Consider the following 57,671-nt stretch of genomic DNA (forward strand, 5'->3'; position numbering starts at 1 on the left):
AGATAAACTAGATTATCCGCAAAAAGCATATGCATGTGCCGCCGGAGAAGAATTTGCTGGAACTAAAACATCTTCTGGATTTCAACTAGGGAAGTCTGGTACAAGGATTATAAATGACACACAAGACCCAGTAACTAAAACCTCTCAGCTCAGTAGCTCAACAACTATCTCTGGTAAAGTAACTGGTGAAGGAGGTTGGGACTGGGGAGTAATCGAAGCAAATGTTGGATTTGAGATAGGCGGTAGTAAAACTTGGTATATATCTGATTCAACAGAAATAACTGTACGTCCCTGGCTATTGGGGTTGGATTGACTATGGTACAATTTCTGAGACTTGGAAGGGAGACTATTATTATCTAACTAGTGACTGTAGACAACAAGACACTATTTATATAAGTGTAAATGGCCCAAAGTATAGGGCTGAAAATCCTGTATCTGAACCTTATCCATATTAATAGAAATCATTATGAAACAGAATGGAGCTATTATGAAACTGAAGGTATTTTTTTTACTATTACTGGTTATAGGAGTAATTATTGGATGTCAGGATGATAAATCTAACACTAAAAAGGGCACTGAAAAGGTAGTAACAGAACCAGAGAAAAATAGGGTTGTTAAAGAAATAGTGTTAAGTGAGGCTCCAAGTGATATTACTTCGCCGTCTGAAGCAGTGGTTTATCAATATGGAGTAGTGTTTGAAAATGGAGAAAAAGAATTTCCTACTAAGGATTCTATAATTTCAGAGACTACCCTTGGTGATAGAAGTATAGTAACCATTCATTCCCCCGAAGGCAAGAATAAATATACTGTTTTTCTCTATGAAAATAAAGGTCATTGGACGATGACAGATCTTATGCAATTAGAAACCTTAAAAGACGATCAATTTGCAGAAAAAACAGGTTTAAATTTACCAATGGAAGAATTTAATATTGGCAGAATGATGCTTAATGTAAATGATAACGAAGATATTTGGGCATTTGTTAATGAAAATAACATTATTACAATTGCAAGGTTAAATCGTTTTCCTTTCAGAGAACCTCTTGGTACTACAAATGTAAGGCTTAAAAGAGGGGCAAAAGGATATTTATCTAATGGCCCAAATGGTAATTCCTTTTTGTACTATTTTGATTCACAGAAAATAGTTATACTTGCTGGTAACATAAGTAAATCAGAGATTATTTCTTTGGCAAATTCAATGCCTTCAGTGACTTCTCCCTTTTTTCCTACTTCCAAAAAATAGTTTATAATATAATGTTTCAAAGAAAGAAATAAGAGTGGACAAAATTAAATGTGGATAAAATGAACAGATTGGATACATTGATGAAATAGGATCGCCAATTGCCTGACAAACAGCACACAAAGGAAGTCTGTCCACTTAGATCCCATGCTGTTTGACTTTTTCTTCAAAATAGGCAAGTGGATCGTCAGTACGATCAATCTTTTTATTTTTCAATTTTTTTAGATGCATCCGCTCTTACTCCTGAGCTTTTACTATACTATTATTTCACATAATTATCCATTTTAGTCTACAAAAATATGATCATAAAATCAAAACACCAAGAAACATCAATGAAATCGATGCTTTAGGGATATTAGTTCGTAATATGTGCTACAAAATAGGAAGCTTGTCATTCTTATAGAGCAATTCTAAAAATAAGTTGACCTAAAAAAATCAATATATTATAATTATCAAAGGCATGTGTGGTAATTACATATGTCGTAACAATTTGGTTCTATGCTTCGGAGGGAGGGAAATTCGCATGTCTAACAACACCCGTGTTCGTAAAAACGAGTCTCTTGAAGATGCTCTTCGTCGCTTTAAACGCAGTGTGTCCAAAAGTGGTACATTGTCTGAATACCGTAAGCGTGAATTTTATGAAAAACCTAGTGTACGTCGCAAAAAGAAATCTGAGGCGGCTAGAAAGCGTAAATAACCTCGAAAAAAGAGGGTGTAAAGAAGATGTCATTACTTGATAGTCTAAACCAAGACATGAAGCAAGCAATGAAAAACAAGGATAAACAAACATTAAGCGTGATTCGAATGGTGAAAGCATCTCTTCAAAATGAGGCAATTAAACTTGGGAAAGACAAGTTATCTGAAGATGAAGAACTTACTGTTTTAACAAGAGAGTTAAAACAGAGGAAAGATTCCCTCCACGAGTTTAACGAAGCTGGACGCGATGATCTTGTAAAAAAGCTTGATGAAGAAATAAGGACATTGCAAGTATATATGCCACAGCAGCTTTCATCAGAAGAGTTAGAACAGATTATATTGGGAACGATAAAAGAAGTTGGGGCAACTTCTAAAAAAGAGATGGGTAAGGTAATGAGTGCAGTGATGCCAAAGGTAAAAGGGAAGGCAGATGGTTCTCAAGTAAACCAGCTCGTTCAGAAGAATTTGTCCTAATAATTCTTGCTGAAAAAAAGCCCTTTGTCACCTTTATGTGACAAAGGGCTTTTACTATATTCATATTTTGTTCACTTTTGTTGAATAAATGAAACATACATATTCATTGGATCGTATTTATACTATACTGCTTTGAAAGGGGGGAGGACGTCTGGCATGAAAAAAAGAAGCTTCTTGTTGCTAACCTATTTCTTATCTGCTTTTCTTGTTGCCTTATTATCATACGATTCCGTGGTTCAAGCTCAAAGTGATGGGAAAGGAAAGCTTGTATACATTATTCCAATTGAAAATACAGTGGAAAGAGGATTAGAGGCATTTTTAAATAGGACAACAGGTGAAGCTGTAAACGCTGGGGCAGATCATATCGTATTTGAAATTAACACCCCTGGTGGAAGAGTCGATTCAGCTGAAAATATTGCTGCAATGTTGCAAGATCTTGATATTCCTACCACCTCGTATATAGTCAGTCGCGCTTTGTCAGCAGGATCATACATTGCGTTAAATACAGACTATATTTACATGAAGCCGCAAGCGACAATGGGGGCTAGTGGTGTGATTAATTCAGATGGAACTGCAGCTAATAAAAAAGCTCAATCAGCATGGACTGCTGCCATGAAAAGTGCTGCCGAATCAAAAGGAAGAGATCCACTGTATGCAGCTGCGATGGCCGATCCATCCATCAATCTAGAACAAATGAATGCACCAAAGGGAGAATTTTTAACACTTGGCCCTACCACGGCTGTCGAGGTGGGATATGCAGAAGCTATCGTGAAGGATAGGACGGAATTACTAGATGTTCTTGGTTTAAGCGGTGCTAAAGTTGTAGAAAAGGAAACGACGCTGGCAGAGGATGTAGCTCGGTTTTTAACAAGTCCTGTAGTAGTACCGATTCTTTTAACGATCGCAAGTATAGGATTTATTATAGAGTTCTTTTCTCCAGGATTTGGACTACCTGGTTCAATTGGACTACTATCTTTAGGATTATTTTTCTACGGTCACTTTATTGCTGGCTTAGCAGGTTATGAAGCAATCGTTCTTTTAGTGTTGGGAATTGGCTTAATAGTTGCTGAATTATTTATTCCAGGTGGATTCGTAGGTATAGCAGGAGTTGGTGCTATTGTTGCATCTTTGTTCATGTCAACAAATGACGCAGGTAATATGGCGATGAGTATCGGTATTGCTGTCCTTGCTTCTATTCTTGTTTCTGTTATCCTATTTAAATCAATGGGGATGGAAAAAGGCTTTTTTCGCCATTTTATTTTAAAGGATGCCACTACAACTGAGTTAGGCTATGTCACGTCAAAGGATCGCCAAGATTTAATGGGCATGGAAGGAATCGCCGCTACTACACTTCGACCTTCTGGTACAGGCATTATTAATGAGGAACGTCTTGATATTGTTTCAGAAGGAAACTATATTGATAAGGATGCGCGCATCAAAGTAGTAAAAACAGAAGGCTCAAGAATCGTTGTAAGACAAGTAAAATAGTATTAAACTACCCCTTATCATAGGGGAACAGGAGGAAAAATATATGTCAATAGGTGAATTAATGCCCCTTATCATTGTTGGTCTAATTTTAATTGCCGTCATCATTCTTTTTACATTTATCCCAGTTGCACTATGGATTAGTGCCTTAGCTGCGGGGGTACATGTGAACATTTTTACACTTGTAGGAATGCGGTTAAGACGAGTTGTTCCCAACAGAGTTATTAGCCCACTCATTAAAGCCCATAAAGCTGGACTTAACGTAAATACCAATCAATTAGAAAGTCACTACCTAGCAGGTGGGAACGTCGACCGGGTTGTAAATGCTTTAATTGCAGCACAAAGAGCGAACATTGAATTAAGCTTTGAACGTTGTGCAGCAATAGATTTAGCTGGTCGTGATGTTCTAGAAGCAGTGCAAATGAGTGTTAATCCGAAAGTAATTGAAACACCTTTTATTGCTGGTATCGCTATGGATGGAATTGAAGTAAAAGCAAAAGCAAGAATTACAGTTCGAGCTAATATTGACCGACTTGTTGGTGGTGCAGGTGAAGAAACCATTATTGCGAGAGTTGGAGAAGGAATCGTTAGTACAATTGGTAGTTCGGATAGTCACAGTAAGGTGTTAGAGAACCCGGATAGAATTTCCCACAATGTTCTTTCCAAAGGACTTGATGCAGGGACAGCATTTGAAATCTTGTCAATCGATATTGCGGACATTGACATCGGTAAAAATATCGGTGCGATCTTGCAAACAGATCAAGCAGAAGCAGATAAAAATATTGCCCAAGCAAAAGCAGAAGAACGTCGTGCAATGGCTGTTGCACAAGAGCAAGAAATGGTTGCAAAAGTTCAGGAAATGCGTGCTAAAGTTGTTGAAGCAGAAGCAGATGTACCACTTGCGCTTGCGGAGGCATTGCGATCAGGAAACATGGGTGTAATGGATTATATGAATTATAAAAACATCAATGCAGATACCGACATGCGCGATACGATAGGAAAACTTTCGAAAGACCAGAATGAAGAAGAGGAATAGGTTCATCTCGTAAAGGAGGTTTTTCGCAATGGATCAACTAATTGAATGGATCTTTGGAAATATATTTATTGTCGTTGCGCTCGTTGCTGGACTTCTAAGCCTTCTTCAAAAGGCTAATGAGAAAAACCAACGACAACATAAAAGACCAGATAGAGACCCAATGCCATCTCCAACACCATCAGGAGAAATTTACAGACAACCAAATAGCCCAGAGGAAATGATCCCACCTCATCACAACATGGCAACGAACGAAAAAGAAGATGTGGACTCAATGGAGACGGTCTACGAGCAAACTCAAGCACAGCTTGGGAAGGTTGAGAATAGGAGTAGAAATACTGAAAACGCAAATTCACATATCGCACTTAGTGGTATTCATGATGGAATCTTGCATGATAGTAAGGCGAAAAACAAGAAAAACCTCAATGTTAAAAATAGACCTACTAGATTAAGGTTAGATAGACATCTCGATCGAAACGGTCTTGCGGAAAGCGTGATTATGGCAGAAGTACTTGGTGCTCCAAGAGCAAGGAATCCATATCGTGCCAATCGTCAAGTTAAAAACAGTTAAATATGAAAGAGGATGTTCAATAAGGCACCAAATGATAAGCTGCGCATCTGTTTGTTTCTGATTTATCGACTTTTTGAACACGCACTTAAAAAAGCTTGATCTTTATACTAAAGATCAAGCTTTTTTTATCTTTTTTTAGAGAGAAAGAAGGCAGCCTACGGACAATTTGAAGTTCTGATATTTTCAGTTATTTCATACATATGTGTGTGAGGGGAGGCATCGTAGATATGAGTAAATGGCAACAGCACATCGGCAACTGGCTTACGGAACACTTAGAGTTACCTTCTGATGTGGTCCTCGAACTACCAAGAATTACAACAATCGGGCAATTACACGTATATATTGAAAACCACCGAGGGATTGTTCTTTTTTCAGATCAAGAACTTCGTTTGAAAATGAAGCAAGGGTACTTAAAAATTGTTGGGGAGAACTTTGTATTAAAGATGATGCTCCCAGAAGAGATTTTATTAGAAGGGAAAGTAACGCAATTACTATTTATCAACGAATGAGGAAGGTTCGAGGGGGAAGCTATGAAGCAAACACAGGGCGTTTTTTTTACGGGATATGTAACGATCCAAGTGAAAGGCCACCATCCTGAATTTTTTTTGAATTTCTGTATGAAGGAAAAGATACCCGCATGGAATATCAAAAAAATGGACAGGGAAACGGTTAAGTGTAACATTCGGATACAAGATATTGAGCATATTAGAGTAATGAGAAGGAAAACACGTTATAAAATTACATTTGTGAACAAACACGGGTTTCCTTTCTTAACAAATAAATTTCTTAGGAGAAAACCTTTTATTACAGGTTTACTCCTCAGCTTTTTATTTGTAATGGTACTTTCTAATATTGTATGGGATATCGAAGTGAAAGGAGTAAACCCCGAAATCGAAAATGAAATTGTGGAAAAGTTAAATGATTATGGTATTCAGCCAGGATCAATGAAATTCACAGTAGGAAAACCTGGAAAGATACAACAAAAATTGCTTAAAGATATTCCAGAATTGCTGTGGGTAGGTGTGACAGAAAAAGGGACAACCTATTATCTCGAAGGAGTCGAAAAAACAGTTGTTGAGGAAGAAGAGAAGAATGGACCGAACAACCTAATTGCCGCAAAAAAGGGTACGATAGTGGATATGTTTGTATCAAAAGGAAAGCCTATGGTTGAAGTGAATGATGTTGTAGAAAAAGGAGATCTATTAGTTTCTGCTAATATTGGGAAAGAAGAGGAGGATGAAGAAGGAAAAGCACAAGATCGGGAATTGGTTGGTGCTAAAGGTGAGGTTATCGCAGAAACTTGGTACAAGGTAAAGATGAATGTAGCTAAGTCGACCACATATGAGGTATTGACTGGAAATAAAGAAAAATCCTATTCGTTAAACATAGCAGGGTTTACGATTCCAATTTGGGGATTTTTCTCTCCTGACTTTGCAAACGTAAAAACAGAAACGAATGAAAAACCGTTTCAATTTCTTAAATGGGAGCTACCTGTTGCTTTCGTAGAGACAACCATATATGAAAAGATTAATAAAAAGGAACAACGATCAGAACAAGAGGCAAGGAAGGTCGGCATTAAACAAGCGAGTCAAGATCTCCAGACGGAACTTGGAAAAAATGCTGTCGTATCATTCAAAAAAGTTTTGCACGAAAGTACAGAGAATGGTAAAGTTAAGTTAATCCTATACTTCAATGTTCGAGAAGATATTGCCAAAAACCAACCTATATCTCAAGGAGATTGATTATGCCAGAAGATTTAAAAATAACTGATTTAAACTTAGATAATACAAACGATGCATTGGCGTTATTTGGAACGGAAGACAAACATTTAAAGCAAATTGAAGAACTTGTAAATGTATCGATCGTTTCCAGAGGAGGACAAATGAACCTCTCTGGTAACAAGGAGAATGTTGCTTTAGCAGAAGAAGTTTTGATGGCTCTTTTAAGCATTATTAAAAAGGGGATAACAATTTCAGAGCGAGATGTCGTTTATGCAGTTGAACTAGCAAAAAAGGGGAACATTAACCAGTTTGAAACACTATTTGAAGATGAAATAACGAAAAACGCAAAGGGTAAGTCAATTAGAGTTAAGACACTTGGTCAAAAGAATTACATTGCAGCTATTAAGGCTCACGATCTCGTATTTGGTATAGGCCCAGCTGGTACAGGAAAAACATATTTAGCTGTTGTAATGGCAGTTCATGCAATGAAACAGGGTACTGTTAAAAAAATTATTCTAACGCGTCCTGCTGTAGAGGCTGGGGAGAGCCTTGGATTTTTACCAGGTGATTTAAAGGAAAAGGTAGATCCATACTTAAGACCCTTGTATGATGCATTACATGATGTGCTAGGTAATGAGCACACAGTCCGATTGATAGAAAGAGGAACAATAGAGATTGCCCCATTAGCTTATATGCGTGGTCGAACATTAGATGACGCCTTTGTTATTCTAGACGAGGCTCAGAACACGACACCTGAACAAATGAAAATGTTTTTAACCCGGCTCGGATTCGGATCCAAAATGGTCATTACTGGTGACATAACACAAATCGATTTACCTAAGGGTGTTAACTCTGGCTTAAAATCTGTTCAAGGACGTTTAGCCAACATTAATGGAATATCGTTTGAATATTTACAACAGTCGGATGTTGTACGACACCCACTTGTGCAAAAGATTATTCATGCTTATGAGCAAGACAAAGCAGAATAGATTGCTTATGAATGCATCCTAACTTGCAGATGGAAGAGCACATGATTAAGACCCTCCACACGCGTATGGGTCTTATTTCTGTATTATCCTAGTAGTGCAGTTTCAGGCGTGTTTTAGATAGTGGAGGTGAATCGTGATGAAGAATAGGTGGAAATGGTTAAGGTCTTTTAGATTAAAACAGATGAAATGGCTAAATATATGGATGCCTTTGTTAATCATGGGGTTATTCTTCTTTGTGATTGCCATATCAAATGTCTATACAGAAACGTATGATATTGAGCGTTTTAGTGAAGCCAACCAAACGATTCGTTCACCTTTAACTATTGAAAACAAAGACGAAACGGAAAGAAAATCACGTGAAGCGGTTGAGGCTGTAGAAGATAGATTTTCGATCTCAAGTGAGGTAACGCAAGAACGTGTCGGTTATGTTGAGGAATTATTCGCCGCGATAACAAAACTAGAGGAGCAAGAAAGTCAAGATGAAGGTAAGGAAGAGGACAGTGAACCACCCACTTCAACAGAAAAAGTACAAAATCTTCAGCAAATCTTGAACGCAGAAATAACAAAAAATTTAGATCAAACATCGTTGTTGCGATTGGTTGAGGCTTCTTCTAATGAACGTTCGCTAGGAAAAGAGCTATTAACCACTTCTCTTTATGAAGCATTTAATGCAGGCGTTCGAACAGAAGATGTAGAAAGTACCAAAGAAGATTTAGCCCAGCAATTACGCTACTCAAGCCTAAATAACAAATTAAAAAATGTATTGATAAATGTAAGTAATTTTGCAGTTGTTGAAAATGCAACTTTTGATGTTGAGAAAACAGTAGAAGCAAGAAGGCAGGCGCTAAGCAATGTTGAACCTGTCATGATCCGTGCAGGGGAAGTAATTGTTAGGGAAGGACAAACCATTACGAATGAGATTTACGAAGACCTGGCACTTGTAGGATTATTAAATAATGATCGAAACATGTACCCTGTCATTGGATTGTTTATTTTGGTTGTCTTATTAATTGGGATTATCGGCTATGAAATGTATTGCCTTCATTTAAAGGGTCAACTTGATAGAGGAAAGGTTGCTTCCATCGTATTGGTTGGTTTATTACTTGTCAGTTTTATGAAAGTAGTTAGTTATTTTTCTACGCCAACAAGTCAATATTTTATCTTTGTCCCCGTTGCTACTGGTGGGATGTTGTTTAAAATACTTTTAAATGAGCGAACTGCTATCACTCTTTCTGGTGTTTACGCTATTTTAGGAAGCTTAATCTTTAACTCTGCCATTCCTGGGTCATTAAATATGGAAGCTGGCATCTACTTCTTTCTTTCACAGCTCGCGGGAATTATATTTTTGATTAATGTAAAGGATCGCTCAGCTATTCTAAAAGCTGGTATTGGTATAACCGCTGTGAACATCTTGGTCGTACTCCTATTCCAGTTTTTATCTTTTGAAAAATACAGCTTAACGGATATTCTTATCCAAACCAGCTATGGTGTGTTGGCTGCATTTTTGTCAGCTGTCTTAGCCATTGGTCTTTTACCTTTTTTTGAAGCTACACTAGGAATTTTGTCAGATAGTAAATTACTAACCTTATCCAGTCCTAACCATCCGTTACTACGAAAAATTTTAATTGAAGCGCCTGGTACCTATCATCACAGTGTCATGGTTGCAAACTTAAGTGAAGCTTCTTGTGAGGCAATTGGAGCAAATGGGCTATTAGCTAGAGTAGCCTCATATTATCATGATTTAGGAAAAACAGTACGACCGCACTATTTTATTGAAAACCAAATGGCAATAAAAAATCCACATGATTTTATTGAACCGATCCAGAGTGCCGAAATTATTATAAATCATCCGTATGATGGTGCAAATTTGTTAAAAAAACATCACATTCCGAAAGAAATAATAGATATTGCCGAACAGCATCATGGGACAACCTTACTGAAATATTTTTATTACAAGGAAAAAGAGCATAATAAACAAATAAACGAAGCATTATACCGTTATCCTGGACCAAAACCTCAAACGAAGGAAGCGGCGATTGTCTGTATTTGTGATTCCGTTGAAGCTGCGGTACGTTCCTTGAAAGAACCAACAAAGAATAAAATAGAAGAAATTGTGACAAATATTATGAATGATCGTCTTATGGATGGTCAATTAAACGAAAGTCCGTTAACATTAAAAGAAATAGAACTGATTCATAAAGCAATTTGCGAAACGCTGAATGGAATTTTCCATACAAGAATCCAGTACCCGTCAAAGAAAAATATTAGGGAGGCTAACTAATGCATATCGACTTTCATGATGAAACGAATTCGGTGGATGAATCAAAGGTAGACTTAATTCAGCGCTTATTGACTTATGCCGGAAAGCATGAGCATGTATCACCAGAGGCAGAACTTTCTGTCAATTTCGTCGATAATCGAGAAATTCAGATTATTAACCGAAATTACCGACAAAAGGACAGTGTGACAGATGTTATTTCTTTTGCCATGGAAGAAGAAGGAGATGGGGAAATGGAGATTAAAGGAGCAAATCTCCCCGTTTTATTAGGTGATATCGTCATATCGATTGACAAAGCAGAGGAACAGGCGACGGAATATGGTCATTCACTTGAACGTGAACTTGGTTTTTTGGCTTTGCACGGATTTTTACATCTACTTGGATACGATCATATGAAGGTTGAGGATGAAAAAAAAATGTTTGCAAAACAAGAGGAAATTTTATATGCCTTTGGACTCGAAAGAAATTAAAAAAAAGCGTTTCGTTGGCCTCTCCTTTGCTTGGAATGGATGGAAGTATTCGTTAAAACATGAGCGCAACATAAAGATTCATACCGTAATCGGAGTAATCGCCATTAGTTTTGGTGTTTTTCTAAAAGTCAGTACGATTGAATGGTCCATACTTGTGTTGACGATTGGCTTTGTTTTTGCTATGGAGTTGTTAAACACTGCCATTGAAAGAATCTTGGATTATCTTTCCCCTGGAATTGATCCAATGGTAGGGTTGGTTAAGGATATTGCTGCAGCGGCTGTGTTCGTATCCGCCCTAACTTCCATTGTTGTTGGAATGATTATTTTTTTACCTAAGTTGATCTATTTGTTTTAATAGTGATGAACACCAGTACGTTTAATTGAAATTTGTATTTTTCTATTTTATACTACATTTCCCCGCGTAAACCCCTTTAACATTCCTTCTTCTCTTCTTCATCCTACCATCTTCCATGTCTATATTATTGTACGTTCAAAATATGCATCCACTTTTTGTTTTTTTTACGGATGTTTTGTCGAATACATGAACAATGCTCTTTTTTATAGTAAAATAAGGACAATATAGATCAAATGAACACTAGATGGAGGATACAACATGGATCACACATTTAAATCAGGCTTTATTTCCATAATCGGTCGACCAAACGTAGGAAAATCCACATTTATGAATCGCGTAATCGGCCAAAAAATCGCTATTATGAGTGATAAGCCACAAACAACAAGAAATAAGATACAAGGTGTTCTAACACAGGATGATGCACAAATAATCTTTATTGATACTCCTGGAATCCATAAACCTAAGCACAAGTTAGGAGATTTTATGGTGAAGGTTGCAGAAAATACATTAAACGAGGTTGATGCAATTCTTTTCATGATTAATGCAGCTGAAGGGTATGGAAGAGGAGATCAATTTATTATGGAACGTCTTCAAAACATTAAAAAACCCGTATTTCTAATTATTAATAAAATAGATCAAGTACATCCAAATGATCTATTACCTTTAATCGAAACGTATAAGGACAAATATCCATTTAAAGAAATTATCCCAATATCTGCATTAGAAGGAAATAATGTAGATCATCTACTTGAAGTAATCAAAGAAAATTTAGATGTGGGACCTAAATATTATCCAGATGATCAAGTTACAGATCATCCAGAACGATTTATCATTACAGAACTAATCCGAGAAAAGGTATTACATCTTACAAGAGAAGAAATCCCTCATTCCATTGCAGTTGTTATGGAAAACATGGAACAAAGAGAGGGGTCGGGTGCCGTTTTTATCCAGGCTTCGATCATTGTCGAACGAAAATCTCAAAAAGGAATTATCATTGGTAAGCAAGGTTCTATGTTAAAAGAAATCGGCCAAAAAGCAAGAGCCGATATTGAAGCGCTTTTAGGAACAAAAATTTATTTAGAGCTTTGGGTGAAGGTCCAGAAGGATTGGAGAAATAGACAAACACATCTCAACGAGTATGGTTTTAAAAATGATGACTACTGATCACTGGTAGTATTAAACATGGTAAATATTAAAACTCATGGTTCAATACATTCAGGAAATTCTATAGATAAGCACAATTATTTTAAACTGATATATAGAAAGGTGGGGTTTCTTGTGATCGACTTATCTTGGAAAGTCTTTAGTCAAACAGGAAACATAGAAACCTATTTACTCATGAAAGAGCTTGAAACTGTCTATGAAGAGGATGTAGCTCCAGAGGTGGAGGGAGAAAAAGCGGAATTAGACACTAAAATGTAATCTTTATGTAGTAGTGTTTTAAGATACATGTTGATTTGATATAGGGATGGGTGAACACCGTGTTTGAAAAAATGGAAGCAATTGTTTTACGAACACAGGATTATGGGGAAACACACAAAATTGTCACGTTATTAACAAAAGAAAGAGGTAAACTTGGTGCCATTGCACGTGGTGCAAAGAAACCTAAAAGTAGAATGGCTGCGATAACGCAGCCATTCATTCATGGTGAATTTCTTGTACAGGTTGGTTCTGGCCTTGGTACGATCCAACAAGGAGATTTGGTCAATTCATTTAGAGCGATTAGGGAGGACATTGTAAAAACGGCATTTGCCTCCTATCTTGCTGAAATGACAGATAAGCTAACCGATCAACATGAAAGAGATCCTTATTATTTCCAACAACTCGTCTATACTTATGACTGGATCGCCAAGGGCAAAGATCCCGAAATCTTGACGATTATCTATGAACTTAAAATGTTCAAAAAAGCAGGAATTGCCCCTATTCTTCATGCTTGTGCTAGCTGCGGAACTACGTCAGCACCCTTTTCTTTTTCTATTTCAGAAGGAGGGTTCTTATGTTCACGCTGTTTGCACGTTGATCAATACGCAGCCCCCTTGCAAAACCATCTTGTAAAACTGCTTCGAATATTTGCAAAAGTAGATATGGAGCAAATTGGGGAGATAACAGTTAAGAAAGAAAATAAGCTCAAGCTCCAAAAAATAATGGATGACTATTACGATAAGTATGGTGGTTCCTATCTTCGCTCTAAAAAATTCCTAAAGCAGCTAGATATGCTTCAATAAGTATGTGTTGACAAATGGAATCTTTTTCAGTAATATTTAATACAAATTTAACATGAGCGGTGACGGAGAGTAGTACTTAACTTACTCCCTATAAAAGCGAATCCAGGGTGGTGGAAGCTGGGTATAGGTGGGTTAAGGAAGGCACTTCTGAGCGAAGAAATAAAGAGGCGTAATCGGCAACGATTCGCAAGTAGGGTGGAACCGCGGGTAATCTCGTCCCTATGTCAGATATCTGACATAGGGACGAGATTTTTTTGCGGACTAAATGACACAAATTTGGAGGTATATAGGTGAATATACAAGAAATGATTTTAACCTTACAAAAACACTGGTCAGACCAAAATTGCATTTTAATGCAAGCATATGATGTTGAAAAGGGTGCGGGTACGATGTCACCGATGACACTTTTACGTAGTTTAGGGCCAGAACCATGGAATGTCGCATATGTTGAGCCTTCAAGAAGACCAGCTGATGGGCGTTATGGACAAAATCCGAATCGTCTATATCAACATCATCAATTTCAAGTAATCATGAAGCCTTCACCACATAACATACAAGATCTTTATTTAGACTCATTAGCTGCACTTGGAATTGATCCATTAAAGCATGATATTCGCTTTGTTGAAGATAATTGGGAGAATCCGACATTAGGAGCTGCGGGTCTTGGCTGGGAAGTTTGGTTAGATGGAATGGAAATCACCCAATTTACGTACTTCCAACAAATTGGTGGACTAGAAGCAAAACCAGTTGCAGTTGAGTTAACATATGGTATTGAACGACTAGCTTCTTATATTCAAGACAAGGAGAACGTGTTTGATTTAGAATGGACAACTGATGTCACAGTTGGAGATATTTTTTATCAGCCAGAATACGAACATTCAACCTATACATTTGAAGAATCGAATGAAGCGATGTTATTTGATTTATTTTCTAAGTATGAAAAGGAAGCACAGAAAACGATGGAAAAAGGGCTTGTTTTTCCAGCATATGATTATGTTTTGAAGTGTTCACACACGTTTAATTTGCTTGATGCCAAAGGAGTTATTTCTGTTACCGAACGAACGGGTTACATTGCGCGTGTTCGAACCTTGGCTAGAGAAATAGCAAAACGGTATGTCGAAGAAAGAGAAAGATTAGGGTTTCCAATGTTAAAGCAGGAGGTATCCGAATCATGACAACGAACCATGCTCTACTTGAAATTGGTCTAGAAGAAATGCCATCACGTTTTATTGATGATGCTAAGCAGCAGCTTAAAGAAAGAACGATCGATTGGTTAAATAGTCTCCGCATTCCTTTCGAGGACATCGAGAGCTACGGAACCCCAAGAAGGTTAGCTGTTCTCGTCAAAGATGTGGCAGAAAAACAACCTGATATCGAAGAAGAAGTAAAAGGACCATCAAAAAAAATAGCCGTAGATGATGACGGGAATTGGACAAAAGCAGCTATTGGTTTTACGAAAGGTCAAGGAAAAAGTGTAGATGATCTTTATTTAAAAGAAATAAAAGGTTTAGAGTATCTATTTGTAAACAAGTACATAGCAGGAAAGAAGACAGCTGAATTACTTTCTGGTTGGAAAGAAATTGTATTAGGGCTTCAATTCCCCAAAAATATGCGCTGGGGAGATTTAAATGTCCGGTATATCCGACCGATTCGTTGGGTCACTGCCTTATATGGGAACGAGGTTATCCCGTTGGAGATCGCAGGCATTGTAGCATCCGACCAAACGTATGGACACCGTTTTTTAGGAAAACGTATTTCCCTAAAGAATCCACTTGCATATAAAGATGCGTTACTTCAACAATTTGTAGTTGTTGATTCCTCCGAGCGTGAACATATGATTGTGGATGGAATAAAAGAACTCGAACACAACAAAGGTTGGACAATTCCGATTGATCAAAATCTATTAAATGAAGTTACAAATTTAGTCGAATACCCTACTGTGTTTTCTGGAGGATTTAGTGAAGAATTTTTGTCTGTACCTGAGGAAGCCTTAGTTACTTCCATGAAAGAGCATCAACGTTATTTCCCTGTTCGATCTAAAAAGGGTGAGTTGCTCCCATATTTTGTTGGTATTCGAAACGGTAATAAAGAGCACCTTGATGTCGTGGCCAAAGGAAATGAAAAAGTGTTGCGAGCAAGGCTTTCAGATGCTCAGTTTTTTTACCAAGAAGACCAAAAGCAATCGATTGAAAAAAATATGGAAAAATTAAATCGAGTCGTTTTTCAGGAAGAATTAGGAACAGTTCATGATAAGATGAAACGTGTAGTTAGATTAACAGAACAATTGGCTCAACACCTAAACGTAAAAGAAGAGACCAAAGAGAACGCACGTCGCGCAGCCGCCATAAGTAAATTTGATTTAGTTACAAATATGGTAAATGAATTCACCGACTTACAAGGAATCATGGGTGAAAAATACGCATTACTTTTTGGGGAAAATGTAACAACGGCAAAAGCGATTAATGAGCATTATATGCCGAGAAATGCACACGATTCCCTTCCAGAGACTACGGAAGGAGCAATCGTTAGTATTGCTGATAAATTAGATACGATTATTGGGTGTTTGTCGATTGGAATTGTTCCAACAGGCTCCCAAGATCCACATGGTTTAAGAAGACAGGCAATTGGCATCCTTCAAATTTTGAAACAACAGAAATGGAACATTAGCGTAGAAGCGCTTGTCGAGGCATCGTTGTCCATCTATCAACAATTAGGTATTGCAAATCGTGAAAAACAAGAGATACGAAAAGATAGCTACGAGTTTTTCTACATGCGGGCAGTTTACATCATGAGGGAGGATGGAATTGACCCTGATGTCGCAAAAGCAGTTCTTTATAATGGAATAGGTCATTTTGCTTTTGCACTGGAAAAGGCATACGTGTTAATGGATAAAAGACAAGATAAAACGTTTAAGTCAACACAGGAGGCACTTGTGCGTGTATTAAATATTACTAGTGAAGTCCTAGATCGTGAAGTAGACCCAGAGCTATTTGAAAACACATTCGAGAAGAATCTGTTTCAGAGCTTTACGAACCTCTTAGAACCGTATGAAGCAGCACTTTCTTCTTTTCATGCCACTCGTGCACTTGAAGCTCTTGCAATGATGGAAGAGCCGATTCATCAATTCTTTGATCATACGATGGTAATGGCTGACGATCACAAAGTAAAAGAAAATCGGTTATCGTTATTATCCTGTATTGCAAAACGCATCTACCAATTTGCTGATTTGACAAAAATTGAATGGAAGCAACAATTTTGATAGATAGTCTGTAACACTTTAATGATACGCACGTCTTATAGGATGAGGGTGGTGAACGGGTGGAATTATCAAACAGGCAGGAAAAAATTGTTGAAATCGTAAAAGAAAATGGTCCGATTACTGGGGAGAATATTGCGGATAGTTTGAATTTAACTAGAGCAACATTGCGACCTGACCTAGCAATTCTCACCATGGCAGGCTTTCTTGATGCGCGTCCACGAGTTGGTTATTTTTATACTGGCAAAACAGGGTCTGAATTGCTAACCGAGAAACTAAAAAAATTGAAGGTAAGCGATTATAATTCGATTCCTATAGTAGTTGAGGAAAATATTTCTGTTTATGATGCGATTTGTTCTATGTTTTTAGATGATGTCGGCACTTTGTTTGTTGTGAATAAACACGCAATGCTAGCGGGCGTCCTATCAAGAAAAGATCTGTTACGTGCAAGCATGGGAAAGCAAGATTTAACTTCTGTGCCAGTTCATATTATTATGACAAGAATGCCAAATATTACAATCTGTAAAAAAGGTGACCTGTTAATTGATGCTGCACAAAAATTAATTGACAAACAAATTGATGCTTTACCAGTTGTACAGGATGTAAATGACGGGTATGAAGTGATTGGTAGAATCACGAAAACGAACATAACGAAAGCTTTAGTCGCATTAGGTAGAGATGAGCATTTGTAAAGGAGGCCAGAGAGAATGGAAAAACCAGTTTATGTTGTTTCAGATTCAGTGGGGGAAACGGCGGAGTTAGTAGTAAAAGCGGCATTAAGCCAGTTTAATAACCAAGATAGCTATGAGGTGCACCGCATTCCATATGTGGAAGATTTATACATTCTAAAGGATACCGTTTCCCAAGCGAAGGGTAATGGAGCGATCATAGGCTTCACATTGGTTGATCCGACATTCCGCTCTTATTTAATGAAGGAAGCAAAACAGCACAAAGTAGAATGTATCGATATTATGGGACCAATGATGGATGCAATGGAAAGAGTGTTTAAACAACCACCAAAATTAGAGCCTGGTTTAGTTCATAAGCTGGATGAAGATTATTTTAAGCGGGTGGAAGCAATTGAATTTGCGGTGCGTTATGATGACGGAAGAGATCCTAGGGGCATTACAAAAGCTGACCTTGTGTTAATCGGTGTTTCACGGACATCGAAAACGCCATTATCCCAACATCTCGCTTTAAAGAGATTAAAGGTAGCGAATGTCCCTATTGTACCTGAAGTTGACCCGCCCGAAGAATTGTATAAGGTTGATCCTTCCAAATGTATCGGTTTAAAAATAAGCGCCCAAAAATTAAATGATATTCGAAAAGAACGGCTAAAAGCATTGGGGTTGGGAGAACAAGCGAGCTACGCAAATATGAATCGAATTTTGCATGAATTGACCCACTTTGAAAATGTAGTGGATCAAATTGGTTGTCAAGTGGTCGACGTATCAAACAAGGCTGTTGAAGAGACCGCAAATGTTATTTTAAACATTTTAAAGAATAGAGATTAATCGAATTTAACGTTATGAGGCCCTTGTGAACGAAGGTACAGGGGCCTCATAATTTGTCGCTTTTTGATCAAAATAGCAAAAAATGAGCAAAATATCCCAGAAAACATGAAAAAGTGATGGCTTTTTTAATTTTACTGTATTATAATTATTTTTTGTGTAAAAATGTTTTTAGGTAACAAAAAAATGAATAATATCATATTCTGAAAAATAAAACATTAAAGAAAGTGCAGGATTCTGCATTTGAATGTAGAATAATAAAGCATAGGTGATTTATTATACTGTAAAAGAGTGTTTTATATTAGGGTATTACAAGTTACGTCTTAATTGAAAAATAAAGGTTTAGGATGTTTAGACATGGGCATATTTTACTAAGGGGCTTTGTGAAGTTTGTTGCAATGTTCTTCCAATGTTTTTGCCTGAATGTGTTTATTTGACTCAAACAAGAGGAATGAAAAGAATGAGTGGAATAAGGTTTGATGTTCATGTTTTCACTTAACGAGCATATATTAAAAAATGATGTCGAAATTTAAAGGGTTTTCTGTTTTCGATCTAGAATAAATGATAAATATGGTGATATTATGGCTGGACAATTACCAGATGAAACTGTTGAAGAAATTAGAAAATCAAATGACATCGTCGACATTGTTGGTGATTATGTTCAATTAAAAAGACAAGGTCGTAATTTTTTTGGTCTATGCCCTTTTCACGGTGAAAAAACACCTTCATTTTCCGTTACACCAGATAAGCAAATATTCCATTGCTTTGGGTGCGGCAAAGGTGGTAATGCTATTACCTTCATTATGGAAATAGAAGGATTTTCATTTGTTCAAGCTATTAAGTATTTGGCTGGAAAAAGCGGGTATCATTTGTCAGATTCCTTTTTAGCTGAAGGAAATCAGTCAAAGCCTAGCAAAGAAAGCCAAGATGTTTTACAGGCATTTGAATGGTTAACCAAATTATATCACCACCTCCTCCGTCATTCAAAGGATGGCAAGGAAGGCTATCACTATTTAAAGGAACGAGGGTTTTCAGATGAAACAATAGACACGTTTCAGCTTGGCTTTTCACCAAAATCTAAGACGTTTATTATGCAATTTTTAGAAAAAAAGGGCTTCCACCCTCAATCAATGGTAAAAGCAGGTGTATTAACTACTACAAGCGATAATGAAGTGGTAGATCGTTTTCAAGGAAGGATTATATACCCAATTAAAAATCATCTTGGAAAACCGATCGCATATGGTGGAAGAACGATTTCTGACCAATCTCCAAAGTATTTGAATAGCCCTGAAACAGAGTTATTTCAAAAAGGAAGACTATTATACAACTTTGACCTTGCAAGAAGCCATATCCGAAAAGAGGGAAAAGTTGTTTTATTTGAGGGGTACATGGATGTTATTTCTGCATACCAAGCAGGTATTAAAAATAGTGTTGCTACATTAGGGACGTCCATCACAGAAACACAGGCAAAACTTTTACGGCGTTATGTAGAATCTGTCGTGATTTGTTATGATTCCGACCAGGCGGGTATATTAGCATCATATAAAGCTGCAAAACTCTTACGAAAGACAGGTTGTAATGTATCCGTAGCAAAAATGGAAGACGGGATGGACCCTGATGATTATATAAAGAAATATGGACCGGAAAAGTTCACAAAAGACGTTATTGCGGTTAGTGATACATATATGGCATTTATCATGCGGTACCTAAAGAAAGATTATAATCTAAATCTTGAAGGAGATCGCATACAATATGTTGAAAATGTACTTGATGAAATCGCATTACTCGATCGTCCGGTTGAGAGAGAACATTTTCTTAAAGAGTTGGCAAATGAATTTGAATTATCTGTACAGACTTTGTCCCAGGAAATACGTTCACGCAGAGCAATGACTGGTTTGAGTCAGGATAAGGCTGCACGAATAAGCCATACTAATAAAAAAGGTTTATTTCAAAACAACAAGTTATTGCCAGCGTATCAAAATGCTGAGAGACAATTAATTGCATACATGCTTCGAGATCCGACGATTGCGGAAAAAGTACAAGAAAATCTAGGTGGTTCCTTTAATATTGAAGATCATAAAATCATCGTTACTTATTTATATGCATTTTATGAAGAGGGGTATCCAGCAGATGTCAGTTCTTTTGTTGAACGTTTGCCTGATGCTTCCATTCGAAGTTTGGTCGTTCAACTTGCCATGCTTCCTACCGATGAAGAGGTAAGTGAAAGGGAGATTTTTGATTACATTCGTATCATTTTGAGAGAAAAAAATGACAAGCCTACGATCACTTCTTTAATGAAAGAGCAAAGAATGGCAGAAAAACAAAAGGAGCCAGTAAAAGCTGCAGAGATTGCAATGAAGATTCTCGAAATACGTAAGCAACTTAACGATTCAAATCATTGATATAGAAAGTAAGTCTGGAAGGAGGGGGACTCGTGGCAAACAATAAGCCATCGCGTTCAAAAGAAAAAGAAACGGAGCTTACTGTAGATCAAGCAAAAGAACAAATACTTGAACTAGGTAAAAAACGTGGGATTCTTGCATACGAAGAAGTGGCAGAACGCCTTTCAAATTTTGAAATAGAATCAGATCAAATGGACGAGTTCTATGAGTACCTTAATGAGCAAGGTGTAGAAGTAATCGGGGATTCCGACGAGGATCCTAGTATGCAACAGCTCTCAAAAGAGGAGGCATTTGATTTAAACGATTTAAGTGTACCTCTTGGAATTAAAATAAATGACCCCGTACGTATGTACCTGAAAGAAATTGGACGGGTTGATTTATTATCAGCGGCAGAAGAGATCGAATTAGCAAAACGGATTGAAAATGGAGAAGAAGAAGCAAAAAGACGTTTAGCAGAAGCAAACCTGCGATTGGTAGTTAGTATTGCGAAGAGATATGTAGGCCGTGGAATGTTGTTTCTTGATTTAATTCAAGAAGGAAACATGGGCCTCATAAAAGCTGTTGAAAAATTTGATTATCGAAAAGGGTACAAATTCAGTACGTATGCTACATGGTGGATTCGTCAAGCAATTACTAGAGCGATTGCAGATCAGGCTCGGACGATTCGGATTCCCGTTCATATGGTCGAAACAATTAACAAGTTAATTCGAGTTCAAAGACAACTACTACAAGACTTAGGTCGCGAACCTATTCCTGAAGAAATCGCAAAAGAAATGGAGCTCACACCAGATAAGGTGAGAGAAATTCTGAAAATTGCTCAGGAACCTGTCTCCCTTGAAACACCAATAGGTGAAGAAGATGACTCCCATTTAGGTGATTTCATCGAGGATCAAGAAGCAACATCGCCTTCTGATCATGCGGCATATGAGCTACTTAAAGAACAGTTAGAAGATGTACTGGATACATTAACAGATCGAGAAGAAAATGTATTAAGGCTCCGGTTTGGTTTAGATGATGGTCGTACCCGCACACTAGAAGAGGTTGGTAAGGTGTTCGGAGTAACGCGTGAACGAATTCGTCAAATTGAGGCAAAAGCATTAAGAAAATTGCGTCATCCTAGCCGTAGCAAAAGGTTAAAGGATTTTCTAGAATAATGGTGACAATCAGTCATTGTGCTTTATGATTTTTGTACAATGACTGCTAACTTACTTATATTTTACTGAAATCCAACAGGTATTGCAAATTTTGTTGGCAAATAAGTATCTTCTGGAATAATGAATTGTATTGCAGTTTACATTTTTGTTACAATCATTTTAACAATTGTAGCATTGATTACTCATTTTCATAGCTTTTCCCTTTTCACTTATTTGTTTTTAAAGTAAAATAAATATAGTTTCGTTTGTTAATGAGAAAAAGGGATTACATAAGGAGGAAATAAACATGCGCAAAAACCCAGTTGTCCCTTATGCAATGATTGCTGTCTTGGGAATACTCGTAATGATCGTTTTATCATTTATCGGGGCGAATCAACAGGATAAAATTGAACAAGCACAGGAGAATGGCGGAGAAACGCAGGAAGAAGGCGGTGGAGAAGAAGGTGGCGGAGATGTTGTAGACCCAGAAGAGTATGTTCAAAATAGTTGTGTTAGTTGTCATGGCTCAGATCTATCTGGTGGCATTGGACCTGATCTCCGAAAAATTGGCAACAAATATAGTAAAGACGAAATTAAAAAAATTGTAATGAACGGTATTGAAGGTACAGCAATGCCAGCGGTAGTAAAGAATGATGCACAAGCTGAGGCAATTGCTAAATGGCTAGCCGAGAAGAAGTAATAGCACATTGTTTTTTTGAAAAGCTTTCTGGAATGCGCAGAAAGCTTTTCTTTTTATCCCATACTTAAAAACGCCATGTAATAGTTGTTAATTTCACTGGTAAAAAAGTGGACAACTAGCCGTAATATGGAGGAAATTTCTAATATGAATAGTGAATTATTATCAAAAAGGCTGCGTGTTGTAGCATCGTTTTTGCCAAAACAGGCTGTTTTCGCAGATATAGGCTCTGACCATGCTTATTTACCTTGTTTTATTTGCAAAAATGACAAAACTGCAAGAGCTATTGCTGGTGAAATAAATGAGGGTCCATATGAAAGTGCTAAGAAACAGGTAAAAGCATTACAATTGGAGTGTCAGGTATCTGTTCGAAAAGGGGATGGTTTGGACGTCATTTACCCAAATGAAGTACAGCAACTGGTGATTGCTGGAATGGGTGGAACGCTTATCACTTCTATTCTTGAAAAGGGTAAACAGAAGCTCAATCGTGTAGATACGATTATTACCCAGCCTAACGTAGACGCACGATCGATTCGAATATGGTTTTTGCACAACGGGTACTTGCTTACGGATGAACAAATAATAGAAGAAGACGGGCATATTTATGAGGTGTTAATCGGAAAAAAAGGAGACGGAAAAACGGTCTACCAAAATGAACAGGTGAAGAAACAACTGCTGATGGGGCCTTACTTAATACAAGAGAATTCAGCAACTTTCAAGAAAAAGTGGGAGGTAGAAAGAGAGAAAAGACAACACGCTTTAACACAGATGAATAAGGCAAAGGTAGTGGATAACCAAAAAGTAGCCAAGTTCAAACACGAGTTGCAAATGATCGAGGAGGTTTTAACAAAATGACCCTGAACCGTACATTTACAGGAAGAGAAATCGTGCAAATGATCGAGGAATGGGCACCACAGTCACTTGCATATGACTGGGACAATGTCGGCTTACAAGTAGGAACTTTAGATAAACCAATCAAAAAAGTAATGATAACATTAGATGTGTTAGATGCAGTTGTTGACGAAGCGATAGAAGATAAGGTGGATTTAATCATCGCACATCACCCGATTTTGTTTAAACCACCAAAACAAATGGACACCACATCGCCATTCGGCCAAAAACTGCAGAAGCTTCTTTCTCATGATATTACGGTTTATGCAGCACATACGAACTTAGATATGGCCTGGGGAGGGGTTAGCGATATCCTGGCTGATGCTTTACAGTTACGCGATCTGGAAGTACTAATTGAATCAGGTAACGAATCTCTCGTAAAGCTGGCGGTATTTGTTCCTAATTCTCATATTGAATTCGTTAGAGAGGCAATTGGGAATGCAGGAGCGGGTCATATTGGAAACTACAGTCATTGCACATTTCAAACAAGCGGTCAAGGGACATTTAAACCGTTAGAAGGAACATCTCCTTATATCGGTACAAAAGGAGAAATTGAAAAAGTAGATGAGTATAAACTCGAGACAATCGTTCCAAAACAACATTTGAATCGTGTACTGGATGTAGTAAAGCAGGCACACCCGTATGAAGAGGTTGCATATGATGTCTTTCCCTTACTCTTAAAAGGAAAAGCATATGGTGTCGGAAGAATAGGAAACTTAGACCAACAAGTAAGTTTGAAAGAACTATGTGATAGTGTCAAGGAGAAATTTAATGTGCCAATGGTCAGGGCTACAGGAGATCTGAACTCCCCGATTCAACGCGTTGCCATCTTAGGCGGGAGCGGAGAAGATTTTATTGCCGAAGCGAAAAACAAAGGGGCAGATGTTTACATTACAGGAGACATAACGTTCCATGAAGCACAGGATGCTTGGGAGTCAGGTTTGAATTTAATTGATCCAGGACACCATGTTGAAAAACTAATGAAGCAAGTAGTAAAAGAATTTTTAGTGAAAAAGATAGGCTCAAATGAAGTAGAGATTCAAATATCCACTGTGCATACCGAGCCATTCTTGTATGTGTAAAAACAAAGCCAGATCATATGAGAGACATTATGATCTGGCTTTGTTTTGTTAAGAATTATAATGAAGCTGATTTGACGAGTGAAAGTGAGCAATTGCCTGAGCTTTATGTCCTATCCGAGTTTTCTTTACTTTTTAATCTTCACTTTTGGTAATACCTTATTCTGGGTGACATTTGATGATCGATCCCATGTTTCTTCGATTTCTTCATCAAATTTTTCTAGATATTTAATAACCTCTTTTGTAATAGGGGTGGGAGTGGATGCTCCTGCTGTAACTGCTACCTTTTTCACACCATGTAACCATTCTAGTTTGATTTCGGTAACATCAGCCACTCGGTAAGCCTTTGTCCCAGCAATATCTTGAGAAACTTGGGCAAGTCGATTAGAGTTGTTGCTTCTAGGATCTCCAACTACGATGGTTAAATCGGCATCCTTTGCTTGCTCTGCAACTGCTTCTTGACGTACCTGTGTAGCCATACAAATTTCTTGGATCATTTCTGTTTGTGGGTATTTTGCCTGGACTTTTTGCATGACGTCATATACATCCCACTGACTCATTGTTGTTTGGTTGGTAACGACGATTTTATCATGATCAATTGCTAAATGATCGACATCTTCTTCGGTTTGAACTAAGTAGACATGATCTGGAGCAACTCCAACTGCACCTTCAGGCTCGGGATGGCCTTTTTTACCAATGTATACTACCTTGTAGCCTTCTTTCACTTTTTCTCTAATGAGATCATGTGTCCTTGTTACATCTGGACAGGTTGCGTCTAGTACCGTTAATCCTTTTTGACGTGCCCGATCTTTTACCTCAGGTGATACACCGTGTGCTGTAAATACGACTGTACCTTCCTTCACGTCTTCTAGTAGCTCAAGTCTATTTTTCCCGTCTAATGTGATGACGCCTTCACTTTGAAAGGCTTCTGTAACATGAGAGTTGTGGACGATCATTCCGAGTATATAAATAGGACGGGGTAGATTAGGATCTTTTACTGCGTTTTGTGCAATTACCATCGCATCTACTACGCCATAACAGTAACCCCGTGGAGCTATCTTTACAATTTCCATTTTTAGTTCCCCCTCTATAACTAGTTTGCCTTTTTCTGATTGAAGAAATTTTTGAACAACCTCTAAAATCAACACGCCGTAGAAGGCGATATTTCTATTATAAAGGTAAACCGATCATATGACAAAGAGCGAACTATTGAATTTCAGATTTGAACGAGGTATGTACAGTAGAAGAAGGGGTTAAAACAAAAGTTGAGCAAAATTGGATATATCTCTTTTTCTCCTCTATAATAAGTACAGAATGTCAACATAGGAATTAAAAGGAGTATTAACAATGACAAAGCATTTATTTTATCAGTATGCACTCCATCCAATGATAAATGGGGTAATTGAAAAGTTAGGCTTTCATAAACCGACAGACATCCAACAAAAGGTTATCCCTGCAGTTCTTCGCGGGGAAAGTATTATCGGAAAATCTCATACAGGTTCAGGAAAAACACACGCTTATTTACTACCTCTTTTTAGTGAGCTAGAAAAAGAAAAGCCGAATGGTGTTCAATTTGTTGTTACTGCACCTACGAGAGAATTAGCAACCCAAATTTATGATGAAGTTCGAAACATAATCGAACTTGCCGAAAAGACGAAAGAGTGGAACGCAAAATTACTAATCGGGGGAACGGATAAGAAAAGATCGATCGAAAAACTGAAGGAACCGCCACATATTGTGGTAGGTACACCAAGCAGAATTTTAGACCTTGTCAAGGAAGAGGCACTGAACATACACACCATTCAATCGTTGATCATAGACGAGGCCGACCTCATGTTAGATTTAGGCTTCATTCAAGAGGTTGATCAATTATTAGTTAGAACGAATTCTAATGTCCAAATTCTTGTTTTCTCTGCAACCATTCCTGAAAGACTGCAACCGTTTTTAAATAAGTATTTAGAAAAGCCCAGTTACTTGGTGGCTGGTGAGCAAGATCTATCACCCGAAACTATGGAGCATCGTTTAATTCCTTTACGTCATCGGTCGATAAGTGAAATGGTTTATCGAATATCTAAGACAATTCAGCCATACCTAGCGATTATCTTTACCAATGGAAAAGACAAAGCAAATGAATTGGCCATAGAGTTAACGGAGAAGGGGTTAGAAGTTGGACTCATGCATGGAGGTCTAACGCCAAGAGAGCGAAAAAGAGCGTTAAAAGACATACAGCAGCTTAAGTACCAATATATTGTTGCAACAGACCTTGCTGCAAGAGGAATCGACATAAAAGGGGTGAGTCACGTCATTAACGCTCAGCTTCCTAAGGAAGAGGAATTTTATATCCATCGCGTTGGTCGCACCGCACGAGCAGGTATGGAAGGAACCGCGGTTAATTTGTATACCGATGAAGATATAAAGTTGATTGAGCGTTTAGAAAAGAAAGGTTTAACCTTTGATTCATACGATATTAATCAGGACAATTGGGTTAAAACAAAAGCTTGGAACGAAAGAAAAAAACGAAAAAGTACTGAATCTGATACGGAAAAAGAAGCTTGGAAACATATCCGAAAGCCTAAAAATGTGAAACCTGGCTACAAGAAAAAAATGAAAAAACAACAAGAGCAAGTAAAGAAAAAAATAATGAGAAACTCGAAGTTCAAAAAATAGATAAATCTATGATAAAATGATAGAGGTTGTTATTCAAAAAAAGTCAGCAAATGATAAGCAATGCATTTCTTCAATTGGCTTGCCTCAAATTTGGAGACTTTTTAAGCTCTGATATATAGTGACAAAGGGAAAGAAGGTGTAGACGTGGTGAAAATTGGTTCACACGTATCCATGAGTGGAAAAAAAATGCTGCTAGGTTCAAGCGAAGAAGCAGCTAGTTATGGCGCCAATGTTTTTATGATTTATACTGGTGCACCACAAAACACTAGGAGAAAACCGGTAGAGGAATTAAATATCGAAGCAGGGAAAGAGCATATGGCCGCACACAACATGCTTGAAATCGTCGTCCATGCTCCATATATAATCAATATTGGGAATACGACAAAACCGGAAACATTTGAACTTGGTGTATCCTTCCTTCGCAGTGAAATCGAGCGAACTGAGGCACTAGGTGCAAAACAAATCGTACTCCATCCTGGTGCACATGTTGGTGCAGGAGTGGACAAGGGTATTGATAAAATTATCGAAGGATTAAACGAAGTGCTACATTCTGACCAAAAAGTTCAAATCGCATTAGAAACAATGGCTGGAAAAGGTTCTGAATTAGGGAGAACGTTTGATGAACTTGCAAAAATCATCGATGGTGTTCACTATAATGATAAATTATCCATCTGTTTGGACACATGCCATATCCATGATGCCGGTTATGATATAAGAAACAATTTTGACGGTGTACTGGATCAATTTGATCGGGTCATTGGGCTTGATCGATTAAAGGTGATCCATGTAAATGATAGTAAAAATGAACAAGGTGCCGCAAAGGATAGACATGAGAATATTGGTTTTGGTCATATTGGATATGAAGCGTTACAGTATGTGGTGCACCATCACCAATTGAAAGAACTGCCAAAAATCTTAGAAACCCCATATGTGGGGGAAGACAAAAAGAACAAAAGACCTCCATACAAATTTGAAATAGATATGTTAAATGGTGAAACGTTTGTGCCAGATTTAAAAGAAAAAATTATTAGCCAATAATTGGACAATATCTAAAAGAGACAAAAAAGATGCCTTATACTGGCATCTTTTCTAATGTTATCCGAAGTAGTGCATACAAATGAATCTTAGTTAATCAAACCAAGATTCAACCCCATATTCTTTAATTAGTTTATGGAATATTTTTTGAGCCTTTTGTGCTGTTTGAATGTCGGTAATTTTTGCTAACTTTTTAAACATTTTCATTCGATCATTCTCATTGAATGGATCTAGTTTGGTTTGTTTCAAGTAAGCACTAATTTCTTTGGCCTGTTTCTTTGTAAGGGCGATATTGTATTCTTTACTATAACTTAACAATTCAGTACTACTAACTTGTTTTAATTTTTTTTTAACTATTTGTTGAAGCATACTCATTTTAAACACCTCAAGATTTTTAAAGATTTCTACTTTATATATATGGCGAAAAGCATAAATAGTGTAAAGTTGATTTTCCTATTTTGAAAAAAGATTCCTTTACTTGTTAGAAGTACCACTATTAATAACATCATTTGTCCATATACTAGGAAAGCACCTCGATTTTGATCAAAGGAGGGGTAAGTATGGACGACAAGCATAACTACAACATTGATGATGTCGAAGAATCTCCACCAAATGGTGATGAAGTACCTGCCATTAGAAACCGACAACAAGGTGCACAGTCCACTAACACTTTTGATGATACGCTTGATCACAGAAGTGGGTATGAAGAAGAGCTAGGACAGGAAATGACAGCAGATGATGTGGACCGCCCAATCAAATCAGATGAACAAGAAACCAAGATGCAGTCTAACGTGCATACTGGGATGGGATGGTTAGCGGTTATTCTGTCTGCACTCTCATTTTTTGTCATGCCAGTAATTCTTGGGGCGGCTGGTATCATTTTCGGTTTTGTTTCAAAAAATCGAGGTGCGGACACGCTTGGTAACACAGCAATCATTGCTGGTGCAATTGCGATCGTGCTAAGCCTGTTTGTTCGACCATTTGTCTAAGAACAACAAGCATAAAAAAAGAGCTGACCAATATTGGTCAGCTCTTTTTATGCTTCTTGTTCTTCTCGTTTTTTCTGGGCGAAATATTCCTCAGCTATTTTGTCAACTTCCACTTTTAATTCTTCCACCATTGTATCTTCTGGAACTTTGCGGATAATTTCACCATGACGGAATAATAAACCTTCCCCACGTGCACCTGCTATTCCAATATCAGCTTCTCTAGCCTCACCTGGTCCGTTTACTGCACAACCCAAAACGGCAACCTTAATGGGTGCTTTGATGGTGGAAATGTATTCCTCAACCTCGTTGGCAATAGAAATTAAGTCAATTTCAATTCTTCCGCATGTTGGACAGGATATCAATGTTGCAGCATTGGATGCGAGACCAAATGATTTCAATAATTCCCTTGCCACTTTCACTTCCTCAACAGGGTCAGCACTAAGAGAAATACGCATCGTGTTTCCGATTCCTTTACTAAGGATTGCACCAAGGCCAGCTGCACTTTTTACTGTTCCAGCAAACAATGTACCAGACTCGGTGATCCCCAAGTGAAGTGGATATGGTATTTTTTCAGCAGCCTTTTCATATGCTTCAATTGCAAGCGGAACATCGGATGCTTTTAAGGATACAATGATATCATGGAAATCAAGATCTTCAAGAATTTGAATATGATGTAAGGCACTTTCAACCATTCCGTCAGCGGTCGGATATCCATACTTCTCAATAATATGACGCTCTAAGGAACCAGCATTAACACCAATTCGAATCGGGATCCTTTTTTTCTTAGCAGCATTCACAACTGCTTCTACCTTTTCTCGTTTACCGATATTCCCAGGGTTAATTCTAATTTTGTCTGCTCCGCCTTCAATCGCTTTTAAGGCAAGTTTATAATTAAAATGAATATCTACCACTAATGGTATATTAATCCTCTTTTTAATTTCTGGAATGGCGTTTGCTGCACGTTCATCTGGGCAAGCAACGCGGACAATTTGACAGCCTGCTTCTTCTAATCGCAGTATTTCATTAACAGTTGCATCAACATCGTGCGTTTTTGTTGTCGTCATCGATTGTATGACGACCTCATTCTTGCCTCCAACCATAACATTTCCAACTTTGACAGGACGTGTTTCTTTTCTATGCGTAAATGCCATAAATAAATCGCTCCTTTAACTATTCGCGAACCATACAGTAAAATAAATACCACCCCTTATTATAAATGCATATGATCTAAATGAGAAGTGATTTACGTTAAAAACTGTCTATGATCCATTCTTATAAACAGGGAATAGGTATTGTTGACCTGCTTCAATCTGCTGTGGATCAACACCTGGGTTTAACTTTTTAAAATCGATGATTATTTGTGAAATCGGAACAGGGATATCATTTTGGTTGATTTGTTCAATTACACTTAATACAGTTTCACCTGCCTCAACCTCTTTGCGGCCAATTTTATAAGAATTCTTTCCGTTTTCATCTTTCTCTTGGTTCGTTTGTTTTGGATCCTCTTGTTTGTTCTGAGTATTGTTTTCCTTTTCCTCTTGGTTATCTTGCTTTTCGACAGGGACTACTGTTCCAACAGTTAGGTCTTTGAAAATACTGACAATAAAAAACAATACAAGGATAGCAATGAAAGTTTTTCTTAAAAACACGGAATATCATCCTCTTTTTTACTAGTTTCCGTTTTCCATATCTTTATAAAATGAAGTTCTCTCTTAATACTATTGTACAAAAAGTGAAATAATCCTTTTTAATTAAAGTAGAAAATGAGGAATATAGTGCACTTTCTAATGGTAAATGGATCCCAAAAAACACACCAGTTACGATCACCCACGTAGATGGAACAAAAATAGTCGTGTCAAATAAAGAGGAATAAAAAAGGGTAAAGATGCTTGTTGTTTTCAAGCATCTTATTTTTGTGACTTTGGCAAATAACGTATGGCGCCAAGCAAAAAAAGTAAAGATAAAATGAGTAAGCCCCATTTTGTAAAAGGTAAAGCAGGAAAAAGTAATTCTATTACCGATAAAGAAAGCGTTGGTGTAGTAATGGCGTAGGAAGAAATAACCCAAACCTGTTTGTAATCTACCCTCTTCTTTAAAGTTTTAGCAAGTAACAATCCGCATCCAGCGAGAAAGCTAACAAAGATAAATATTAAACCTGTTATAGTTAGGTAAATAAAGGGTATAGTAACAATTGTTAGCACATACTTTGAAAAGCCGTAAGTATCGATTGAATTAGAAATCAGATTGGAATCTATTATCGGATCATTTATGAACGCATTTACTAAAACGGGTATCATAAGAAACAGTGTTAAAAAAAAGAGATATACTATTGCTTTACTTATCTTTAAAATACGAAATGCAGCAATTTTTTTTATTTGATAAAAGCTAATTCCAAATTGCTTCCAAATAGACATAAATGGTTACTCCTCATTATTTTCTTTTTCTCTATCATATCTGACTGATTTTAGCAGAGCAATCATAATGATGGTACGAACGAAATGAACATAATGAAAATTTTATAAAAAAGTGTCGAAAAAACTTTACAAAACCTTCAGCTTTCATTAATAATGAAACAGGAGTTTATGACTTATATTTGCTGTTTAGCTTTCTAAGAAGGGATGAAAACCATTGGAATACAATGTTCAAGAAATGTTATTTGAGTTTATCGGCGGTCTGGGTATTTTCCTATTGGGTATTAAGTACATGGGTGAAGGGCTGCAAAAGTCTGCTGGAGATCGTCTTAAAGATATACTTGACCGCTTTACAAGTAACCCAATTATGGGCGTTTTTGCAGGCCTCCTTGTCACCATCTTAATACAAAGTAGTTCTGGTACGACTGTTCTGACTGTCGGTTTGGTGAATGCTGGGTTTATGACACTTAGACAAGCAATCGGCGTCATTATGGGAGCCAATATCGGAACAACTGTTACTGCATTTATTATTGGTATTGATATTCAGGCATATGCCTTGCCAATCTTAGCAGTTGGTGCACTCTTACTTTTCTTCTTTAAAAATAATAGAATAACGAATATTGGACAAACCCTTTTTGGTTTCGGATCCCTTTTTTATGGTCTAGAACTGATGGGAAGCGGGATGAAGCCGTTACGATATGTTGAATCTTTTCAAGATTTAACGGTAAGTATGAGTGACAATCCAGTTCTTGGTGTTGTGGTTGGAACAATATTCACCGTTGTAGTTCAAAGCTCAAGTGCCACAATTGGGATTCTTCAAAGTTTGTTTGAACAAGGGGCTATAGATATAAATGCTGCCTTACCAGTTCTGTTTGGAGATAATATCGGTACAACGATTACTGCAGTATTAGCAGCTATCGGTGCAAGTGTGGCAGCAAAAAGAGCTGCATTAACACATGTTATATTTAATGTTGTGGGTTCTACAGTTTTTTTACTTTTCTTAGGGTTATATACTGCATTTATTGGGTATTTACAGACGGAACTAGGTCTAAGTGATAAAATGACGATTGCTTTTGCGCATGGGATTTTTAACGTAACCAATACGGTTGTCCAACTTCCATTTATTGCAGGTTTGGCTCTGATCGTCACCAAGCTAATTCCAGGTGAAGATTCTATTGTAGAATACAAGCCAATGCATCTAGATCCTATATTTATACAACAATCCCCATCGGTTGCACTAGATCAAGCAAAAGAAGAAGTTATTCGTATGGGAGAGTATGCAACCAAGGGGCTTGAAGAAACAAGTTTATATTTGAATAACAACCAAAGAAAGCACGCGGATGTCGCATTACAAATCGAAGGTGCGTTAAACAATTTGGATCGAAAAATCACGGATTATTTAGTGGAACTGTCGGGTACCTCTTTTTCCGACGCAGAGAGTACAAAACACTCCGCATTAATGGATTCAGTAAGGGATATTGAGCGAATTGGCGATCATTTTGAAAATATAGTAGAACTTATTGATTACAAAATTTCAAACAAGGTGCTGATCACAGAACAAGCACAAGACGATCTAAATGAAATGTTTGATTTAACGATTATTACCGTAAAACAGGCATTGAAGTCACTTGAGAGTATGGATAGGGAGGCAGCCTTAGCGGTTATGCAAAAAGAAGATAAAATAGACCAGATGGAGCGAGCATTTCGAAAAAAACACATTATTCGTTTGAATGAAGGTCTGTGCACTGGTCCAGCAGGTATTGTTTTTGTAGATATCATTAGTAATCTAGAACGTGTTGGAGATCACGCGGTTAATATCGCGGAAGAAGTATTAGGCGAATAAGAAAATTCCACGATAATAGAGGATGTTCAAAAAGTCACCAAATGATAAGCGGCGCATCTCGGGGCCACACGATGTGGGTCATACAGGCGTTGCCACAGGACGTGGCGGTCTTAGCCTGTATTCCTTAAATGGCTTGTTTTTCCGTTGCTCATGTATCTGAAACCATACATTCCGCTACTCAAAACTACGCTGCCTCGACCTGCTTGCTTCTAATTTGCCGATTTTTTGAACACGCACTAATAGAGACATCATACCATGTATAAAAAGGGAGTTGAAAGCGACCTTTTTATACATCCTCTTTCATTAATTTGATTATTACAGAAAAATGTCTTGAATGGGTGGTGGGGATGTGCTATATTAATTTTGTTGCTTTCAAATTAGAATTAAAAAAAGTATTGACGGTGTGTGTTGGTTGTGATATATTATATTCTGTCGCTAAATAATAGGGACATGCATAGATTGGTTTATAAGTACATATTCACTAACTTATTATTCCACAGTAGCTCAGTGGTAGAGCAATCGGCTGTTAACCGATCGGTCGTAGGTTCGAATCCTACCTGTGGAGCCATATGGCGGTGTAGCTCAGCTGGCGAGAGCGTACGGTTCATACCCGTGAGGTCGTGGGTTCGATCCCCTCCACCGCTACCAATTTATTAGGTGATGGCGGTCGTGGCGAAGTGGTTAACGCACCGGATTGTGGTTCCGGCATACGTGGGTTCGATCCCCACCGGTCGCCCCATTGAATATGAAAAACATGTCTTAAACGGACCCTTAGCTCAGCTGGTTAGAGCTATCGGCTCATAACCGATCGGTCGCAGGTTCGAGTCCTGCAGGGTCCACCATATTTTTTTTGCGGAGGAGTACCCAAGTCTGGCTGAAGGGAGCGGTCTTGAAAACCGCCAGGAGCTTCACGGCTCGCGGGGGTTCGAATCCCTCCTCCTCCGCCATACATAATTTAAAGAGCACAAAGCATCATCGAATAAGCTTCGAAACAAGATAATGAGCGAGACCTAAATAAACTCTAATTTCTAAATAAGGCTCGGTAGCTCAGTCGGTAGAGCAACGGACTGAAAATCCGTGTGTCGGCGGTTCGATTCCGTCCCGAGCCACCATTTATGGATAAGCATATGTTGTGCTTATTTTTTTTGTTTTCTTAATGCATATAGTTTGCAGATATACGATTGCTTTGATAATCTTACATTAAAAGGATAAACATTCCTAATGTTTTTCTTTTTTACATATTTAAAAAGGAGGAATTGTAAATGGCAAAATTTGAATTACCAGAATTACCTTATGCGTATGATGCGCTTGAGCCTCATATTGATAAGGAGACCATGAATATTCACCACACGAAACACCACAATACGTATGTAACAAAGCTAAATGGTGCTTTGGAAGGACATAGTGATTTACAAAACAAATCTCTAGAGGATCTACTTGGTAACCTAAACGATGTTCCAGAAGACATTCGTACAGCTGTTAGAAATAACGGTGGCGGACATGCCAATCACAGCCTTTTCTGGACAGTGCTTTCACCAAACGGTGGTGGCGAGCCATCAGGTGAATTAGCTTCAAAAATTAACGACAAATTCGGAAGCCTTGATTCTTTTAAAGAAACGTTCGCGAGTGCTGCAGCAGGCCGCTTTGGTTCTGGTTGGGCATGGTTAATTGTGAACAATGGTGAACTTGAAGTGACGAGCACACCAAATCAAGATACACCAGTAATGGAAGGTAAAACGCCAATTCTTGGTTTAGATGTATGGGAGCATGCTTATTACCTTAATTACCAAAACAGACGCCCAGATTACATTGCGGCATTTTGGAATGTTGTAAACTGGGATGAAGTAGCAAAGCGTTATGAGGCTGCAAAATAAAAATTACGAATTCAGACCCAAGTGTTGATTAGACACTTGGGTCTTTTGATGTCTACGCAGCAATACATAATGTGGAATTTAGAACATCCTTTTAATGAATATCTCCACTACCTTTTGAAAACAATAAAGGGTAGAAAAGGAGACGGGAAATATGAAAAAATTAGCTGCGTTATTAGGTGATATTGAAATAGATCGAGATCTAAAATTGCTATTAACAATAGGTGGATTATATTCACTTGGTATATTTTTGTCGAACACATTTGTTAACATCTATTTATGGAAGCAATCTGGTGAGTATGTTTCGTTGGCCGCATATAACATAGCTGTTTATATCATGCAGCCTTTAACCTTTATTTTAGCGGGAAGATGGGCAAAGAAAGTAGACAGAGTGATTGTATTACGATTAGGGGTGATTTTCTTATCCCTATTTTTTATGACAGTCTTACTTGCTGGTGAAAAGGCTGCAACTTACAATGTGTTACTTGGTGCTTTGTTAGGAATTGGGTACGGATTTTATTGGTTGGCTTATAATGTACTTACATTTGAAGTAACGGAACCAGAAACAAGAGATTTTTTTAACGGATTTCTTGGCTTGCTCCAATCATTTGGTGGAATGATTGGTCCAATCCTTGCAGGGTATATTATTTCAAGAATGGACAGTTTTCAAGGATATACCATTATATTTAGTATTTCTTTTAGCCTTTTTGTTTTAGCAGTTATTTGTACGATGTTTTTAAAAAGAAGATCAGCAGAGGGAGTCTTTTCATACAGGCGTATTATAACAGAGCGGAAACATAACGCTAATTGGAAACGAATCCTTTATGCTCATACCTTTCAAGGGTTAAGAGAAGGGATATTTGTTTTTGTAATCTCCGTTTGGGTGTTTGTTACGACCCAAAGTGAATTTGCCCTTGGTACATTCAATTTGATTTTCTCAGGCTTTTCCTTTTTGTTTTATCTCTTAGCAACAAAGTTTATTAAGCCACATATGAGAAAAGGCTCCATTTTTGTTGGAGGACTCTCTCTTTATTTGTCGATCTATCTTATTTTAATTCATATGAGTTATCCAACATTACTTATCTATGCAGCTTTAATTGGGATATCGTATCCCATTTTATACGTACCATATTTTTCTATGTCCTTTGATGTGATCGGAAAGGCGTGGAAGGCTGGAGAGATGAGAATTGAATATATCGTCGTGAGAGAATTATTTTTGAATGTAGGGCGTGTGTTTTCAATAGGAATCTTTTTGATTGCAATTTCTATCTTTTCAGCTGAAACAATTATTCCGTATTTGCTCATGATTTTTGGTGCAGGTCATTTCATTATTTACTTCTTCGTAAAAGATATAAACCTTGAACCAAAAAAAGAACATTCCAAACAGAAACAGAAGCAGAATGTTTTTGTGAAAAATGAATTGGTGGATGAAGAAAATCGATAACAAGGTATAGAGGTGAATAACGAATCCATGTTATAATGAAGGGAAGTTTGTGAGAAAAAGGTGATGACATGGGAAAGAAGAAAAAAAAGAAATTTCAGCAGCTTCCCTTTCGCTTAAATATTTTATTTTTTATCGTATTTTTGCTTTTTTCTACACTTATCATCCAACTAGGTGTAGTTCAAATTTTGTTTGGAGAAGATGCACAGGATAAAATTAATGCAACAGAAAATCAAACTACCTATAACCCTGTACCAAGGGGAGAAATGTACGATCGTTTTGGGAGATTGGTACTAAAGAACGAAGCAACTAGGGCAATCACGTATACGCCGCCAAAGGGTGGTGCATCTGCGGAAGAAAAAGTAACGATTGCTGAACGGTTAGCAGAGCTGATCGACATAAAGAATCCAGAAGATAAGGTGACAGAAAGAGATAAAAAAGAGTACTGGTACGTTCTAAATCAGGATGAAGCAAACAGTAGGCTTACAGCAGAAGAAAAAGAGTTAGAAATTGCTGAGCAGTACCAAGCGACCTTAGACAAAATTACACAGTCAGATATTCGTTATCTTGATGATAACGAAGATTTGCTAGAAGTCATCGCAATTAAAAAACAACTTGATCGAGCCTATGAATTAGCACCTTATATTGTAAAAAATACAGATGTAACGGCAGAGGAATACGCTAAAGTAGCGGAACATCTTAATGAATTACCAGGCATAGACGTGCCTGCAGACTGGAAACGTCAGCCAGTATATGGTTTTACCTTTAAAAACTTTATAGGGAGTATAATGGAAGGTATTCCGAGTGACAACACAGATTATTATCTTGCTCGCGGCTATAGTAGGAGCGATCGTATTGGTGACACTGGGCTGGAAAATCAATATGAAAATGTACTTCGTGGCATGAAGGAACAGATCCAATACACAACAAATAAAAGTGGTAATGTAGTCGATTCAGAAGTGAAACTTAAGGGCACACAAGGTAACGATTTAGTTTTATCTGTTGATATAGAGCTCCAACAAGAAGTGGATAAAATTGTAAAGGAAGAATTGCAGACTGCAATTGAAATGTATCCGTATCAAAATCGATTTATGAAGGATGCATTAGTGGCGATGTTAAATCCAAAAACAGGCGAAATCCTTGCCCTTTCTGGTCAACGCTTTAATCGTGAAACCAATGAATATGAAGATAACTCTTTTCGTGTACTATATGATGCACATCGACCGGGTTCTGCGATAAAAGGAGCTACTGTATTATCTGGACTTCAATCAGGTGTTATAACACCAGGTCAACAATTTTATGACCGACCGATCAAAATCAAAGGAACACCAGAGAAAAGTTCGTACCGTTCCCTTGGTACGGTTAATGACATCGATGCACTAAAACGCTCTTCTAACGTATACATGTTTTACATTGCGATGCGCTTAGGGGGAGAATTCAATTATCAGTACAATAAATCGATTTCCTATAATCCAGATTCGTTTCAGGAAATACGAAACTATTTTAGTCAATTTGGGTTAGGAGTAGAAACAGGGATTGACTACCCGTATGAGAGCACTGGCTACAAAGGAAGTAATCCTGCAGCTGGTAATCTGTTGGACTTTGCCATTGGACAATACGACACCTATACAACGATGCAGTTGGCACAATATATATCAACGATAGCAAATGATGGGTATCGCATTCGACCACGCCTCGTAAAAGAAGTACGAAAGCCAACTGTTTACAATGATAAATTAGGCGCTGTGCTAAAAAGCTATAACCCAGAAGTAATGAATCGAATCGATATGGATCAATCCTATATTGACCGAGTTCAGGAAGGGTTCTATAAAGTGTACCAAGAAAGTGGTGGCACAGCTTATAGCTATTTTAATGATGCACCGTACGATCCTGCTGGAAAAACGGGAACAGCTGAAAACGAGGTGTATGTGGATGGGAAAAAGTATAATACAGAAAACCTAACACTAGTCGGATATGCCCCATACGATAATCCAGAAGTTGCTTTTGCTGTAGTTGTCCCTAATACTGGTGCCATTTCAGGACAATACCCTATTAATCATAAAATAGGCAGAGGAATATTGGACGCTTATTTTAACCTTAAAGCGGAACGAGATGAAAATGGCGTAAATATGAACTTACAAGAACAAGAACAGAACGAAGAAACTGGTGATGAAACGGCAAGCAAAGAAGAGAATAGTGAGAGTGAGTAATATAGGAGTACCCTTAGTGAAGTTCATTCACTAGGGCTTTTTTTATGTAAGGTGGTTGAGTATAAATCTGTCTTGCTTGAACAATTTAAATAGTAAAGTCAAGTGAATTCATAAGGAGTTTTTGTCGAAATTTACACTTTCTTAACATTGACTTAACTATAAGTTAAAACTAGTACGTTATGATGTTAGGGAAGGTTGGTTAAGTTGACTTTTCGAAATTATAATTTGTAGGGGGAAAAAACATGAAGAAAATGAAACAATTTATCCTTGCAGCTCTATTTTTATTATCTATTGGAGTATTAGCAGCATGTGGTTCTGGAGAAGAAAATAACGATGGACAAGAAAACAGCGACTCTGAAGATAGTGTTTCTGGTTCCATCGTAATATCAGGTTCTAGTGCAATGCAACCCCTTGCGGCAGCAGCTGCAGAACAATTTACAAATGAAAACCCTGGAGCCGACATTCAAGTGAATGCTGGTGGTTCTGGAACAGGACTAAGTCAGGTTTCTGAAGGCTCTGTTGATATTGGAAACTCAGATGTGTTTGCAGAAGAAAAAGACGGTATTCCAGCAGATGAATTAGTTGATCATAAGGTTGCAGTAGTTGGAATTACTGCTGCGGTCAATCCCGAAGTCGGAATTGACAATTTGAGTAAAGAAGATTTAATAAAAGTATTTACTGGTGAAATCACAAACTGGAGTGAAGTTGGTGGTGCTGATCAAGAAATTACATTAGTAAACAGACCTGATTCTTCTGGTACCCGAGCAACTTTCGTTAATTTCGGTTTAGACGGTGCAACTCCAGCAGAGGGGATAACACAGGATTCCTCTAACACTGTTAAAAAGATTATAGGTGAAACACCGGGCGCTATCGGTTATCTAGCATTTTCATACTTCACAGACGATTCCGTAACCCCTATAGCGATTGATGGTGTCAAGGCAACAGATGAAAATGTACAAAGTGGAGCATTCCCAATTTGGGCATACGAGCACTCTTATACGAAAGGGGAACCAACTGGGTTAGCGAAACAATTCCTAGACTATTTAATGAGTGATGAAATACAGGAAGGACTGGTTTCCGAACAAGGATACATTGCGGCTACAAAAATGCAAGTAGAACGTGATGAAGAGGGAAATCAAACCGACAAGTAAATTTTTAAAAAACAAATAATTTTTCAGGGTAAATGTTTACATGCTATACATTTACCCTCTTGTTACTTCTATATAGAGGATGTTCAACACGCCAATAAACGTTATATCACATCGATAGAGGATTTTCTTAACCGATAACAAGTCTTATAGTAATACTGTAATAATAAAGGAATAGAGCTCAGTTTTAAGGAGTGCGGATTGAAATGGAAAATACAACAACTTCTGCCAGAGAAAGATTAGTGAAGTCAAACAAAAATAAATCCAACGGTGAACTAAGGGGCAAAATGATTGTTACATTATCTGCCATTATTATGATCACCGCAACTGTGGCGATCACTGTCTTTTTGGCAACAAAAGGATTACAGGCGTTTTTAGTTAACGGTGTAAGTCCAATTGAATTTTTAACGAGTACAGACTGGAATCCAACAGATGAAGGTAATCCAAAATTTGGAGCATTCCCTTTTATCTATGGCTCATTAGCTGTTACATTGCTATCCGCTTTGATCGCAGCGCCAATTGGAATAGGTGCGGCTATATTCATGACAGAGATTGCACCTGCTTGGGGAAGAAAAATACTACAGCCTGTTATTGAATTACTAGTTGGTATTCCATCTGTCGTTTATGGATTTATTGGACTAACAGTATTAGTGCCTTTTATAAGAAATCAATTCGATGGAATAGGGTATAGTTTACTTGCTGGGACAATTGTTCTTTCTGTTATGATCTTGCCTACGATCACAACGATTGCTACAGATGCGATGGGGACTTTGCCTAGAAATTTGCGAGAGGGTTCTTATGCACTAGGTGCCACAAGGTGGCAGACAATTAGAAAGGTACTTGTTCCTGCAGCATTACCATCACTTTTGACTGCCATTGTTTTGGGTATGGCAAGAGCATTCGGTGAAGCGCTAGCGGTTCAAATGGTAATTGGAAATTCCCGAGCTATACCATCTAGTATACTTGATACATCAGCAACACTAACTTCCATCATTACCTTAAATATGGGATATACAACCTATGGGAGTGTAGAAAACAATACACTGTGGTCAATGGGACTCATTCTATTAATTATTTCCTTTGTCTTCATTTTAATCATTCGGTATTTGTCATCTAGGAGGAGAATATAATGAATAGTAGGGTTGCAGACAGGATTGCCACTGGTGTGTTGATTGGGTTAGCGACGATCATTGTCGTATTATTAGTTGGCCTTTTTTCATATATTTTAGCAAAGGGTATACCTAATATTTCATGGAGCTTCTTAACTTCCCCGTCGAGTACGGTACAAGCAGGTGGGGGGATTAGGGATCAACTATTTAATTCGTTCTATATACTGTTTATTACAATGCTGATTACGGTGCCACTTGGTGTTCTCGGTGGTATCTACATGGCAGAATATGCTCAACCAGGTAAAATCACTCATTTTATTCGTTCCTGCATAGAAATGCTTGCCTCTTTACCTTCTATCGTTGTAGGAATGTTTGGACTACTCATATTTGTTAACACAATTGGCTGGGGATACACCATTATAGGTGGAGCATTAGCTTTAACAATATTTAACATACCCGTCATGGTCAGAGTCAGTGAGGATGCAGTACGCTCCGTTCCATCCGAACAAAAGGAAGCAAGTTTAGCACTTGGCATTACACATTGGCACACAATTAAAACGGTATTAATTCCTGCTGCTTTTCCAGGTATTTTAACTGGTGCAATACTTGCTTCAGGACGTGTGTTTGGTGAGGCAGCTGCATTGTTATTCACAGCTGGTTTATCCACTCCAAAACTAAATTACATGAACTGGAATCCATTTTCTGAAACTTCTCCGTTAAATATTTTTAGACCTGCTGAGACGCTTTCTGTTCATATTTGGGAAATAAACACACAAGGGATTATCCCTGATGTTGAAGAGGTGGCCAATGGTGCTTCGGCCGTTCTTGTTCTTTCGGTTCTATTATTTAATTTGTTAGCTAGATGGTTGGGAAGTACCATTCATAAAAAGATAACTGCTAGCAAATAGAGGGGTTAGGTGATGATATGAAAACGCCAATTGCTACTAGTGAGCAGAAACAATCAATACCGAAAAAAGAAACAGATACTATTCTGAAAGTAAGCAACCTAAGTATATTTTATGGGAGTAATCAAGCTGTAAAGCATGCTACCTTTGACATCGACAAAAACAAAGTAACTGCTTTAATCGGCCCTTCTGGCTGCGGTAAGTCAACATTTTTAAGAAGCATAAACAGAATGAATGATCTCATTCCGATTGCCAGAAGTGAAGGTGAAATAATGTATGAAGATGTTAATATTTTGAATAAGAATATTAACGTAGTAGCACTAAGGAAAGAAATTGGTATGGTATTTCAAAAGCCAAATCCATTTCCAAAGTCCATCTATAACAACATTGCACATGCTTTAAAATTCTATGGTATTCAAAAAAAGAAAGTTGTAGACGAAATCGTTGAGGAAAGCTTAAAGAAATCGGCACTTTGGGATGAAGTCAAGGATCGTTTGCATGAATCCGCTTTTTCATTATCAGGTGGACAGCAGCAAAGATTATGTATTGCAAGGACGTTAGCGATGAAACCGAATGTTCTGTTATTGGATGAACCATCCTCTGCTTTAGATCCAATATCCAATGCAAAAATAGAAGAATTAATTTTGCAATTAAAAGATGAATTTTCGATCGTTATTGTGACGCATAACATGCAACAAGCTTCTCGAATATCGGATAAAACAGCATTTTTCTTAAATGGAGATGTTGTAGAGTATGACCGTACGGAAACTATTTTCACCAATCCTTCCCAGCAAAAAACAGAAGACTACATTTCAGGTAGATTTGGATAGGGGGTTCACAAACACATGCAAACGACAACAGCAAACAAGTCCGTGTTTGATGTGAAAGATTTAAATTTATGGTACGGTAGTTTCCACGCATTGATTAATCTTAATTTCTCTATGTATAAAAATGAGGTTACAGCTATCATAGGACCATCTGGATGTGGGAAATCCACATTTGTTAAAACATTAAACCTAATGGTTAATATGATCCCAAACGTTCATATGTCTGGTGAGATTAATTATAACGATAAGAATATTTTAAATAAAAAAATTGACCTTGTGGAATTGAGAAAACAAATCGGGATGATCTTTCAAAAAGGAAACCCATTTCCGCAATCGATTTATGATAATGTTGCGTATGGACCTCGAATACATGGGATTAAAAAAAAGAAACAACTAGATGAAATTGTGGAGGAATCTCTTAAAGATGTAGCTTTATGGGATGAAGTGAAGGATCGACTACAAAGTGCAGCACTTGGATTATCAGGTGGCCAACAACAAAGACTCTGTATCGCACGCGCATTAGCTACCAAACCAGAAGTTGTTCTAATGGATGAGCCAACGTCAGCATTAGACCCAATTTCTACTCTGAAAATAGAAGAGTTAATCACAAAACTCAAAGAAAAATATACGATTGTCATTGTCACTCATAATATGCAACAAGCAGCAAGAATTTCAGATAAAACAGCGTTTTTCTTAAACGGAGAAGTTGTAGAGTTTTCTGATACAAATCAACTTTTTTCAAATCCAAGCGATAAAAGAACAGAAGATTATATCACTGGCCGGTTTGGATAAAAAATGGGAGGGGATTGTGATGGTTGCTAGAGAACAGTTTCATGTCGAATTGAAAAAAGTAACAGGATTGATTATTGAGCTTGCCGAAGAAACCGAAAGAGCATTACAGCAAGCAGTTCATGCATTGTATGCTTCGGACATCGAGCTTGCTCATAAAATAATTGAAGATGACGTTGATGTGGATAGGAAAGAAATGGAGATTAATGAAGAGGCCATATTATTAATTGCCAAACAGCAACCTGTTGCGACTGATTTAAGGCGATTAATTGTTGCTTTACGAATCTCATCCGACTTAGAGAGAATGGGGGATAACGCAAAAAATATTGCAAAAGCAACGATTCACCTTGGAGAAGACCATGGGCTAACGGTTCACCCAGTAATAGAGGATATGAAAGAAATTGCTTTAAAAATGTCAGACGTAGCAAAAAAAGCATTTGAAAATGAAGACATTACAATGGCAAAGAAACTTGCAGAACTGGATGACAAGGTCGACAACATGTACGGTGAGGTTGTTCGTGAAATGCTAGAAGAAACAGCTACAAACCCACAAAAAATCCAACACATTATGCAGATGGCTTTCAGCGCTCGTTACATTGAGCGCTTCGCAGATCATATCACGAATATTGGTGAAGATATTTTATATTTAGTTAAAGGAAAATCGATCGATTTAAACCAATAGACTGTGTAGCAAAAGTGACTCCTATTTTCACGAGTCACTTTTTGTTATCACGATCGCTATTTCCTCATACGTCATTTCCCGGTTGAAGTAAAATTCGCCTGGTTGAATTTTTGTTCCATACTCATTTTCTGCCAAAAAAGTAAGAAATGCTTGTTCATCATCAATGACGTTAGCATCAAACAGTTCGTTAACTATAGCATTAGTAGTCATACCAGGTTCTATTGTTAATGTATACGAAATTTCTACTTTTTCTCCAGAATTGTCCATTTCATCATTTTCTTTTTCTGAAGTCTCCTCATCCACCACTTCAGAAGAGAGCTTGCTCACGTTGTAACCATCTTCTTCTAAAGCTAATATCATTTGTTCTGTTGAAGGGTAATTGTTTTTGGTAGTTTCTTTGCTCCGGTAATCCAACAAAAAAGGGATGGAAAGTAAAATTGTTGCGGATAACAATCCTAATGCAAATGCTCGTACCGTCTGTTTCATTCGTTCGCTCCTTTTTAAACAAATTGTTTCACAATGGAATGAATATCATATTCACTAAGTCCTGTTTCTTTTGCGATTTCCCTTATCGGTACGCCACTCTGGTATAATTTAGTGACTTTTCTTAACATTGGTGGCTGTTGTGTGGTACTTGCTTCCTGTTGGTAAGGCAAATCATTTCCAATATCATCTGATAATAGTTCTTCTTCCAAAATTTTTATCTTTTTCTTTAGTTGATACGAATCTTGCATCGTTGAAATGGAAAACTGTTCCAATTGTTTTTCGATATCTTTAAACCGATCACTCATGAAAAATGACAAGACAAAAAGGATAACGGAAACAAATCCTAACGTTACAATTGTATAGACCATCTAATCCCCCCCAATTTATAACTACATAATTAGTTATACCATACATGTGTTTGGCAGAAAATACTTTATCCCGATTTAATCGTGTTAATCGAAAAAACTGTCGGAATAGCTTGAAAAGAGAAGCTGAGTTTGGTAATATAAATAAGTCTGATATAGCATAGTATATGAAAATTTGAGAAGTATTTATGGTTTGGAGGGATAATGATGCGTGTAAACATTACACTTGCATGTACCGAAACTGGTGATCGCAATTATATTACAACAAAAAACAAGCGTAAGCATCCTGAGCGCTTGGAACTTAAAAAATATAGTCCACGTCTAAAAAAGCATACCTTGCACCGTGAGACTAAATAAGATCAACAAGGGAACCTCTGCCAGTTTTGGTGGAGGTTTTATACGTTAAGGAGGGATTCGCATGGATAAACATTCATTAAGGGATAATGCTAAAAAATATGTACATACTTTGAAAAACAACGATAAAGAAACAATAGAAAAATGGTTCTATCATGATTTGTTTGCCACTAGCTACTGGAAAAATGCTTCTTCTATCGGAATCACGATTTCTCGTAGACATGAATGGAACACTATTCCGATTGTGAAAAAGGCTTGGGAACAAAACAAAACTGTTTCTGTACCAAAGTGTTTTCCAGAAGATAAAAGGCTGGTTTTTTATCAAATTACTTCCATGGATCAACTTGAACGGGTGTATATGGACTTATTAGAACCCATTGTCAGCCAAACGATAGAGATAAATTGTCAGGATATTGACCTTTTAATCGTACCTGGACTTTTATTTGACAGCCATGGTTTTCGTATTGGATATGGTGGAGGTTACTATGATCGATATCTTAAGAACTACCCTAACGAGACCGTTTCGTTAGCAAGTACAAACCAGCTCATTGAAAAAGTACCTACTGATCAATACGATATTCCAGTAGATCATCTCATAACCAACATGGGTCTCTTGTTTTAATCGGTATGACAAAAGAAGGGAAACTGCAAATCCTAGCTAGAGAATTTATAAAAATTGTGAGTATATTACTGTTCCTGATGATGAAAAATAGAACTACAAGTGCGTATTCTTAGTAACAGAAAGGATGGTAATTTTGCGATTACTTTTAGCAATAGGTTCACTTCTTGTTGGAGGTACGATTATTTTTCAAGCTCGCTACAAAATTATGAACACACTTTTGGCTGTAAGCGTGTTACGTAAATTGATTGTTACAATATCCATGAATATGCCGTTTATTAGAAAGAGATTGTTACCTATGATTATGGGACGATCCACGACATAAACAATCCATTTTTACTTGAAAAATAAAAATAAGTTTAAAAGAACGGGTTGTTACTATGCATCGATAAGGGTATAGTGGCATCCCATTTTTTTACACTTTAGCGGAATTAAGTATAGGCAAAGAAAACACATTGCCATTATTTATGGGAAATTTGTATTTTTGTCTAACACATGTTTTAGAGATGAATTGTTTTATGTTCATGGTAAAATGGTGAAGGGGGAGGAGAATACATGACATTGGAAGAGGAATTTTTATATTATTATGTAGCATATGATCTTGTAGTGCATCACAAATTCGACATTATTCGTATTGGGCGTGCTAGTAAAGAACTTTGGCTAGAGAAAAAAGTAGCCAATACATCCCACGTTGTTCGACTGTCCCAAAAGGGCTTTGATTGGAATAATCAAATGATACAAGACCTAGAACAAGTGCAGCAGGAGATTAAACGATTAAAGAAAACGTTAACTGGAAAATCGATCACATTTCATTCCGTCTACATATCAGCATTTCCTCCTGTGAATGGCTCGAATACATTAAGTGATCCAATAAAAGTAAAAGACATGAAGTCCATTCAAATCCAAGTATATTTTTCTGGTAATGCATATCGCTCCGAGCTGAAACGGTTATACCAAGATTTAACTATTCCGTATCAGGAACCAATTTATCCAACGTCTGAAGTAGAAATAACGAAGGAAACCGCACACCTAAAGGAAAAATTAATTGAAATTCACAATAAAAGAACGAGAGAAATTCAATCTCTGTTCGAAAATGGAAAACCAATTTTTACATATCTTTTCTTACTCGTTAATGTAGCAGTTTTTATTTTGTTAGAAATAAATGGTGGGAGTATGTCCACAGCTACCTTAATAAAATTTGGTGCCAAGTATAATCCAGCTATTTTAGAAGGGGAATGGTGGAGAATTGTATCTTCCATGTTTCTGCACATTGGTTATCTCCACATAGCTATGAATATGTTGGCTCTATTTTATTTAGGAAACGCTGTAGAACGCATTTATGGAAGTGCTCGATTCTTTATCATCTATTTTTTAGCAGGTATTATAGGTGGTCTTGCTAGTTTTGCTTTGAGTCCACAATTAGCGGCAGGGGCTTCTGGTGCGTTGTTTGGATTATTTGGAGCCTTATTGTTTTTTGGTGTTCTGTACAAGAAAGTGTTTTTTCAAACGATGGGGAAGAATCTGTTATTTATTATCGGATTGAATATTGTACTCGGGCTTTCATTGCCGCAAATCGACAATAGTGCGCACATCGGCGGCTTAATAGGTGGTTTCATTGCAGCTTCTATTGTGTTTTTACCAAAGAAAAAGAAACGAAGCATACAGTTGGTAATGTTGCTCGTTTATGTTGCTGCAGCTTCTAGTCTTATTGTTTATGGTACTACTCAAACAAGCCCAGAGCTCCAGCTGCAAGTCGTACAGCAACTGATTAAGGATGGAGATTATAAGCAAACAATCGATGTGATCAATGAACAAGTGGAGAACTCTGAATCCTTTAAAGCCGAATTTTTATTTTATCGCTCATTTGCTTTTATAAAGTTAAATAAACAGGAGTCTGCAATTTCTGACCTGGAACAGACAGTTCAGCTCAAACCTGAATTCGCAGAAGCGCAGTACAATCTTGCTTTACTGTATTTTGAAAAAAGTAACTTGTCCCAAGCGCGAGATGCAGCTGAAAAAGCGTATAATCTGCAACCAGATAACGAAGATTTTAAAACCCTCTACAATCAATTGGAGGAAAATGGATAATATTGAATCAGCTGTTTTTTGTTACCGTTCTGATCCTGATATAGGACAAGTAAATGTTTTGCTTCTTTATCGAACAAAATAAGTGGTATATAGCTTTTGATTGGCTGATTTTCATTCATATTTGAACTTATTTCAAGAACATAATTTTTGTATAAACCTTCCCAAAGCTGACCAATCACTTGCTCTGTCTGCTCTTGATTTAAACCAGGAATTGGTTTTGTTTCAAATTGAGTGAGTTTTGTGAGAGGAACAATAGTATACTTTTTATCGGGTATATTAAAATAGTTTAACAACTGCTCCCATTGAAAGGAAAGTTGTTGATTCGTTGCACGATCAAGTGTTTTTTTCCAATCTTTTTGATTCGCATCTGTTGGTTGTTCAAAAGATTCTAAAGCTGAATATGGGGAATCAATGACATATAGTTCATCCTGAGTCATCCCTTGAATACTTTTTATTTCATCATCTGGATAATGAATCTCCCCATGATGAAAAGACACGATTTGAAAATGGCTACTGTCCTCGCCATGTATGGATAATTTCTGGGTTAAATTTTGGCCGTTTTCTTTCCATTTGCTCAAGATACCCTGAAGTTGTCCATCAACAAATAAAAGGGAAACATCCTGTCGTAGATATATGGATTCCTCCATTTCGGATGTTACTGTCCATGACACATCATATTCATCCTGATCCGTTTGGGATAAAAGTTGAAGAGAGCTGGACATTTTTGTGAATTTTTTTTCTTCATCCAATGGAAAGTATTTGATTACTGATTGCTCGTTATCCATAAATAAAAAGCTAATGACGAATAAAGATAGTAGGCCAATCACCGTTAATATCCATTTGTTCATATGAATTCCCCCGTTGAAGTTACTTTTGAAACAACCTCTTTTACGCAAAATATAAAAATTGAATCTCTACTTTATATATGCTTGTACCTTATTGAATATGAGATGGAGTAGAACAATTCGTGTATGCTTCGTTTTTTTTCGTACAAACTAACAGGTAACAACATGTAATAGGGTGAGAGAATGGAAACAGATAAAAAGAAGTTGACGAACAACTATAGTAGTAACGTTGCTTACATGCGTGATCGACTCGCAGTTGACAAAAGTTTCGATGTTATACAGATGGATCTCGAATATGCAGGAAAGAAAATGGCATTATTTATGATTGACGGGTTTATAAAAGATGACATCCTGCATTTATTAATGAAATTTTTAGCGAAGTTGGAACCTGCACATTTAGATCCAAACCCATTAGAGCGTTTAATGAAAACGTATATTCCATATGTGGAACTAGATCAGGTGGAAGACATGAATGCAGCAACTGATACTGTATTAGCAGGTGCTGCTGCATTACTTGTGGAAGGCATGGATAAAATCATCATGATCGATGCACGAACCTATCCTGCACGTGGACCAGAAGAACCTGATCTAGAACGGGTGACGCGAGGGTCTAGAGATGGATATGTTGAAACGATCGTCTTTAACACAGCACTAACACGACGCCGTATTCGTGATCGATCCCTTCGAATGGAATATTTAAGTGTTGGAAGAAGGTCAAAGACAGACATCGTACTATGCTATTTAGAAGATGTTGCAGATACGGAAAAAGTAAATCATTTAAAGCATACGTTAAAACAAATAGACACAGATGGTTTACCAATGGCCGAAAAAACGGTAGAAGAATTTTTAGGTGGACGTCACTGGAATCCATATCCAACGGTTCGGTACACGGAAAGACCAGATACAGCAGCTGCTCACGTTTTTGAAGGTCATGTATTAATTATGATTGATGGATCACCTAGTGTCATGATTACACCAGCAACCTACTGGCACCATCTTCAGCATGCAGAAGAATATAGGCAAAAACCGCTCGTCGGTGCATACTTGCGCATTGTCCGATATATCGCCGTGTTAACATCCATTTTTATTTTACCTTTATATTATTTGTTTTCTGTTAATCAAGGACTTGTACCAGACGGGCTTCAATTTATTGGACCTAAGGAAACTGGTACGATACCCTTATTGGCGATGTTTCTAATAGCTGAGATAGGAATCGACATGCTAAGAATGGCTGCGATTCATACACCAAGTTCCTTGGCAACTGCACTCGGACTTGTCGCGGCTGTTTTAATTGGTCAAGTCGCGATTGAAGTTGGACTTTTCACGAATGAAGTAGTGTTATATTTATCAATTGCAGCAATCGGTACCTTTGCGACGCCAAGCTATGAACTAAGTCTGGCTAATCGGATCTCACGGATTGCATTACTTATCGTGACAGCTATTTTTGGAGTAGAGGGATACGTAGCTGGTATTACGTTATGGATACTATTATTGATGAAAACACAATCTTTTGGAACAGCATATTTGTGGCCGTTTATGCCATTTTCATTTAAATCATTTATTGCCGTTTTTGTTAGGAGACCCGTACCATTAAACAATCAAAGACCAGTATTTTTAGATCCAGAAGATCCAGACCGTTAATCAGGACTGGATCTTTTTTGTTTTATTTCTCTACATGGATTGGTATAATACACTATGGTGATAACTATGAAATCAGTTTATGATGTACAACAATTATTGAAAAAATTTGGCGCAATTATTTATATTGGTGATCGACTTGCCGATTTAGAATTAATGGAAACGGAGCTAAAGGAGCTCTATACATCCCAATGTATAACAACGGAGGATTATCAAATGGCGATTCTACTTCTAAGACAGGAAGCAACGATGTTAAGAGAGAAAGAAGGTTTATAATAGATGAAAAAACCTTATTATATTGGGATAGATATAGGTGGCACTTCCGTTAAAATGGCATTTGTTGATAATAACGGGAGCATGATGGATAAATGGGAAATACCTACGAACAAAATGGAAAAGGGTGCCCATGTTCCATTAGAAATATGGGCATCTATTGTAGAAAACATGGATCAGAACAATATATCAAAACAAGATGTAGCGGGAATTGGCGTAGGTGCACCCGGTTTTGTTCATCCGATTACAGGAATCATTTCTGAAGCAGTAAATATTGGCTGGAAGAATTTTGACTTAAGAAACGAAATGGAGACAATATCAGGTCTACCCACTTATGTTGATAATGATGCAAATATTGCAGCACTAGGTGAGAATTGGAAGGGTGCAGGAAGGAAATCGGATTACCTCATTGCCGTTACCCTCGGAACTGGAGTAGGTGGTGGAATCATCGCGAATGGAAAAATACTGAAGGGTGTGAATGGTACCGCTGGTGAGATTGGGCATATGACCGTAGATCCAAGCGGTATACGATGTAATTGTGGAAGAAAAGGGTGTTTAGAGACAATCGCATCGGCAACAGGCATTGTACGTAAGGCAAAGGAAGGTATGAAACAAAACAAACATAGTATGTTGACAGTACATGATCGTAAAGAGGGGGATATTTCAGCAAAAGACGTCTTTGCGATGGCAGAAAAAGGAGATCAACTAGCGAATCAAATTGTTGAAGATATTACAAACACACTTGGATTAGCGATTTCAAATCTTGCAATTGCCATTAATCCATCGAAAATCGTGATCGGTGGTGGCGTTTCAAAAGCGGGTGAAAGTTTGCTTAAGCCATTAAGAAAAGCATTTGATAAGCACGCATTGCCAAGAATTAGTAAAGAGTGTGAATTTGTTATAGCCCAACTCGGCAATGATGCTGGTGTCTTTGGTGGTGCTTATATCGTAAAACAGGCAATGAAAATGGGGGAACCTTTTAAAAGGTAACCGAATAATCATACTAAAAAACATTATCAATAAAAATTTTTGTTAATTTTTTTTACAAAAGTTGAAACTTTTATGTTATCTTATTCGTCTAATCATTTATGGAAGGACGTAAATAAGGAGTCGTCTGCGAAAATATAAAGTGAAGAGTTTTTAAGCAGATGATTCATACAATGGGAATTTGTTGTGAGGAGGAAATGACCGATGTTTCAAAAACGATTTACATTGCCATTATATCAAATAGCAGCATTATTATTTGGACTTAAAACATATATTATGTATCGTTTTATGTTTAATATATCTCTTGACAATACAATGCAAGAGTTTATCTTGTTTATTAATGCCATTGTTTCTGCAATTTTGTTTTTTACATTAAGTGTTTGGTTTAAGGAAAGAAGACAAATGAAGTTTATTCGGTATGGTGCACTGATCGGTACACTTATTCTTTTCTTTAATTTAGTTTTTTATCGCAATTTCAATGACTTCATTACCATTCCTGTCTTGTTTCAAGGAAGTAATGCAGCAGATTTGGGATCCAGTATTTTAACTTTGATCAAATGGACTGACGTACTGTTATTTACGGATGTAGTAATTATATGGTATTTAAGTAAAAAACATGTACAAACGTTGTCGGTTCAACACCTAAGAAAAGGCAAGATTGCTGCGACTGCATTTGCGATTGCACTATTAGCAGGTAACTTTGTTTTGGCGGAGATCGAACGTCCACAATTGTTTCAGAGGTCATTTGACAGAGAATATTTAGTTAAAAATATAGGTTTATTTAATTATCATATATATGATGCAGTTCTGAATTCAAAAGCACAAACGAAGCGTGTGTTTGCGGACGGGAACGAATTAACAGAAATAAAAGACTATATCAATGAAAATGTAAAAAGTAATGAACAATCGGATTTGTTCGGTATTGCAAAAGGGAAAAACGTCATATTTATTTCAGTCGAATCATTTCAAAGCTTTGTCATTAACAACGAGTTATATGGGGAAGAAGTTACACCATTTTTAAATGAATTGATTAAAGAGGATAGTAGTTTGTATTTTGAAAATTTTTATAACCAAGTGGCTCAAGGAAGGACTTCAGACTCAGAGTTTTTAGTAGAAAATTCACTTTATCCACTCCCAAGTGGAGCAGTGTTTTTTACAAATGCCCAAAATGAGTACAATGCAATGCCTGAAATATTAGGTGATTATGGATATTACTCGTCTGTATTACATGCGAACAATAAAAGCTTCTGGAATCGAGACATTATGTATAAGAATTTAGGATATGATTATTTTTATGGAGAAGAAGCATTTGAAGTTACCGAAGAAAACTCGATTGGATGGGGCTTAAAGGATAAACCGCTATTCGAACAATCAATGAAATATTTACAGTCGATGGAACAGCCTTTTTATACGAAGTTCATAACATTGACAAATCATTTTCCGTTTGAGTTAGACGAAGAGGATGCAACAATAGAGCGTTATGATTCAAACTCAAACACACTAAATAATTATTTCCAAACTATTCGCTACACGGATGAAGCTATTAAGCAGTTTTTTGATCAGTTGAAGGCTTCGGGGCTGTATGAGGATTCGATCATTGTGATTATGGGAGACCACTTTGGAATTAGTGAAAATCATAATCAAGCTATGAGTCAGTATCTTGGTAAAGAAATAACACCATATGAACAAACCCAGCTACAGCGTGTCCCATTTATTATTAACATTCCAGGGTACGATGGAGGAAAAGTTATTTCGGATATTGCTGGACAAATTGATGTGAAACCAACATTGCTTAATTTGTTAGGAATTCAACCACAGAATAATTTAGGCTTTGGTATAGACTTACTAGGCAAGCAAAAAGAAGACTTTGTTGCATTTAGAAACGGCGAGTTTGTTAGTGATGATTACGTTTATTCTAGTGGAACGTGCTATGACAGACAAACTGGAGAGGCGTTAGAAAGTCAAAGTGATGTATCAACTCAAGAGAAACCTTCGAATGTCTGTGGGCCAATTAAGAAACAAGTTGAAAAAGAATTAAGTTATTCAGATGAAATTATCTATGGTGACTTGTTCAGATTCTATAATTTTGAAAATAAATAAGTAGGTACAAAAAAGAAAGACCCTTTCAAAGGTCTTTCTTTTTTGTCAAATTTTAATCTTTAAATGGTTTTAGGCCTTTTAGACCCACCTCTAAGCGAAGCGTAGGTGGGGATTCCCCGATGTTTCAGCTTGCTGAAACGAGTTCGCTTCACTGTGCTTGACTTATTAACGGTTCAATTAGTGTCATAATGGAGAACCAGCCAAATACGAGCGCTGACACTCCAGCAAAGGCAACAGCAAAGAAATTTCTTGTCTTGAATTCTCTTATTACAGCAGCAGCACATAAAATAGCAACCACTAATAGCATAACTGCTAATACCATTATTGTTGACCCCCTTAAGTTATAGCTAATATTGATTGAAATATTGCCAACTCTTATATTACTATTTAATATGTAGTAGATCATTTCTCCTCATACATTTTAAATCAAAAAAGCTGGTTTGTCGAGGTGTTGGTATGCTTTTTCTAAACAAAGTTTGAAAGGAAGATGAAGATGCGTATTTTTAGCATGTCACTTGGTCCATTAGGCACAAATTGTTATCTTTTAGATGATGGTGAGCAATCTATAATGATCGATCCAGGTGGTGACAGCGAAGTGATTGTTTCCCATATGGAACAGCTTGCACTAAAACCGATTGCCATTTTGTTAACACATGCACACTTTGATCACATCGGTGCTGTAGACGCACTTAAGGATCAGTTTCACATTCCAGTGTACATAAACGAGCAGGAATCAGACTGGTTGGCTGATCCGATGAAAAATGGATCGGGTCTCTTTTCAACAAAAGAAATACGAGCAAATGATCCAGATCACTTTCTACCCATCGGCCCATTTCAAATTGGCACTTTTTCTTTGGAAATTCGTCACACACCAGGGCATTCGCCAGGGAGTGTCTCGTTTGTCTTTCCAAAAGAAAAGGCAGTCATAAGTGGAGATGCTTTGTTTCAACGCGGTATAGGCAGAACGGATCTACCAGGAGGGAACACGGAACAACTAATCAGCAGTATTCGAAATGAGCTGTTCACTTTAAGCGATGACTTTACCATTTATCCTGGTCATGGACCTAATACGACCATAGGCGAAGAGAAAAAAGATAATCCCTTTTTCTGAAATTCTGCGTTGCAAGTGGCATGATATGTACTATTTAATATTAAAACAAAAAAGAAAGACTTAACTTCGGTTAAGTCTTTCTAAACTTATTCAAATCCTGGAACTAAGATGAAATTTGAATAGTAGGTAAAGCCGATGAAGAAGACGGTGCAATACGCACCAAATAAGTACATATACATGCGCTCAGAAAGATTTAAGTAGCTTACGGTTAAGAAAAAAACGGTTTGGGCTAAAAATAGAACCGACACTTTTGGCATATCACCAATTAAAAACATGACGGTGAAAATTCCTGTCCAAAAAGCAAGCACACGAAACATCCGATCCATGTTTCCCCCTCCTTTTCAAAGGTAACTTATCATCGTTATTATAAACGAGTCATTTCCTATTGTAAATGAATCTTGCTCTTTCTTTGTTACTTTTTTCTGTTTTTGGTGCAACCCACCTTAAGAAAACATTTACAATACGCGCAAATCATTGGACAGAGGACTTAAAAAGATTATCCATGTACTGGGCTAGCTGGATTCGAACCAGCGAATGACGGAATCAAAATCCGCTGCCTTACCGCTTGGCTATAGCCCAATGTTTATTACATCCAATAGCATGGATCTTTTCGCGTCAAAGTATACATGAATGAGGTGATTTTTCAGGTTAGAAATTTTATCCTGATTCCTTCTTCTTTTCATACCACTTAAGAACATACATTTTATGGAGAGGAAAAGGTTTGTGTCGTGATAAAGGAAGCATTTTCGTCGGTTACCGCACTAAAAGATGCTATTATCTTTTCTTGTTGCATTTGATAATAGATCTGTACAGTTCCATCTGGGAAGGTGTACAAACGATCTCCTTCCGATGATGGTAATGTACTTACAATTTCCTCTTTAAATTTGGCGGTACTCATTTGAACTAACGTGTCTATTTTTAGCTGTTCCTTATAAAAGTCTGAATACATAACGGTGTTTTTATATATGGCTACGTTAGAAGACACGAAGATCAATATAAGGATCATCACAAACAGGACATAAGGAAACAAAAATCCATTCTGGTTATGGAACAAATCGTATCTTTTTTTCATAAAACGCTCCTGTTAATGTGGTAACACTTACTGTTATTCCAGCTGAGGATTCTGTAAAAGAGATGGATCGGACATCTCTTAGCAATATTTCATGGCCTGTGTCAGATACTTGCCTTCTGATTATGTCTCCATATTCTTCAAATTCAACGAATGTTCCGTCCCACTTTTCAAAGGTTAGCTTTGTTGGAGATGCAGTAAGGCTTTTTGTAGAATATGTTTCATTCATGATGAATTGAAAGAATTGACGAATGGCGAACTCGTCGGAATAGGTAGGCTGGTTTTGTATTTGAAATAGGAATGGGAAGAACGGAATCATAATGGAAAGAACCCCCAAGCTAAATAATAAAGTAGCAAAGGTCATCCCCTGCTGATTAATAGCCATTAAGACAAAATGATTTTTCTTTTTTCTTGGCATTTTCCCACGTTGCACATCCTTTTATTAAAGACTTTTCTATGTTAAAAGTGAACGATACATTTTTCTTCAGAATTGTTTCCGTGTAGGTAAGTGGAAAAGGTTCACTTCTGTCTAAAAGCATTTGTTGCATTGCATCATGTAGTGTAGATTGAATAAACCGTTGCTCCCTAAACATTTGCTGTTCTAATTTTAATTGGGATGCAATTGGGATGAATGTCATCATGATCGTAACCCAGATAGCAAATGATACGATGACCTCGGCATATGAAAATCCTTTATTGTTTAACAATATAACTCCTCGCTTTCCCAAAAGGGAACGTAATGAGAAATGTGCTGTCATTTGTTGTGATACTAAATGTACCTGGGTTTTGGATGTTTCCATTTCGCAGGAAAGATAATGGTTGAGATAAAGTACGTAAATTAATCTCCCACCCTTCAGGTATTTCTCGTTTTATCATGAGCTTCCCAGTTCCACCCTTCCTTATTTCATACGTATGACGATCGGGATAAATGGTCATACGTATGTATTCACTAGTTAAGGTCGTTTCTTGTTGCATGCGTAACATGTCACTTTGAAATCTTTCGAAAAATTGCTTCGTTGTTTGATGATCGATGACACTCAGCGGGATTTTAATACCAATAAAAAGTAACATAACTGTTATCCCTAATACGACGACAACTTCTAAAAGTGTAAATCCCTTTTCATTCATTCTGTTTACTGGGCAATCACTTTTCCATCAGTGGTAAGCGTGAGAGTTTTACCGTTTTCACACGTTGTTTTCGATAAATAATTTTCAGTTACGAGTGCGTTCATATCAATTGGGAGACTACCGTTATCCATTTGATATGCTTGAACTTGTCCGTTTGCCATTTGGACTAGGGCATCAC

The 57,671-nt window shown here is 37.3% G+C and carries 63 protein-coding genes and 7 tRNA genes (2 of these 70 cut by a window edge); 54 read left to right on the top strand and 16 right to left on the bottom strand.

Features of this window, described 5'->3' with window-relative positions; all coding sequences use genetic code 11:
* The 25 genes from NC797_RS10435 to NC797_RS10555 all read left to right on the top strand — a co-directional run.
* Positions 1–313 carry the 3' portion of a hypothetical protein gene (locus tag NC797_RS10435; protein WP_272436731.1) on the top strand. It extends 245 nt beyond the left edge of the window, so 313 of the gene's 558 nt are visible here — the last part of the coding sequence; its start codon lies off the left edge, out of view; its stop codon occupies positions 311–313.
* A 174-nt stretch (positions 314–487) separates the two neighbouring features.
* On the top strand, positions 488–1,240 hold the full coding sequence (locus NC797_RS10440) for a hypothetical protein (protein WP_272436732.1): 753 nt from the start codon (positions 488–490) through the stop codon (positions 1,238–1,240).
* A 520-nt stretch (positions 1,241–1,760) separates the two neighbouring features.
* Positions 1,761–1,934, top strand: a complete 174-nt coding sequence (gene rpsU / locus NC797_RS10445; protein WP_272436733.1) for a 30S ribosomal protein S21 — start codon at positions 1,761–1,763, stop codon at positions 1,932–1,934.
* A 26-nt stretch (positions 1,935–1,960) separates the two neighbouring features.
* Positions 1,961–2,407 (top strand): GatB/YqeY domain-containing protein, encoded by a 447-nt coding sequence (locus tag NC797_RS10450; protein WP_272436734.1) that lies wholly within the window; start codon positions 1,961–1,963, stop codon positions 2,405–2,407.
* 156 nt (positions 2,408–2,563) lie between these two features.
* Positions 2,564–3,895: an NfeD family protein gene (locus NC797_RS10455; protein WP_272436735.1), complete on the top strand. Its 1,332-nt coding sequence runs from the start codon at positions 2,564–2,566 to the stop codon at positions 3,893–3,895.
* A gap of 43 nt (positions 3,896–3,938) precedes the next feature.
* Positions 3,939–4,928, top strand: coding sequence for a flotillin-like protein FloA (gene floA / locus NC797_RS10460; RefSeq protein WP_272436736.1), 990 nt, complete (start codon positions 3,939–3,941; stop codon positions 4,926–4,928).
* 28 nt (positions 4,929–4,956) lie between these two features.
* The gene (locus NC797_RS10465; protein WP_272436737.1) at positions 4,957–5,496 is read left to right on the top strand and encodes a hypothetical protein; all 540 of its coding nucleotides are present in this window, start codon (positions 4,957–4,959) and stop codon (positions 5,494–5,496) included.
* A gap of 227 nt (positions 5,497–5,723) precedes the next feature.
* Positions 5,724–6,005: a sporulation protein YqfC gene (gene yqfC / locus NC797_RS10470; RefSeq protein ID WP_272436738.1), complete on the top strand. Its 282-nt coding sequence runs from the start codon at positions 5,724–5,726 to the stop codon at positions 6,003–6,005.
* Between the two features lie 21 nt (positions 6,006–6,026).
* Complete coding sequence (yqfD, locus tag NC797_RS10475) at positions 6,027–7,238, top strand: sporulation protein YqfD (protein ID WP_272436739.1); 1,212 nt, start codon at positions 6,027–6,029, stop codon at positions 7,236–7,238.
* A 2-nt stretch (positions 7,239–7,240) separates the two neighbouring features.
* A complete protein-coding gene (locus NC797_RS10480; RefSeq protein WP_272436740.1) occupies positions 7,241–8,206 on the top strand; it encodes a PhoH family protein in 966 nt (321 codons plus the stop codon).
* A 136-nt stretch (positions 8,207–8,342) separates the two neighbouring features.
* Positions 8,343–10,487 carry an HD family phosphohydrolase gene (locus NC797_RS10485; RefSeq protein ID WP_272436741.1) on the top strand — a complete coding sequence of 715 codons (2,145 nt, stop codon included), beginning with the start codon at positions 8,343–8,345 and terminating at the stop codon, positions 10,485–10,487.
* Positions 10,487–10,954 (top strand): rRNA maturation RNase YbeY, encoded by a 468-nt coding sequence (ybeY, locus tag NC797_RS10490; RefSeq protein WP_272436742.1) that lies wholly within the window; start codon positions 10,487–10,489, stop codon positions 10,952–10,954. Before NC797_RS10485 ends, ybeY begins: the two co-directional genes overlap by 1 nt.
* Positions 10,929–11,309: a diacylglycerol kinase family protein gene (locus NC797_RS10495; RefSeq protein WP_272436743.1), complete on the top strand. Its 381-nt coding sequence runs from the start codon at positions 10,929–10,931 to the stop codon at positions 11,307–11,309. The genes ybeY and NC797_RS10495 overlap by 26 nt, the downstream gene beginning before the upstream one ends.
* 258 nt (positions 11,310–11,567) lie before the next feature.
* Positions 11,568–12,473: a GTPase Era gene (gene era / locus NC797_RS10500; protein WP_272436744.1), complete on the top strand. Its 906-nt coding sequence runs from the start codon at positions 11,568–11,570 to the stop codon at positions 12,471–12,473.
* Positions 12,474–12,587: 114 nt separating this feature from the next.
* Positions 12,588–12,731, top strand: coding sequence for a YqzL family protein (locus tag NC797_RS10505; protein WP_272436745.1), 144 nt, complete (start codon positions 12,588–12,590; stop codon positions 12,729–12,731).
* Between the two features lie 59 nt (positions 12,732–12,790).
* A complete protein-coding gene (recO, locus tag NC797_RS10510; RefSeq protein ID WP_272436746.1) occupies positions 12,791–13,534 on the top strand; it encodes a DNA repair protein RecO in 744 nt (247 codons plus the stop codon).
* 290 nt (positions 13,535–13,824) lie between these two features.
* Positions 13,825–14,709 (top strand): glycine--tRNA ligase subunit alpha, encoded by an 885-nt coding sequence (gene glyQ / locus NC797_RS10515; RefSeq protein ID WP_272436747.1) that lies wholly within the window; start codon positions 13,825–13,827, stop codon positions 14,707–14,709.
* Positions 14,706–16,793 carry a glycine--tRNA ligase subunit beta gene (gene glyS, locus NC797_RS10520; protein ID WP_272436748.1) on the top strand — a complete coding sequence of 696 codons (2,088 nt, stop codon included), beginning with the start codon at positions 14,706–14,708 and terminating at the stop codon, positions 16,791–16,793. Before glyQ ends, glyS begins: the two co-directional genes overlap by 4 nt.
* A 59-nt stretch (positions 16,794–16,852) precedes the next feature.
* Positions 16,853–17,482, top strand: coding sequence for a helix-turn-helix transcriptional regulator (locus NC797_RS10525; protein ID WP_272436749.1), 630 nt, complete (start codon positions 16,853–16,855; stop codon positions 17,480–17,482).
* A 15-nt stretch (positions 17,483–17,497) separates the two neighbouring features.
* Entirely contained in the window at positions 17,498–18,304 is an 807-nt protein-coding gene (locus NC797_RS10530) for a pyruvate, water dikinase regulatory protein (protein ID WP_272436750.1), read from the top strand.
* 578 nt (positions 18,305–18,882) lie between these two features.
* The gene (gene dnaG / locus NC797_RS10535; RefSeq protein ID WP_272436751.1) at positions 18,883–20,703 is read left to right on the top strand and encodes a DNA primase; all 1,821 of its coding nucleotides are present in this window, start codon (positions 18,883–18,885) and stop codon (positions 20,701–20,703) included.
* A gap of 32 nt (positions 20,704–20,735) precedes the next feature.
* Entirely contained in the window at positions 20,736–21,857 is a 1,122-nt protein-coding gene (gene rpoD / locus NC797_RS10540) for an RNA polymerase sigma factor RpoD (RefSeq protein ID WP_272436752.1), read from the top strand.
* Between the two features lie 286 nt (positions 21,858–22,143).
* A complete protein-coding gene (gene cccA / locus NC797_RS10545; protein ID WP_272436753.1) occupies positions 22,144–22,536 on the top strand; it encodes a cytochrome c550 in 393 nt (130 codons plus the stop codon).
* Between the two features lie 144 nt (positions 22,537–22,680).
* On the top strand, positions 22,681–23,388 hold the full coding sequence (locus tag NC797_RS10550) for a tRNA (adenine(22)-N(1))-methyltransferase (RefSeq protein WP_272436754.1): 708 nt from the start codon (positions 22,681–22,683) through the stop codon (positions 23,386–23,388).
* Positions 23,385–24,506 (top strand): Nif3-like dinuclear metal center hexameric protein, encoded by a 1,122-nt coding sequence (locus NC797_RS10555; RefSeq protein WP_272436755.1) that lies wholly within the window; start codon positions 23,385–23,387, stop codon positions 24,504–24,506. The genes NC797_RS10550 and NC797_RS10555 overlap by 4 nt, the downstream gene beginning before the upstream one ends.
* 125 nt (positions 24,507–24,631) lie before the next feature.
* On the opposite strand, the gene NC797_RS10560 is transcribed toward NC797_RS10555, so the two are convergent.
* Entirely contained in the window at positions 24,632–25,576 is a 945-nt protein-coding gene (locus tag NC797_RS10560) for a 4-hydroxy-3-methylbut-2-enyl diphosphate reductase (protein ID WP_272436756.1), read from the bottom strand.
* 274 nt (positions 25,577–25,850) lie between these two features.
* Here NC797_RS10560 and NC797_RS10565 point away from each other — a divergent pair, with 274 nt between their 5' ends.
* Together NC797_RS10565 and NC797_RS10570 are read left to right on the top strand one after the other, a co-directional pair.
* A complete protein-coding gene (locus NC797_RS10565) occupies positions 25,851–27,170 on the top strand; it encodes a DEAD/DEAH box helicase (RefSeq protein ID WP_272436757.1) in 1,320 nt (439 codons plus the stop codon).
* Positions 27,171–27,314: 144 nt separating this feature from the next.
* A complete protein-coding gene (locus NC797_RS10570) occupies positions 27,315–28,208 on the top strand; it encodes a deoxyribonuclease IV (RefSeq protein WP_272436758.1) in 894 nt (297 codons plus the stop codon).
* 90 nt (positions 28,209–28,298) lie between these two features.
* Here the strand turns inward: NC797_RS10570 and NC797_RS10575 are convergent, their stop codons facing one another.
* Positions 28,299–28,580 carry a DUF2624 domain-containing protein gene (locus NC797_RS10575; protein ID WP_272436759.1) on the bottom strand — a complete coding sequence of 94 codons (282 nt, stop codon included), beginning with the start codon at positions 28,578–28,580 and terminating at the stop codon, positions 28,299–28,301.
* 185 nt (positions 28,581–28,765) lie between these two features.
* Between NC797_RS10575 and NC797_RS10580 the strand changes: the two genes are divergently transcribed.
* Positions 28,766–29,194: a hypothetical protein gene (locus NC797_RS10580; RefSeq protein WP_272436760.1), complete on the top strand. Its 429-nt coding sequence runs from the start codon at positions 28,766–28,768 to the stop codon at positions 29,192–29,194.
* Between the two features lie 47 nt (positions 29,195–29,241).
* Here the strand turns inward: NC797_RS10580 and ispG are convergent, their stop codons facing one another.
* A complete protein-coding gene (gene ispG / locus NC797_RS10585; RefSeq protein ID WP_272436761.1) occupies positions 29,242–30,345 on the bottom strand; it encodes a flavodoxin-dependent (E)-4-hydroxy-3-methylbut-2-enyl-diphosphate synthase in 1,104 nt (367 codons plus the stop codon).
* Between the two features lie 108 nt (positions 30,346–30,453).
* Positions 30,454–30,843 carry a hypothetical protein gene (locus tag NC797_RS10590; protein WP_272436762.1) on the bottom strand — a complete coding sequence of 130 codons (390 nt, stop codon included), beginning with the start codon at positions 30,841–30,843 and terminating at the stop codon, positions 30,454–30,456.
* Between the two features lie 101 nt (positions 30,844–30,944).
* Between NC797_RS10590 and NC797_RS18365 the strand changes: the two genes are divergently transcribed.
* Positions 30,945–31,067, top strand: a complete 123-nt coding sequence (locus NC797_RS18365) for an NfeD family protein (RefSeq protein ID WP_334313189.1) — start codon at positions 30,945–30,947, stop codon at positions 31,065–31,067.
* Between the two features lie 34 nt (positions 31,068–31,101).
* Here the strand turns inward: NC797_RS18365 and NC797_RS10595 are convergent, their stop codons facing one another.
* A complete protein-coding gene (locus NC797_RS10595) occupies positions 31,102–31,608 on the bottom strand; it encodes a DUF1189 family protein (RefSeq protein WP_272436763.1) in 507 nt (168 codons plus the stop codon).
* Positions 31,609–31,822: 214 nt separating this feature from the next.
* Here NC797_RS10595 and NC797_RS10600 point away from each other — a divergent pair, with 214 nt between their 5' ends.
* From NC797_RS10600 to phoU, 16 genes are all read left to right on the top strand, one after another.
* The gene (locus NC797_RS10600) at positions 31,823–33,448 is read left to right on the top strand and encodes a Na/Pi cotransporter family protein (protein WP_272436764.1); all 1,626 of its coding nucleotides are present in this window, start codon (positions 31,823–31,825) and stop codon (positions 33,446–33,448) included.
* Between the two features lie 493 nt (positions 33,449–33,941).
* Positions 33,942–34,016, top strand: a tRNA-Asn gene (locus tag NC797_RS10605).
* A 3-nt stretch (positions 34,017–34,019) separates the two neighbouring features.
* A tRNA-Met gene (locus NC797_RS10610) sits at positions 34,020–34,096 on the top strand.
* A 15-nt stretch (positions 34,097–34,111) separates the two neighbouring features.
* Positions 34,112–34,187 (top strand) — tRNA-His (locus tag NC797_RS10615).
* Between the two features lie 26 nt (positions 34,188–34,213).
* A tRNA-Ile gene (locus NC797_RS10620) sits at positions 34,214–34,290 on the top strand.
* A gap of 12 nt (positions 34,291–34,302) precedes the next feature.
* Positions 34,303–34,395: transfer RNA gene (locus NC797_RS10625), tRNA-Ser, on the top strand.
* Positions 34,396–34,484: 89 nt separating this feature from the next.
* Positions 34,485–34,560: transfer RNA gene (locus tag NC797_RS10630), tRNA-Phe, on the top strand.
* A gap of 150 nt (positions 34,561–34,710) precedes the next feature.
* On the top strand, positions 34,711–35,322 hold the full coding sequence (gene sodA, locus NC797_RS10635) for a superoxide dismutase SodA (protein ID WP_272436765.1): 612 nt from the start codon (positions 34,711–34,713) through the stop codon (positions 35,320–35,322).
* A gap of 151 nt (positions 35,323–35,473) precedes the next feature.
* On the top strand, positions 35,474–36,763 hold the full coding sequence (locus NC797_RS10640) for an MFS transporter (protein ID WP_272436766.1): 1,290 nt from the start codon (positions 35,474–35,476) through the stop codon (positions 36,761–36,763).
* Positions 36,764–36,831: 68 nt separating this feature from the next.
* Positions 36,832–38,970: a peptidoglycan D,D-transpeptidase FtsI family protein gene (locus tag NC797_RS10645; RefSeq protein WP_272436767.1), complete on the top strand. Its 2,139-nt coding sequence runs from the start codon at positions 36,832–36,834 to the stop codon at positions 38,968–38,970.
* Positions 38,971–39,212: 242 nt separating this feature from the next.
* Positions 39,213–40,121: a phosphate ABC transporter substrate-binding protein gene (locus NC797_RS10650; RefSeq protein WP_272436768.1), complete on the top strand. Its 909-nt coding sequence runs from the start codon at positions 39,213–39,215 to the stop codon at positions 40,119–40,121.
* A 203-nt stretch (positions 40,122–40,324) separates the two neighbouring features.
* Entirely contained in the window at positions 40,325–41,248 is a 924-nt protein-coding gene (pstC, locus tag NC797_RS10655) for a phosphate ABC transporter permease subunit PstC (RefSeq protein WP_272436769.1), read from the top strand.
* Positions 41,248–42,135 (top strand): phosphate ABC transporter permease PstA, encoded by an 888-nt coding sequence (gene pstA, locus NC797_RS10660; RefSeq protein ID WP_272436770.1) that lies wholly within the window; start codon positions 41,248–41,250, stop codon positions 42,133–42,135. The genes pstC and pstA overlap by 1 nt, the downstream gene beginning before the upstream one ends.
* An 80-nt stretch (positions 42,136–42,215) precedes the next feature.
* Complete coding sequence (pstB, locus tag NC797_RS10665; RefSeq protein ID WP_417168706.1) at positions 42,216–42,962, top strand: phosphate ABC transporter ATP-binding protein PstB; 747 nt, start codon at positions 42,216–42,218, stop codon at positions 42,960–42,962.
* Between the two features lie 15 nt (positions 42,963–42,977).
* Positions 42,978–43,751 (top strand): phosphate ABC transporter ATP-binding protein PstB, encoded by a 774-nt coding sequence (pstB, locus tag NC797_RS10670; RefSeq protein ID WP_272436772.1) that lies wholly within the window; start codon positions 42,978–42,980, stop codon positions 43,749–43,751.
* 19 nt (positions 43,752–43,770) lie between these two features.
* Positions 43,771–44,430: a phosphate signaling complex protein PhoU gene (phoU, locus tag NC797_RS10675; protein ID WP_272436773.1), complete on the top strand. Its 660-nt coding sequence runs from the start codon at positions 43,771–43,773 to the stop codon at positions 44,428–44,430.
* A 27-nt stretch (positions 44,431–44,457) separates the two neighbouring features.
* Here phoU and NC797_RS10680 read toward each other — a convergent pair whose 3' ends face one another.
* Together NC797_RS10680 and NC797_RS10685 are read right to left on the bottom strand one after the other, a co-directional pair.
* Positions 44,458–44,916, bottom strand: a complete 459-nt coding sequence (locus NC797_RS10680; RefSeq protein ID WP_272436774.1) for a hypothetical protein — start codon at positions 44,914–44,916, stop codon at positions 44,458–44,460.
* A gap of 14 nt (positions 44,917–44,930) precedes the next feature.
* A complete protein-coding gene (locus NC797_RS10685) occupies positions 44,931–45,284 on the bottom strand; it encodes a hypothetical protein (RefSeq protein ID WP_272436775.1) in 354 nt (117 codons plus the stop codon).
* 204 nt (positions 45,285–45,488) lie between these two features.
* Here NC797_RS10685 and rpmG point away from each other — a divergent pair, with 204 nt between their 5' ends.
* The 4 genes from rpmG to NC797_RS10705 all read left to right on the top strand — a co-directional run bounded on the left by rpmG (position 45,489) and on the right by NC797_RS10705 (position 48,342).
* Positions 45,489–45,638: a 50S ribosomal protein L33 gene (rpmG, locus tag NC797_RS10690; protein ID WP_079708498.1), complete on the top strand. Its 150-nt coding sequence runs from the start codon at positions 45,489–45,491 to the stop codon at positions 45,636–45,638.
* Between the two features lie 61 nt (positions 45,639–45,699).
* Positions 45,700–46,257, top strand: a complete 558-nt coding sequence (locus NC797_RS10695; protein WP_272436776.1) for a 5-formyltetrahydrofolate cyclo-ligase — start codon at positions 45,700–45,702, stop codon at positions 46,255–46,257.
* Positions 46,258–46,390: 133 nt separating this feature from the next.
* On the top strand, positions 46,391–46,579 hold the full coding sequence (locus NC797_RS10700) for a hypothetical protein (RefSeq protein ID WP_272436777.1): 189 nt from the start codon (positions 46,391–46,393) through the stop codon (positions 46,577–46,579).
* Between the two features lie 230 nt (positions 46,580–46,809).
* A complete protein-coding gene (locus NC797_RS10705) occupies positions 46,810–48,342 on the top strand; it encodes a rhomboid family intramembrane serine protease (RefSeq protein ID WP_272436778.1) in 1,533 nt (510 codons plus the stop codon).
* Here NC797_RS10705 and NC797_RS10710 read toward each other — a convergent pair.
* Complete coding sequence (locus tag NC797_RS10710; protein ID WP_272436779.1) at positions 48,321–49,190, bottom strand: hypothetical protein; 870 nt, start codon at positions 49,188–49,190, stop codon at positions 48,321–48,323. The genes NC797_RS10705 and NC797_RS10710 overlap by 22 nt on opposite strands.
* Positions 49,191–49,370: 180 nt before the next feature.
* On the opposite strand from NC797_RS10710, the gene NC797_RS10715 reads away from it, so the two are divergent.
* The 4 genes from NC797_RS10715 (at position 49,371) to NC797_RS10730 (ending at position 54,185) form a co-directional block, all read left to right on the top strand.
* The gene (locus NC797_RS10715; protein WP_272436780.1) at positions 49,371–50,828 is read left to right on the top strand and encodes a spore germination protein; all 1,458 of its coding nucleotides are present in this window, start codon (positions 49,371–49,373) and stop codon (positions 50,826–50,828) included.
* 66 nt (positions 50,829–50,894) lie between these two features.
* Positions 50,895–51,101: a YqgQ family protein gene (locus NC797_RS10720; RefSeq protein WP_272436781.1), complete on the top strand. Its 207-nt coding sequence runs from the start codon at positions 50,895–50,897 to the stop codon at positions 51,099–51,101.
* Between the two features lie 3 nt (positions 51,102–51,104).
* Entirely contained in the window at positions 51,105–52,088 is a 984-nt protein-coding gene (locus NC797_RS10725) for an ROK family glucokinase (protein ID WP_272436782.1), read from the top strand.
* 201 nt (positions 52,089–52,289) lie between these two features.
* On the top strand, positions 52,290–54,185 hold the full coding sequence (locus NC797_RS10730) for an LTA synthase family protein (protein WP_272436783.1): 1,896 nt from the start codon (positions 52,290–52,292) through the stop codon (positions 54,183–54,185).
* A 148-nt stretch (positions 54,186–54,333) separates the two neighbouring features.
* Here NC797_RS10730 and NC797_RS10735 read toward each other — a convergent pair whose 3' ends face one another.
* Positions 54,334–54,507 (bottom strand): DUF2759 domain-containing protein, encoded by a 174-nt coding sequence (locus NC797_RS10735; protein WP_272436784.1) that lies wholly within the window; start codon positions 54,505–54,507, stop codon positions 54,334–54,336.
* 171 nt (positions 54,508–54,678) lie between these two features.
* On the opposite strand from NC797_RS10735, the gene NC797_RS10740 reads away from it, so the two are divergent.
* Positions 54,679–55,296 (top strand): MBL fold metallo-hydrolase, encoded by a 618-nt coding sequence (locus NC797_RS10740; protein ID WP_272436785.1) that lies wholly within the window; start codon positions 54,679–54,681, stop codon positions 55,294–55,296.
* Between the two features lie 86 nt (positions 55,297–55,382).
* Here the strand turns inward: NC797_RS10740 and NC797_RS10745 are convergent, their stop codons facing one another.
* From NC797_RS10745 to comGC, 7 genes are all read right to left on the bottom strand, one after another.
* Positions 55,383–55,622, bottom strand: coding sequence for a DUF2626 domain-containing protein (locus tag NC797_RS10745; protein ID WP_272436786.1), 240 nt, complete (start codon positions 55,620–55,622; stop codon positions 55,383–55,385).
* A 181-nt stretch (positions 55,623–55,803) separates the two neighbouring features.
* Positions 55,804–55,875: transfer RNA gene (locus NC797_RS10750), tRNA-Gln, on the bottom strand.
* A gap of 124 nt (positions 55,876–55,999) precedes the next feature.
* The gene (locus NC797_RS10755) at positions 56,000–56,368 is read right to left on the bottom strand and encodes a hypothetical protein (RefSeq protein WP_272436787.1); all 369 of its coding nucleotides are present in this window, start codon (positions 56,366–56,368) and stop codon (positions 56,000–56,002) included.
* Positions 56,340–56,783: a ComGF family competence protein gene (locus tag NC797_RS10760; protein ID WP_272436788.1), complete on the bottom strand. Its 444-nt coding sequence runs from the start codon at positions 56,781–56,783 to the stop codon at positions 56,340–56,342. The genes NC797_RS10755 and NC797_RS10760 overlap by 29 nt, the downstream gene beginning before the upstream one ends.
* The gene (locus NC797_RS10765; protein ID WP_272436789.1) at positions 56,740–57,072 is read right to left on the bottom strand and encodes a type II secretion system protein; all 333 of its coding nucleotides are present in this window, start codon (positions 57,070–57,072) and stop codon (positions 56,740–56,742) included. The genes NC797_RS10760 and NC797_RS10765 overlap by 44 nt, the downstream gene beginning before the upstream one ends.
* Positions 57,059–57,493, bottom strand: a complete 435-nt coding sequence (comGD, locus tag NC797_RS10770) for a competence type IV pilus minor pilin ComGD (RefSeq protein WP_272436790.1) — start codon at positions 57,491–57,493, stop codon at positions 57,059–57,061. Before comGD ends, NC797_RS10765 begins: the two co-directional genes overlap by 14 nt.
* Before the next feature lie 5 nt (positions 57,494–57,498).
* A protein-coding gene (comGC, locus tag NC797_RS10775) for a competence type IV pilus major pilin ComGC (RefSeq protein ID WP_272436791.1) crosses the window boundary here: on the bottom strand, positions 57,499–57,671 show its 3' portion. It continues 127 nt past the right edge of the window; 173 of the gene's 300 nt are visible here — the last part of the coding sequence; the start codon falls outside the window, past its right edge; the stop codon is at positions 57,499–57,501.

It is taken from the genome of Terrihalobacillus insolitus (assembly GCF_028416575.1).
Lineage (GTDB): Bacteria > Bacillota > Bacilli > Bacillales > Amphibacillaceae > Terrihalobacillus > Terrihalobacillus insolitus.

Bases quoted from the DNA above. Each gene is read 5' to 3' on its own strand.
- NC797_RS10440 (WP_272436732.1), top strand. From the start codon at position 488: ATGAAACTGAAGGTATTTTTTTTACTATTACTGGTTATAGGAGTAATT.
- rpsU (WP_272436733.1), top strand. From the start codon at position 1,761: ATGTCTAACAACACCCGTGTTCGTAAAAACGAGTCTCTTGAAGATGCT.
- NC797_RS10450 (WP_272436734.1), top strand. From the start codon at position 1,961: ATGTCATTACTTGATAGTCTAAACCAAGACATGAAGCAAGCAATGAAA.
- NC797_RS10455 (WP_272436735.1), top strand. From the start codon at position 2,564: ATGAAAAAAAGAAGCTTCTTGTTGCTAACCTATTTCTTATCTGCTTTT.
- floA (WP_272436736.1), top strand. From the start codon at position 3,939: ATGTCAATAGGTGAATTAATGCCCCTTATCATTGTTGGTCTAATTTTA.
- NC797_RS10465 (WP_272436737.1), top strand. From the start codon at position 4,957: ATGGATCAACTAATTGAATGGATCTTTGGAAATATATTTATTGTCGTT.
- yqfC (WP_272436738.1), top strand. From the start codon at position 5,724: ATGAGTAAATGGCAACAGCACATCGGCAACTGGCTTACGGAACACTTA.
- yqfD (WP_272436739.1), top strand. From the start codon at position 6,027: ATGAAGCAAACACAGGGCGTTTTTTTTACGGGATATGTAACGATCCAA.
- NC797_RS10480 (WP_272436740.1), top strand. From the start codon at position 7,241: ATGCCAGAAGATTTAAAAATAACTGATTTAAACTTAGATAATACAAAC.
- NC797_RS10485 (WP_272436741.1), top strand. From the start codon at position 8,343: ATGAAGAATAGGTGGAAATGGTTAAGGTCTTTTAGATTAAAACAGATG.
- ybeY (WP_272436742.1), top strand. From the start codon at position 10,487: ATGCATATCGACTTTCATGATGAAACGAATTCGGTGGATGAATCAAAG.
- NC797_RS10495 (WP_272436743.1), top strand. From the start codon at position 10,929: ATGCCTTTGGACTCGAAAGAAATTAAAAAAAAGCGTTTCGTTGGCCTC.
- era (WP_272436744.1), top strand. From the start codon at position 11,568: ATGGATCACACATTTAAATCAGGCTTTATTTCCATAATCGGTCGACCA.
- glyS (WP_272436748.1), top strand. From the start codon at position 14,706: ATGACAACGAACCATGCTCTACTTGAAATTGGTCTAGAAGAAATGCCA.
- NC797_RS10530 (WP_272436750.1), top strand. From the start codon at position 17,498: ATGGAAAAACCAGTTTATGTTGTTTCAGATTCAGTGGGGGAAACGGCG.
- dnaG (WP_272436751.1), top strand. From the start codon at position 18,883: ATGGCTGGACAATTACCAGATGAAACTGTTGAAGAAATTAGAAAATCA.
- cccA (WP_272436753.1), top strand. From the start codon at position 22,144: ATGCGCAAAAACCCAGTTGTCCCTTATGCAATGATTGCTGTCTTGGGA.
- NC797_RS10550 (WP_272436754.1), top strand. From the start codon at position 22,681: ATGAATAGTGAATTATTATCAAAAAGGCTGCGTGTTGTAGCATCGTTT.
- NC797_RS10555 (WP_272436755.1), top strand. From the start codon at position 23,385: ATGACCCTGAACCGTACATTTACAGGAAGAGAAATCGTGCAAATGATC.
- NC797_RS10560 (WP_272436756.1), bottom strand. From the start codon at position 25,576: ATGGAAATTGTAAAGATAGCTCCACGGGGTTACTGTTATGGCGTAGTA.
- NC797_RS10565 (WP_272436757.1), top strand. From the start codon at position 25,851: ATGACAAAGCATTTATTTTATCAGTATGCACTCCATCCAATGATAAAT.
- NC797_RS10575 (WP_272436759.1), bottom strand. From the start codon at position 28,580: ATGAGTATGCTTCAACAAATAGTTAAAAAAAAATTAAAACAAGTTAGT.
- NC797_RS10580 (WP_272436760.1), top strand. From the start codon at position 28,766: ATGGACGACAAGCATAACTACAACATTGATGATGTCGAAGAATCTCCA.
- ispG (WP_272436761.1), bottom strand. From the start codon at position 30,345: ATGGCATTTACGCATAGAAAAGAAACACGTCCTGTCAAAGTTGGAAAT.
- NC797_RS10595 (WP_272436763.1), bottom strand. From the start codon at position 31,608: ATGTCTATTTGGAAGCAATTTGGAATTAGCTTTTATCAAATAAAAAAA.
- sodA (WP_272436765.1), top strand. From the start codon at position 34,711: ATGGCAAAATTTGAATTACCAGAATTACCTTATGCGTATGATGCGCTT.
- NC797_RS10640 (WP_272436766.1), top strand. From the start codon at position 35,474: ATGAAAAAATTAGCTGCGTTATTAGGTGATATTGAAATAGATCGAGAT.
- NC797_RS10645 (WP_272436767.1), top strand. From the start codon at position 36,832: ATGGGAAAGAAGAAAAAAAAGAAATTTCAGCAGCTTCCCTTTCGCTTA.
- NC797_RS10650 (WP_272436768.1), top strand. From the start codon at position 39,213: ATGAAGAAAATGAAACAATTTATCCTTGCAGCTCTATTTTTATTATCT.
- pstC (WP_272436769.1), top strand. From the start codon at position 40,325: ATGGAAAATACAACAACTTCTGCCAGAGAAAGATTAGTGAAGTCAAAC.
- pstA (WP_272436770.1), top strand. From the start codon at position 41,248: ATGAATAGTAGGGTTGCAGACAGGATTGCCACTGGTGTGTTGATTGGG.
- pstB (WP_272436772.1), top strand. From the start codon at position 42,978: ATGCAAACGACAACAGCAAACAAGTCCGTGTTTGATGTGAAAGATTTA.
- phoU (WP_272436773.1), top strand. From the start codon at position 43,771: ATGGTTGCTAGAGAACAGTTTCATGTCGAATTGAAAAAAGTAACAGGA.
- NC797_RS10680 (WP_272436774.1), bottom strand. From the start codon at position 44,916: ATGAAACAGACGGTACGAGCATTTGCATTAGGATTGTTATCCGCAACA.
- NC797_RS10685 (WP_272436775.1), bottom strand. From the start codon at position 45,284: ATGGTCTATACAATTGTAACGTTAGGATTTGTTTCCGTTATCCTTTTT.
- rpmG (WP_079708498.1), top strand. From the start codon at position 45,489: ATGCGTGTAAACATTACACTTGCATGTACCGAAACTGGTGATCGCAAT.
- NC797_RS10695 (WP_272436776.1), top strand. From the start codon at position 45,700: ATGGATAAACATTCATTAAGGGATAATGCTAAAAAATATGTACATACT.
- NC797_RS10705 (WP_272436778.1), top strand. From the start codon at position 46,810: ATGACATTGGAAGAGGAATTTTTATATTATTATGTAGCATATGATCTT.
- NC797_RS10710 (WP_272436779.1), bottom strand. From the start codon at position 49,190: ATGAACAAATGGATATTAACGGTGATTGGCCTACTATCTTTATTCGTC.
- NC797_RS10715 (WP_272436780.1), top strand. From the start codon at position 49,371: ATGGAAACAGATAAAAAGAAGTTGACGAACAACTATAGTAGTAACGTT.
- NC797_RS10720 (WP_272436781.1), top strand. From the start codon at position 50,895: ATGAAATCAGTTTATGATGTACAACAATTATTGAAAAAATTTGGCGCA.
- NC797_RS10725 (WP_272436782.1), top strand. From the start codon at position 51,105: ATGAAAAAACCTTATTATATTGGGATAGATATAGGTGGCACTTCCGTT.
- NC797_RS10730 (WP_272436783.1), top strand. From the start codon at position 52,290: ATGTTTCAAAAACGATTTACATTGCCATTATATCAAATAGCAGCATTA.
- NC797_RS10735 (WP_272436784.1), bottom strand. From the start codon at position 54,507: ATGGTATTAGCAGTTATGCTATTAGTGGTTGCTATTTTATGTGCTGCT.
- NC797_RS10740 (WP_272436785.1), top strand. From the start codon at position 54,679: ATGCGTATTTTTAGCATGTCACTTGGTCCATTAGGCACAAATTGTTAT.
- NC797_RS10745 (WP_272436786.1), bottom strand. From the start codon at position 55,622: ATGGATCGGATGTTTCGTGTGCTTGCTTTTTGGACAGGAATTTTCACC.
- NC797_RS10755 (WP_272436787.1), bottom strand. From the start codon at position 56,368: ATGAAAAAAAGATACGATTTGTTCCATAACCAGAATGGATTTTTGTTT.
- NC797_RS10760 (WP_272436788.1), bottom strand. From the start codon at position 56,783: ATGCCAAGAAAAAAGAAAAATCATTTTGTCTTAATGGCTATTAATCAG.
- comGD (WP_272436790.1), bottom strand. From the start codon at position 57,493: ATGAATGAAAAGGGATTTACACTTTTAGAAGTTGTCGTCGTATTAGGG.